At 67.6% G+C, this 43,773-nt stretch carries 31 protein-coding genes and 7 pseudogenes (1 of these 38 running past the window's edge); 22 read left to right on the forward strand and 16 right to left on the reverse strand.

Annotated elements, in window-relative coordinates:
• From ABZT93_RS16610 to ABZT93_RS16660, 11 genes and pseudogenes are all read left to right on the forward strand, one after another.
• A protein-coding gene (locus ABZT93_RS16610; RefSeq protein ID WP_356104740.1) for an LLM class F420-dependent oxidoreductase crosses the window boundary here: on the forward strand, positions 1-662 show its 3' portion. 244 nt of this gene lie to the left of the window's left edge; 662 of the gene's 906 nt are visible here — the last part of the coding sequence; its start codon lies off the left edge, out of view; its stop codon occupies positions 660-662.
• A 56-nt stretch (positions 663-718) separates the two neighbouring features.
• Entirely contained in the window at positions 719-1,147 is a 429-nt protein-coding gene (locus ABZT93_RS16615; protein ID WP_356104742.1) for a GNAT family N-acetyltransferase, read from the forward strand.
• Positions 1,148-1,196: 49 nt separating this feature from the next.
• On the forward strand, positions 1,197-2,522 hold the full coding sequence (locus ABZT93_RS16620) for a hemolysin family protein (RefSeq protein ID WP_356104745.1): 1,326 nt from the start codon (positions 1,197-1,199) through the stop codon (positions 2,520-2,522).
• Positions 2,523-2,559: 37 nt separating this feature from the next.
• Complete coding sequence (locus tag ABZT93_RS16625; RefSeq protein WP_356104747.1) at positions 2,560-3,573, forward strand: hemolysin family protein; 1,014 nt, start codon at positions 2,560-2,562, stop codon at positions 3,571-3,573.
• Positions 3,574-3,629: 56 nt separating this feature from the next.
• Complete coding sequence (locus ABZT93_RS16630; protein ID WP_356104749.1) at positions 3,630-4,403, forward strand: SGNH/GDSL hydrolase family protein; 774 nt, start codon at positions 3,630-3,632, stop codon at positions 4,401-4,403.
• Between the two features lie 7 nt (positions 4,404-4,410).
• Positions 4,411-4,752 carry a DUF4326 domain-containing protein gene (locus tag ABZT93_RS16635; RefSeq protein WP_356104752.1) on the forward strand — a complete coding sequence of 114 codons (342 nt, stop codon included), beginning with the start codon at positions 4,411-4,413 and terminating at the stop codon, positions 4,750-4,752.
• Positions 4,753-5,387: 635 nt separating this feature from the next.
• Positions 5,388-8,618, forward strand: a complete 3,231-nt coding sequence (locus tag ABZT93_RS16640; protein ID WP_356104755.1) for a LamG-like jellyroll fold domain-containing protein — start codon at positions 5,388-5,390, stop codon at positions 8,616-8,618.
• 197 nt (positions 8,619-8,815) lie between these two features.
• Entirely contained in the window at positions 8,816-15,748 is a 6,933-nt protein-coding gene (locus ABZT93_RS16645; protein WP_356104758.1) for a polymorphic toxin-type HINT domain-containing protein, read from the forward strand.
• Between the two features lie 39 nt (positions 15,749-15,787).
• Entirely contained in the window at positions 15,788-16,324 is a 537-nt protein-coding gene (locus tag ABZT93_RS16650; protein ID WP_356104761.1) for an Imm1 family immunity protein, read from the forward strand.
• A gap of 171 nt (positions 16,325-16,495) precedes the next feature.
• A complete protein-coding gene (locus ABZT93_RS16655; RefSeq protein ID WP_356104764.1) occupies positions 16,496-16,660 on the forward strand; it encodes a hypothetical protein in 165 nt (54 codons plus the stop codon).
• 25 nt (positions 16,661-16,685) lie between these two features.
• Positions 16,686-16,921, forward strand: a pseudogene (locus ABZT93_RS16660) (transposase); the annotation flags it as partial.
• 73 nt (positions 16,922-16,994) lie between these two features.
• Here ABZT93_RS16660 and ABZT93_RS16665 read toward each other — a convergent pair.
• On the reverse strand, positions 16,995-17,747 hold the full coding sequence (locus tag ABZT93_RS16665) for an IS6 family transposase (protein ID WP_356104766.1): 753 nt from the start codon (positions 17,745-17,747) through the stop codon (positions 16,995-16,997).
• Between ABZT93_RS16665 and ABZT93_RS16670 the strand changes: the two are divergent.
• Positions 17,742-17,936 (forward strand): annotated as a pseudogene (locus ABZT93_RS16670) (DDE endonuclease); the annotation flags it as partial. The gene ABZT93_RS16665 and the pseudogene ABZT93_RS16670 overlap by 6 nt on opposite strands.
• 32 nt (positions 17,937-17,968) lie before the next feature.
• Here ABZT93_RS16670 and ABZT93_RS16675 read toward each other — a convergent pair.
• Complete coding sequence (locus tag ABZT93_RS16675) at positions 17,969-19,414, reverse strand: aminotransferase class V-fold PLP-dependent enzyme (protein ID WP_356104769.1); 1,446 nt, start codon at positions 19,412-19,414, stop codon at positions 17,969-17,971.
• 423 nt (positions 19,415-19,837) lie between these two features.
• Here ABZT93_RS16675 and ABZT93_RS16680 point away from each other — a divergent pair, with 423 nt between their 5' ends.
• Entirely contained in the window at positions 19,838-20,437 is a 600-nt protein-coding gene (locus ABZT93_RS16680) for a TetR/AcrR family transcriptional regulator (protein WP_329231574.1), read from the forward strand.
• 746 nt (positions 20,438-21,183) lie between these two features.
• On the forward strand, positions 21,184-21,762 hold the full coding sequence (locus ABZT93_RS16685) for a MarR family transcriptional regulator (protein ID WP_356104772.1): 579 nt from the start codon (positions 21,184-21,186) through the stop codon (positions 21,760-21,762).
• A 284-nt stretch (positions 21,763-22,046) separates the two neighbouring features.
• On the opposite strand, the gene ABZT93_RS16690 is transcribed toward ABZT93_RS16685, so the two are convergent.
• From ABZT93_RS16690 to ABZT93_RS16735, 10 genes are all read right to left on the reverse strand, one after another.
• Positions 22,047-22,766, reverse strand: a complete 720-nt coding sequence (locus ABZT93_RS16690) for a gamma-glutamyl-gamma-aminobutyrate hydrolase family protein (protein ID WP_356104774.1) — start codon at positions 22,764-22,766, stop codon at positions 22,047-22,049.
• Complete coding sequence (locus ABZT93_RS16695; protein ID WP_356104777.1) at positions 22,763-24,253, reverse strand: aldehyde dehydrogenase; 1,491 nt, start codon at positions 24,251-24,253, stop codon at positions 22,763-22,765. The genes ABZT93_RS16690 and ABZT93_RS16695 overlap by 4 nt, the downstream gene beginning before the upstream one ends.
• A gap of 518 nt (positions 24,254-24,771) precedes the next feature.
• Positions 24,772-26,229: an APC family permease gene (locus ABZT93_RS16700; RefSeq protein ID WP_356104780.1), complete on the reverse strand. Its 1,458-nt coding sequence runs from the start codon at positions 26,227-26,229 to the stop codon at positions 24,772-24,774.
• 211 nt (positions 26,230-26,440) lie between these two features.
• Positions 26,441-27,076 carry a TetR family transcriptional regulator gene (locus ABZT93_RS16705; RefSeq protein WP_356104783.1) on the reverse strand — a complete coding sequence of 212 codons (636 nt, stop codon included), beginning with the start codon at positions 27,074-27,076 and terminating at the stop codon, positions 26,441-26,443.
• A 129-nt stretch (positions 27,077-27,205) separates the two neighbouring features.
• Complete coding sequence (locus ABZT93_RS16710) at positions 27,206-28,051, reverse strand: fumarylacetoacetate hydrolase family protein (protein WP_356104785.1); 846 nt, start codon at positions 28,049-28,051, stop codon at positions 27,206-27,208.
• A gap of 12 nt (positions 28,052-28,063) precedes the next feature.
• Positions 28,064-28,999: a 3,4-dihydroxyphenylacetate 2,3-dioxygenase gene (locus ABZT93_RS16715; RefSeq protein ID WP_356104787.1), complete on the reverse strand. Its 936-nt coding sequence runs from the start codon at positions 28,997-28,999 to the stop codon at positions 28,064-28,066.
• Positions 28,992-30,455 (reverse strand): aldehyde dehydrogenase, encoded by a 1,464-nt coding sequence (locus tag ABZT93_RS16720; RefSeq protein WP_356104789.1) that lies wholly within the window; start codon positions 30,453-30,455, stop codon positions 28,992-28,994. The genes ABZT93_RS16715 and ABZT93_RS16720 overlap by 8 nt, the downstream gene beginning before the upstream one ends.
• A gap of 34 nt (positions 30,456-30,489) precedes the next feature.
• A complete protein-coding gene (locus ABZT93_RS16725) occupies positions 30,490-31,296 on the reverse strand; it encodes an acetoacetate decarboxylase family protein (protein ID WP_057617486.1) in 807 nt (268 codons plus the stop codon).
• A gap of 12 nt (positions 31,297-31,308) precedes the next feature.
• On the reverse strand, positions 31,309-32,523 hold the full coding sequence (locus tag ABZT93_RS16730) for an FAD-dependent oxidoreductase (protein WP_356104792.1): 1,215 nt from the start codon (positions 32,521-32,523) through the stop codon (positions 31,309-31,311).
• A 5-nt stretch (positions 32,524-32,528) separates the two neighbouring features.
• Positions 32,529-32,717 (reverse strand): ferredoxin, encoded by a 189-nt coding sequence (locus ABZT93_RS16735; RefSeq protein WP_356104794.1) that lies wholly within the window; start codon positions 32,715-32,717, stop codon positions 32,529-32,531.
• A 366-nt stretch (positions 32,718-33,083) separates the two neighbouring features.
• Here ABZT93_RS16735 and ABZT93_RS16740 point away from each other — a divergent pair, with 366 nt between their 5' ends.
• The 4 genes and pseudogenes from ABZT93_RS16740 to ABZT93_RS16755 form a co-directional block, all read left to right on the forward strand.
• Positions 33,084-34,439 carry a glutamine synthetase family protein gene (locus tag ABZT93_RS16740; protein ID WP_356104796.1) on the forward strand — a complete coding sequence of 452 codons (1,356 nt, stop codon included), beginning with the start codon at positions 33,084-33,086 and terminating at the stop codon, positions 34,437-34,439.
• A 20-nt stretch (positions 34,440-34,459) separates the two neighbouring features.
• Positions 34,460-35,758: a cytochrome P450 gene (locus tag ABZT93_RS16745; protein ID WP_356104798.1), complete on the forward strand. Its 1,299-nt coding sequence runs from the start codon at positions 34,460-34,462 to the stop codon at positions 35,756-35,758.
• A gap of 255 nt (positions 35,759-36,013) precedes the next feature.
• A complete protein-coding gene (locus ABZT93_RS16750) occupies positions 36,014-36,301 on the forward strand; it encodes a hypothetical protein (RefSeq protein ID WP_356104800.1) in 288 nt (95 codons plus the stop codon).
• Between the two features lie 53 nt (positions 36,302-36,354).
• Positions 36,355-36,630, forward strand: a pseudogene (locus ABZT93_RS16755) (hypothetical protein); the annotation flags it as partial.
• A gap of 175 nt (positions 36,631-36,805) precedes the next feature.
• Here ABZT93_RS16755 and ABZT93_RS16760 read toward each other — a convergent pair.
• Positions 36,806-36,947 (reverse strand): annotated as a pseudogene (locus tag ABZT93_RS16760) (AbfB domain-containing protein); the annotation flags it as partial.
• A gap of 56 nt (positions 36,948-37,003) precedes the next feature.
• Positions 37,004-38,512, reverse strand: a complete 1,509-nt coding sequence (locus tag ABZT93_RS16765; protein ID WP_356104802.1) for a family 43 glycosylhydrolase — start codon at positions 38,510-38,512, stop codon at positions 37,004-37,006.
• Positions 38,513-38,765: 253 nt separating this feature from the next.
• Between ABZT93_RS16765 and ABZT93_RS16770 the strand changes: the two genes are divergently transcribed.
• On the forward strand, positions 38,766-39,101 hold the full coding sequence (locus tag ABZT93_RS16770) for a hypothetical protein (RefSeq protein WP_356104804.1): 336 nt from the start codon (positions 38,766-38,768) through the stop codon (positions 39,099-39,101).
• Positions 39,102-39,821: 720 nt separating this feature from the next.
• A complete protein-coding gene (locus ABZT93_RS16775; RefSeq protein ID WP_356104806.1) occupies positions 39,822-41,264 on the forward strand; it encodes a non-reducing end alpha-L-arabinofuranosidase family hydrolase in 1,443 nt (480 codons plus the stop codon).
• A gap of 19 nt (positions 41,265-41,283) precedes the next feature.
• On the opposite strand, the pseudogene ABZT93_RS16780 reads toward ABZT93_RS16775, so the two are convergent.
• Together ABZT93_RS16780 and ABZT93_RS16785 are read right to left on the reverse strand one after the other, a co-directional pair.
• Positions 41,284-41,583, reverse strand: a pseudogene (locus ABZT93_RS16780) (transposase); the annotation flags it as partial.
• A 58-nt stretch (positions 41,584-41,641) separates the two neighbouring features.
• A pseudogene (locus tag ABZT93_RS16785) lies at positions 41,642-42,187 on the reverse strand (2,4'-dihydroxyacetophenone dioxygenase family protein); the annotation flags it as partial.
• 506 nt (positions 42,188-42,693) lie between these two features.
• Here ABZT93_RS16785 and ABZT93_RS16790 point away from each other — a divergent pair.
• On the forward strand, positions 42,694-43,314 hold the full coding sequence (locus ABZT93_RS16790; RefSeq protein ID WP_356104808.1) for a Shedu immune nuclease family protein: 621 nt from the start codon (positions 42,694-42,696) through the stop codon (positions 43,312-43,314).
• A gap of 292 nt (positions 43,315-43,606) precedes the next feature.
• Positions 43,607-43,773: pseudogene (locus tag ABZT93_RS16795) on the forward strand (radical SAM protein); the annotation flags it as partial.

The raw sequence follows: 43,773 nt of genomic DNA on the forward strand, positions 1-43,773 counted from the left end.
TCGCCCGTGAGGTGGCCACGGTGGACGCCCTCACCGGCGGCCGCCTCGAACTCGGCCTGGGCACCGGCTATGTGCAGTCCGAGCACGACCTGGCGGGACTGCCGTTCGGCTCGCCGGGCGAGCGGGTGGACCATCTGCGGTACACGGTCGAGGAGTTGGAGCGGCTGCTGTCCTCGGCGGACCATGTGCCACAGCCGGTGCAGCGGCCCCGGGTGCCCCTGCTGATCGGCGGTATAGGCAACCGGATGCTGGAACTGGCCGCCGGGCACGCCGACATCGCGGCCTTCACCGGGGCGACCCTGGTGCCGGGCAACACGACCGGCAAGCTGACCCCGACCACCGCCGAGCAACTCGACGAGCGGGTCGCGCGCTACCGGCGACTGGCAGAGGGGCGCAAGGAACCGGCCGAACTGAACCTGCTCATCCAGATGGTGGTCGTCACCGACGACCGCGAGGCCGTCGCCACGCCGTTCCTGCACCGGGTGCCGGACCTGACCCTGCAGCAGGCGCTGGACCTGCCCATCATGCTGATCGGCACGGTCGAGGAGATCGTCGCGCAGGTGCTGGCGCAGCGCGAGCGGTACGGCTTCACCTATCTGACGGTGCTGGAGGCGTCCATGGAGGCGTTCGCACCGGTGATGGCTCAGCTGCGCGGCTTGTAGCCGTCCGGATGCTGGAACCGCGGGTGTCGGGCCGTCGAGCGTGATGGGATCGTCGTATGACCGACCTGCGGATACGGGCCGCGACGCCCGACGACCTCGACACCGTGCTGGCCTTCTGGAAGCAGGCCGCCGAGGGGACGAGCATCAGCGACGACCGGGACGGCGTGGAGCGACTGGTCACCCGCGACCCCGAGGCGCTGATCCTGGCCGAGCTCGACGGCGAACTCGTCGGCACGGTGATCGCGGGCTTCGACGGCTGGCGGTGCCATCTGTACCGTCTCGCGGTGCACCCGGACCGCCGGCGGCGGGGCGTCGGCTCGGCGCTGCTCACGGCCGCGGAGGAGCGGTTCGTCCGGCTCGGCGGGCGGCGCGGGGACGCGATGGTGCTGGTGCGCAATGAGACGGCACAGCACGCATGGCGCGCGGCGGGGTATGCGCCCGAGGAAACGTGGCGGCGCTGGGTGAAGCCCTTCGCCGCCGGGTAGGACGGGCGATCCTGGGGACCCTGTCCGATCATGGGACGGAGGTGACCCGATGACCGAAGTGCTCCTCCTGCTGGTGGCGATCCTGCTCTCGCTGGCCTGCGGTGGCTTCGTGGCGGCGGAGTTCTCGCTGACCACGGTCGAGCGCGGCTCGTTGGAGCGGGCGGCGGAGCGGGGCGAGCGGGGTGCGTCCGGTGCCCTGAAGGCCGTGCGGAATCTGACGTTCCAGCTGTCCGGGGCGCAGCTCGGGATCACCGTCACCAACCTGGTGGTCGGCATGCTCGCCGAACCGTCGATCGCGGCGCTGATCGCGGGGCCCCTGGAGGCGCTGGGGATCTCGCGGTCCACGTCCCGGTCGCTGGCGCTGGTGCTGGGGACGGCGCTGTCGACGGTGTTCCTGATGGTGGTCGGCGAGCTGGTGCCCAAGAACTGGGCGATCTCCTCGCCGTTGGCCATGGCCAAGCGGGTGGGCACCGCGCAGAGCTGGTTCAGCGCGGCCTTCCGCCCCTTCATCACCCACCTCAACAACACGGCCAACCGGGTGGTGCGCCGCTTCGGCCTGGAACCCGCCGAGGAGCTGGCCTCCGCGCGCGGGCCGCAGGAGCTGGCCGCACTGGCCCGGCACTCCGCCCGGGCGGGCGCGCTGGAGGCGGACACCGCCGAGCTGTTCGTCCGCACGCTCAACCTCGCGGACCTGACCGCGGAGAACGTGATGACCCCGCGGGTGCAGGTGATCGCCCTGGACGTCCAGGCGACCTGCGAGGACGTGGCGAACGCGACGCGCGCGACCGGGCTGTCCCGGTTCCCCGTCTACCGCGGCAGCCTCGACTCGGTGGTCGGCATCGCGCACATCAAGGACGTCCTGGCGGTACCGGCCGACCGCCGGCCCCGCGCCTCGGTCGCCGAGCTGCTGCGCGAGCCGCTGCTGGTGCCCGAGTCGCTCACCGTGGACCGGCTCCTGGACCGCCTCTCCGGCAAGCGCACGATGGCGGTCGTCATCGACGAGTACGGCGGTACGGCGGGCGTGGCCACGCTGGAGGACATCGTCGAGGAGGTCGTCGGCGAGGTACGCGACGAGCACGACCCGCACGAGACGCCCGACCTCGCCCCCGCGGGCACCGACGAGGACGGCAGGGAGCTCTTCCGGGCCGACGGCTCGACCCGCATCGACCAGCTCGCACGCGTGGGCCTGCGGGCGCCCGAGGGCCCGTACGAGACGCTGGCCGGCCTGCTGGCGACGGAACTGGGCCGGATTCCGGCCGTCGGCGACTCGGTGGAGGTGACCGGCTGGCGGCTCGACGTGACGGACGCGCAGGGACGCAGGGCCGCGCGGGTGCTGCTGCACGCGCCTCCGGCCGGAGAGGGGACCGGGTCATGACTAAAGCCGAGCCCCTGCTCCCGGAGAGGACCGTGCGATGACCGTCGTCCAGTTGCTGATCGGTCTGGCGACGCTCGTCGTGAACGCCTTCTTCGTAGGTGGCGAGTTCGCGCTGATCTCGGTGCGGCGCAGTCAGATCGAGCCGTACGCGGACCAGGGCGACCGGCGGGCGAAGAGCGTGCTGTGGGGGCTTGAACACGTCTCCGCGCTGATGGCCGCCGCGCAGCTCGGGATCACGCTGTGCACGCTGGTCCTGGGCGTGGTCGCGGAGCCCGCGATCGCGCATCTGCTGGAGCCGGTGTTCCACGCGGTGGGCGTGCCGGAGAGCGCGGGGCACGCGGTGTCCTTCGTCATCGCGCTGGCCTTGGCGACCTATCTGCACATGCTGTTCGGCGAGATGGTCCCGAAGAACGTCACGCTCGCGGAACCGGTGCGCAGCGCGCTGCTCCTCGGGCCGCCGCTGGTCGCGCTGGCACGCGGGCTGCGCCCGGTGATCTTCGCGGTCAACGCCTTCGCGAACGCCCTGCTGAGGCTGTTGCGCGTGGAGACCAAGGACGAGGTCACGGCGAGCTTCTCGGACGCCGAGCTGGCACGGATCGTGCGGGACTCCGGCGAGGCCGGACTGATCGACGAGCGTGCCCGGGAGCGGCTGCACGACGCGCTGGAGCTGGGCCGACGGCCGGTGAGGGACGTGGTGCTGCCCCTTGAGCGCGTGGTCTACGCGCGCGTGGGCGTCACCCCGGAGCAGCTGGAGGCGCTGTCGAGCGAGTCCGGGTTCTCCCGGTTCCCGGTGGTGGACGAGGGGCGCCGGATCGTCGGCTACCTCCACGTCAAGGACGCGCTGGACGCCTCGCCGCGGGATCTGCCGTTCCCGGTGCGGGACATGCGGCCGATCGCACGGATCCGGGAGAACACACCCCTGGACGACGTGCTGACGGCGATGCGGCGCAGTCGGACGCACCTGGCGGCGGTGGTCGGCGAGGACGGGCGGCTGGCGGGGCTGGTGACGATGGAGGACGTGCTGCGGGAGCTGTTCGGACAGCAGGTGTGACGGTGCTCGAACCCACCGACCGGTAAGTATGTGAGCGGGTTACCATTTCTTCCGCCATGCAGACGAATCCCACTTACTCCAGCCTGGTCGCGGTCGGCGACTCCTTCACCGAGGGCATGTCGGACCTGCTGCCGGACGGCTCCTACCGGGGCTGGGCCGACCTCCTCGCCGGCCGGATGGCCGCCGTGACGCCCGGCTTCCGGTACGCCAACCTCGCGGTGCGCGGCAAGCTGATCCAGCAGATCGTCGACGAGCAGGTCGACGTGGCCGCGGCCATGCAGGCGGACGTGATCACGCTGGTGGGCGGGCTCAACGACACCCTGCGGCCCAAGTGCGACATGGTCCGGGTGCGCGACCTGCTGACGGAGGCCGTGGAGCGGCTGGCCCCGTCCTGCAAGCAGCTCGTCCTGATGCGCAGCCCCGGCCGTCAGGGCCCGGTCCTGGAGCGTTTCCGGCCGCGCATGGAGGAGCTGTTCACGGTCGTCGACGAGCTCGCCGCCCGGCACGGAGCGGTGGTCGTCGACCTGTACGGCGCTCCCTCGCTCTCCGACCCGCGCCTGTGGGACGTGGACCGGCTGCACCTGACGGCCGAGGGCCACCGTCGCGTCGCCGAGGCCGTGTGGCAGACCCTCGGCTACGACCCCGAGGACACGGAGTGGCGTACGCCGGTCCCGGCGACGGTCCCCCCGCGGTGGGTCGCCCGGCGCATCGCCGACGCCCGCTTCGCCCGGCAGCACCTGCTCCCGTGGATCGGACGGCGTCTGACGGGCCGCTCCTCGGGCGACGGCCTGCCCCCGAAGCGACCCGACCTCCTGCCCTACGAGCACTGAGGACGCCGTGCACACGCGCGTGGTCAACCTCAGGGGCCGTATCCACGAGTACGGCCCCCGCCTCGAACACGCGCCCGCCGACCTCGTCTACGTCGGCCGCCGCTGGACCCTGGGCGGCTGGGACCTGCCGAAGCACCCGCTGTACAACCCCTTCGCCTACGACACCCCCGCGCGCCGCCGGGACGGCACGCGGGCCGAGGTGATGGCGAAGTACCGGACGTATCTGCTGGGGCGGCCGGATCTGCTCGCCCTGCTGCCCGGCCTGCGCGGCAAGGCCCTGGCCTGCTGGTGTGCGCCCGAACCGTGCCACGCCGAGGTCCTGGCGGAGCTCGCGGAGGAGCTCTCGTAGGTTCCGACGAACGGGACCCCGACGCCGGCCTGCAGGAATCGGCATCGGGTGGATATCCCGATCATGAGAGCCCTGCCGTTGTGCTTGCCGGAAACCTCATCCATGCAGTGGTGTTAGTCACACACCATGGCGGCCGCATTGATACCGATTTGCCTGTCGATCATCCGAATGGTGAGACCTAGACGAACCCTTGATGCAATCTTTAGATTTCCTCCTTGATCTTGAAGGTTCTTGGTCAATGACGGGGAGAAGCTTTGAATACTGGGGGGAGACGTGGGCTGAGACGGCGCCTCGCGGTTGGCGTCGTCGGACTGACCGCGTCGTCTGCTGTGCTGGGCGGGCTGTTGCAGCCTGCGGTCGCTGACGACGGCCGTAACGCCGAAGGGCGCGAGAGCACCACTTCGGTCCCGGCGGACAATGCGGCGCGAGGCAAAGCGTTTTGGGAAGACGACAGCCTCCCCGCGAAGACCGTGGAACAAGAGGCTTCACAGAAGGCGGTGGCGAGCGGTCGGCGAACTGAGGTCGAAGCGCTTACCACGGAGACCGGACAGGTCTTCGCCAATCCTGACGGCACCTTCACGGTGGAGACTTCTCCGGCGCCCGAACGGGTGCGCAGAGACGGTCGCTGGGTAGCCGTGGACACCACCCTGGTGCGGCAGACGGACGGAACGGTGGAGCCCAAGGCGGCTCAGAACTTGGTGCTTTCGGGTGGGGGTACAGCACCGCTGGCCCAGATCACAGAGAAGCAGCACACCTACCAGGTCTTCTCGCCATGGGCTCTCCCGACGCCCGAGCTGGATGGTTCGCACGCCGTCTACAAGTCTGTCCTGCCGGATGTCGACTTGGTGGTGGAGGTGACAGCGGACGGCTTTTCGCAGAACCTCGTGGTACACACCCCGCAGGCCGCCGCCAACCCTGCCCTGGAGTCCATCAGTTACCCCGTCAAGGTGGACGGCCTGCAGGCTCGTACCAACGCCAACGCGGTTTCCTACGTGGACGCCGGCGGGCATCCGGTCTTCATCAGCAGTGCGCCGCTGATGTGGGATGCCGGCAGCTCGGACGGCACGCACACGATGCTGGCGAGGAGCGAGTCGGAGGTTACCGCTGCGGTTGATCCTGTCGATGCGCTCACGCCCGACAGTCAAGCCCGTACGTCGGTTGCCGATGTCTCGGCTGACAACGAGGAACTGAGGATCGTTCCCGATCGGGAGTTCTTGCAGAACCCCGAGACGACGTACCCCGTCGTGATCGATCCGCCCACCGTCAAGGCGAAGCTGGCCGGCTGGACCACTGTCTGGTCGACCGAGCTGGACACGTCCTTCTGGAACACCAGCCACGCTCTCGGCGTGGGCTACGACGCTTTCGTCGACAACAAGAAGGCCCGCTCGCTCTTCCAGTTCGACACCCGCGCGGTGTCCGGCAAGAAGATCCTGCACGCGCAGTTCTCGGCGTACGAGATCTGGTCCGCGAACTGCACCAAGAAGAACGTGGAGTTGTGGCGCACCAGTCCCATCAACTCCTCGACCAAGTGGGGTGCGCCGTCATGGTCGGCGAAGGTGGACACTGTTTCCGCGGCCAACGGGTTCTCCAGCGACTGCAAGGACGCAACGGTTGAGTTCGACGCCACGTCGGCGGTGGCCTACACCGCCAAGGCGAAGTCGACGACAACCACGCTGGGGCTGCGGGCGGACGAGGGTGATCCGATTGCCTGGAAGCAGTTCATGTCGCCCAAGGATTCAGCGACCACTTCTGAGCGCAAGCCGATCCTGTCGATCACCTATGTGACGCCACCGACGAGCGCTCCGTCGACTGTGAAGATGTCCGATCCGAACGTGGCATGTTCGTCGTCGTCCGGCCCAGCGGTCATCCGCGACACCACTCCGCGGTTGACGGCCACCCCGACCTCCGCGGACGGTTCCAACGCCGTGCTGCGCCCGAACTTCGAACTGTACGCAGGGAGCAGCACCACACCGACCTCGCTGAAGCCCTCCGCCTACACCGCCAGCGGCACAGCAGGAACAGTCCCGACGGCCACCCTGACGTCCGGCACCACGTATCACTTCCGGGCCCGTACCGAGTACAAGTACACCTATGACGGAACCACCGGTTACCTGTACGGCCCTTGGTCGGCGTCCTGCTATTTCAAGGTCGACAACACCGGCCCGCCGAAGCCCGTCATCACCTCCGACGACAACGTCTATCCGGAGTGCGCCGGCACCACCTGCACCACGTCGCCGGAGACCGGCAGCGTCGGCATGACGGGCACATTCACCATCGCCGCAGGCGCCGCTGACGTTCGGCGCTATGTGACCTGGCTCAATGGCGTGAAGATCGAGGACAAGACCTACAGCGCGAACACTGCCACCCACAAGGTGTCGGTGACCCCGGACAAGCGGCTGACCAACACCCTGCGCGTGCAGACCTTCGACGCCGCGGGCAACCCGGGCGAAACCCGCGACTACCTGTTCAACGTGGCCAAGCCCGCGGCGCCGGTGGGCGTGTGGAATTTCGACGAGGGCAACGGCACCGTCGTCGCCAACGCACAGGGCACCGCCCACCCCCTGACACTCACCGACGCCACCTGGACGAACTACGCCCGTCAAGGCAAGGGCCTCAAAACCAACGGCACCAGCAGCTACGCCGCCACCAGTGGATCCGTCCTGGACACCGCAGGAAGCTTCTCCGTCGCTGCGTGGGCCAACCTCGGCACCCGCGACAAGATCAGTACGGTCGCCAACCAGAACGGCTCCAAGGTAGGCGCCTTCCAGCTGTACTACTCCGAGTCCCTCGACCGATGGGTCTTCAACCGGTACGCCGCCGACTCCGACACCACCAGCCCCACCATCGTCCGGGCCACCTCCACCAAGCCCGGCGTGGTCGGCGCCTGGACTCATCTGCTGGGTGTCTACGACCGTCAGCACCAACAGCTCCGCCTGTACGTGAACGGCGAGCTGCAGCAGGAGACGGCCTTCACCACCCCCTGGGCAAGCTCCGGGCCGTTCGAAGTCGGCCGGTTCAAGGGCGCAGGCGGCCCCTCCAGCTACTTCACCGGCCAGATCGACCAGGTCCAGGCGTACAAGCGCGTCGTCTACCCCGACGAGCTGGCAGCCCTGGTCAACCTGGAAGACCCCACGACCGGCAAGACCCAGGCGGAGCTGCTCGCGCACTGGAACATGGACGAGACCTCCGGCACCACCGGTGCTGACGCCTCAGGCCGGAGCAATCAGCTGCTGCTCCAATCCGGTGCGGCCTTCAAAGCCACCGACGACGCCGGACACGGCAATGTCCTCGAACTGAACGAAGACGTCCTTGGCCGGGCCACTTCCGCAGTGGCACTGGACGACAGCGGCAGCTTCACAGTCGCTGGATGGGCCAATCTCGCGCAGTTGAAGCTTGAGGACACCACCGTCGCCCATTCACCCACCGTCTTCTCCCACCCAGGCAACCAGCGCAACGCATTCCGCCTGTGGTACCGGCAGGAAGCCGGAGAGACGGTAGGCGACTGGAACTTCGGCGTCTACGCCACCGACGTCCTCAACGGCCCAGCAGCCACCACTGTTTCCGATGAGGTCAACCCGCCCGGTAACTGGATCCACGTGGTCGGCGTGTACGACTCCGTCACGCAGTCGGCCAAGCTCTACGTCACCGGCGAACGCCAGGGCGACGAGAACGGCGCCTACGTCGCCGACGTCTACCAGCCCACCGGCCCGCTCATGGTCGGCGGCTCCCGACGGCACGACACCGGAGCATGGGGCAACGCCCTTCCGGGACAGCTCGACGACATGCGCGTGTACGCCGGCGTGCTCTCCGAGGAGGAGATCACCCAGCTGTCCATCGTCGACGAACCGCCCATCGACATCGGCTGAACCTGGACCGCTGCGCATCTTCTCAGGCGCAGCCACGATTCCCGCGGTGTGCCGGGCCGTCCGACCCGGCACACCGCCTCGTTTCGAGACCGAAGGAACCCACTGTGACAAGGCGCAGATTCGTGCTGCCCTCATGGTCGTGGCACCGGGCGGGACGACGCCGACTGGCGGCGGTCAGCCTCCCCGTGGTTGCCGCCGTGACGGCCACGCTGCTCGGCGCGGCACCACCCGAAGACGTCAGCCGCAACCATACCCAGCTGCCCAAACCGGAGTACGGCAAGGCCACGGCCTTCCCGGCCAAGGTCAAGAAGATCAATGATCCGACCGTGTCGGCCGCCGCCAGGACACGCAAAGCCGCCACGACTGAGCCGGTCTGGCCCACACCCGGCTCCGCGACCGTGGAGCTTCCTGCCGACGCCGGCAAGGGTGCAAAGGCCGGCGGCCTGCCCGTGACCCTCACCACCCCGGTCAAGCCGAAGGGCAAGGCCAAGGCCAAGGCGAAGGCGGCCAAGCTGCTCAAGGCCCCCGGCCGGGCCAAGGTCACAGTCCTGGACCGCAAACTCGCCAAGAAGCTCGGCGTTGAGGGCTTGGTGCTCTCAGTGCAGCGCGCGGATGGCGACACCAACGCTTCGAGCATGTCCGTCCGTGTTGACTACAGCCGCTTCGCGAACGCCTACGGCGGGGCCTGGGCATCACGACTGCGCGCCATCCAGCTGCCCGCCTGCGCGCTGACCACGCCGCACAAACGGGAATGCCGCACCACCGCGGTGCTGCCGACCAGCAACGACACCCACAACGACACCATCACTGCGCAGGTCACCACCCCGAAGGCCGGCAGTGCCGCCAGAACGACCATGGTGGTGGCCCTGGCCGCGGCCGCGTCCTCCGACCAGGGCAGTTACCAGGCAACCTCGCTGTCCCTGTCGTCCAGCTGGGCGGGCGGCGGCTCCAACGGCGACTTCACCTGGTCCTACCCCATGGACGTAGTTCCCGCGACAGCCGGCAAGGCCCCACAGGTGACGGTGGGCTACTCCGCGCAGAGCGTCGACGGGCGCACCTCGTCGAGCTCCGCCCAGCCATCATGGGTCGGCGAAGGCTTCAACCTCCCCACCTCGTACATCGAGCGCAGCTACGCCTCGTGTGACGACGACGGCCAGGATGGCAAGGCCGACCTCTGTTGGAAGGAAGACAACGCCTCTGTCGTCCTCAATGGAAAGTCCAGCCCGCTGATCAAGGATGCCAACGGCTGGCACCTGAAGAGCGATGACGGCGAAAAGGTCACGCGCGGCACCGGTGCGGTCAACAGCGACGACGGTGACGACAGCGACAAGGGCGAGTACTGGACCATCACCACCACGGACGGCACCCAGTACGTATTCGGCAGAAACCGCCTGCCCGGTTGGTCCGACAACGGCACCGCCGCCGACGACCCCGTCACCAACTCCACCTGGGTCGCGCCGGTCTTCGGTGATGACTCCGGCGAACCTGGCTACTCCAGCGGCACCGACTTCGCAGGCCGGGCCAAGAACCAGGCGTGGCGCTGGAACCTCGACTACGTTGTCGACCCGCACGGCAACGTCACCAGCTATTGGTACACCAAAGAGGGCAACTACTACGCCAAGAACGCCTCCACCGGCAACGGCACCTCTTATCACCGCAGCGGCTACCTGAACCGCATCGACTACGGCCAGCGCTCCGACAGCGTCTTCAGCAAGCCCGCCGCAGCCCGCGTGAAGTTCGGCGTCGCCGAGCGGTGCATCCCCGTCTCCGGCGGAGAAACCTGTGCTTCCCTGACGGAGACGAACAAGGCGGCCTGGCCGGATGTGCCGTTCGATCAGATCTGCGCCGCCAACACCGTCTGCACCGACCGCAACGCGCCTTCGTTCTTCAGCCGCAAGCGGCTCACCGACGTCACCACGCAGGTCTACAAGGGCACCGGCACAGGAACCGACACCGACTACCGCGATGTCAACACCTGGCACCTGACGCACTCGTTCCCCGATCCGGGCGACGGCTCCGCACCGGGGCTGTGGCTGGAGAGCATCCAGCACACCGGAAAGTCCGGCACCACCCCGATCACGCTTCCGGCGGTCACGTTCTCCGGCATTCAGCTGCACAACCGCGTCGACAAGACCGGCGACAGCGTCGTGCCGTACATCAAATGGCGGGTCCGCAGAGTCCAGTCCGAGACCGGCTCGGTGCTGACTGTCAACTACTCCGCCCCCGAGTGCGTGGCAGACACCAACCTTCCCACCGCGCTCGACAAGAACACCAAGCGCTGCTACCCCGTGAAGTGGATCCCTCCCACCAGCCCCACCCCCGGAGAAGACCCACAGCCGCGCACCGACTTCTTCCACAAGTACGTCGTCAAGCAGGTCACCGAATCGGACCCGTTCGGCGGCGCGCCTCTGAAGGAGACCAACTACACCTACAGCGAGGACGTAGGTGGCGCATGGGCCTACGACGACGAATCCCCCATCACGCCGACCAAGTACCGCACGTGGGGCATCTGGCGCGGCTACAACAAGGTCACCACCACCACCGGTGAAGCCGCCGGCACCCGCTCCAAGACCACCGCGTTGTACTACCGCGGCATGGATGGCGACAAGCAGTCCAACGGCACCACCCGCAGCGAGACGATCACCGACTCCAAGGGCGCGACCAAGACCGACTCCGAACAGTACGCCGGCATGCTGCGTGAGGAGATCACGTACAACGGCACCTCGGGCTCAGAAGTCTCAGCCACCGTCACCACCCCCTGGTCCCACAAGACCTCCAGCGACACCCATTCCTACGGCACGGTCGACGGCTATCTGGTGCGCACAGGAACCGAAGTAAAGCGCACACGCCAAAACAGCGGCAGTGAGATCACCTCCAGCAGCACCACCACGTACGACCCAAACAGCGGCCAGCCGCTGACAGTGGAGACCGACGCGGGCGGCCAGCAAGAATGCACCCGCACCTGGTACGCCACCAACACAAACAAATGGCTGCTGGCCTACCCCAAGCGCATCGAGACCGTTTCCACCGGCTGCAGCGCGACACCCAGCCGCAGCAACGATCCGGAGACCACCGACCTCATCTCAGACGTACGCAGCTCCTACGACGGCCAGGCGTACGGAGCGGAGCCGACCAAGGGCGACATCACACGAGCTGAGCGCCTGACCGGCTACGCCACTGACGGAACCGGCCAGTACGCGACGGTCACCACCGCAGCGTTCGACTCCCTGGGACGCCCCACCGACAGTTGGAACACCAAGGGCACCCGAACAAAGCACATCGACTACACCCCGGCTGACAGCGGCCCCCTCGCCCAGACGGTCGAAACCAACGCAGCGGGCCACACCGTCACCACCGACTACGCAACCGACTGGAACCTCAACACCTCCATAACGGACGCCAACAACAACCGCACCGAACTCGCCTACGACGCACTGGGCCGCCTCACCGACGTATGGCTGGCCGATCGCGACCGAGCCGCCGAGCAATCTCCCAGCCGCAAGTTCGAATACAAGGTGCAGGCCACCAGCGCCTCCTGGGTGGCCACCAAGTCCCTCAACAACGACGGCAGCACCTACCAGACCGAGTACGCCATCTACGACGCACTGCTGCGCCCGCGGCAGACTCAAAAGCCCGCCGCCACCGGCACCGGCCGCGTCATCTCCGAGACGAAATACGACACGCGTGGCCTGGCCGTGGAAACAGCCGCGGACTTCATCGACAGCACCGCCCCCAGCGGCGCGCTTGCCAAGCCGACCACGGCTGCACCCGCCGGATCCACCACCACCTTCGACGGGGCGGGCCGCCCGACCATTCAGGTAAACCTGGTCAACGGCAAGGAACACTCCCGCACCACCACCAGCTACGACGGCAACGCCACCACGGTCGAACCGCCCACCGGCGCCCCCGCCGTCCGCGAGCAGGTCGACACCCGCGGCCGCCTGGTCGAAAAGCGCGAGTACGAGAGCAACAGCGCCACCGCCGCCTACTCCAAGTTCACCTACACCTACGACCACGCAGACCGCCTCAAAACCGCCAAGGACGACGACGGCAACATCTGGTCCTACGGCTATGACTTCCTCGGCCGGCAGACCAGCGCCAACGATCCCGATGCCGGCAAGTCCAGCACCGAGTACAACGAACTCGATCAGATCGTCTCGGCCACCGACGCCCGCCAGCGCACCCGCGGTTACACCTACGACACGCTCGGTCGGCAAACCACCCTGGTCGACGGAAAGGTGCCCGTCGTAGACGGGGTCCCGACCCCGGACGACGCCAAGGTCCTCTCCCGGTGGTCCTACGACACCGTCGCCAAAGGCCGACTGACCTCTGCCATCCGCTACGTCGGAGGCAAGAGCGGCGATGTGTATGCCAAGACCAACGCCACGTACGACAAGCTCTACCGGGTGCTGAAAGAGCAGTACACGATCAGCACCAAAGAAGGGGCACTGGCCGGCACCGGCGTCTACGCCATCAGTAACGCCTACAACCTCGACGGCACCCTGCAAAAGCGCACTATCCCGGCCATGGGCGGGCTCGGTACGGAAGTCCTCAGCTACGGCTACACCTCCACCAGGCTGCCGGACACGTTGCAGGGGCTGACCGGCCTCGTGCAGAACACCGACTACCTTCCGGCCGGCGAGTTGATCCGCAGCACGCTGGGGGTGTCCTCAACCGCTGACTGGACCGAGGTCAACTATTCCTACGAAGACGGCACCAAGCGCCTGGCCCGCCAGACCGTCGTCTCCGAAACCCACACCGGCACCGACGCCGACCTCTATTACCGCTATGACCTCGCCGGCAACCCCATCGAGGTCGACGACAGAGCCACCAGTCCTGGTGACAAGCAGTGCTTCGTCTACGACGGTCACCGACGCCTGAAGACTGCCTGGACCGCCACCGGCGACTGCGCTACCGCGCCTACCACCAGCAACGTCGGGGGACGCGCCCCGTACTGGCAGAGTTTCACCTACGACACGGCTGGCAACCGGAAGACCTCCACCAACCATCTCGCCGCCGGAGGCGCCGCCACTACCGACTACAACTACAAGACCACTGATCAGACTCGGCCGCATGGCCTGGCGAACACGGTGACCGAATTCGCCAGCGGATCCAAGACCACCGACAGCTACACCTATTGGGAGAACGGGGCCACCAAGACCCGCACTCTCAACGGCACCACGCAGTCACTCGATTGGGATGTCGAAGGATCCCTGACCAAGGTCACCGAAGCCGGCGGCGCCACCACCGCCTTCCTGAACGACGCGGACGGCAACCGGCTCATCCGGCGTGACTCCACCGGCACCACCCTCTATCTGGGCGAAACAGAACTGCGCCTGGACAAGGCCAGTGGCAAGGTGGAAGCCACCCGCTACTACAACCACGCAGGGCAGATCATCGCCATGCGTACACCAAGCGCACTGACTTGGCTGTGCACGGACCGCAACGGCACTGCAAGCCTCCAGGTGGACGCGTCCACCCAGGCGCTCACTCGCCGTCACACCCAACCCTTCGGAGAGGTGCGCGGTAACACGCCCGCCAGTTGGCGCGGGGACAAGGGCTTCATCGGCGGAACTGAAGACCCCACCGGTCTCACCCATCTGGGGGCCCGAGACTATGATCCCTCAACTGGAAGGTTTGCCAGTGTTGATCCTGTCGCAGACCTGAAAGACCCTCAGCAGATCAACGGCTACGCCTACAGCAACAACAATCCGGTCACCTTCGCTGACCCCAGCGGAAAGTTCTTCGGGTCTCTGATTGCGACGATCATCGCGATCGTCACCGTCGTGGTCGGTGTACTGCACGCTGTCACGAGCTCCGGTTCCAGCACTGGAAGCGGTGGCATGTCCACCATGGGCAGCGCCAGTTACAGCTCCACAAGTTCCGGAAAATCCTGCACCGGCGTTATTGCGGACAAGGCATGGACCCCTTCCTGCTCCGTCGAACCTGAAGACCCACGCGCACAAGGCGACTGGAAAGACGCCGTCGCCGGAATCGGCGGCTTTTTGACGGAAGCAGCAGACGCAGCCGAATACATGACCGAGCCTTGGTGCTGGTTCGGTGCGGATTGCGGCGTGAACGGGCACTACGAGGAGCTGGTTGAATCCAAGGGAATCGACACCGACTCCCAAGCTTACGAGAACACCAAAGACGCCGCCGACGCCGTGTCGGCCGCCGCAGGTATTTTCGGCGGGGTCAAGGCCATGGCAAAGCGAGCTCTGCGAGGCGCTGTAAAGAGCGCCTGCAAATGCTTCCTGGCCGGAACCGCGGTCGCAATGGCCGACGGCTCCAGAAAAAAGATTGAGGACATAGAGCTCGGCGACAAGGTCATCGCCACTGACCCCGAAACCGGGGAAACGACGGCCGAGGAAGTCACCAGTCGCATCGTCACGGACGACGACAAGAAGTTCAACGAACTTTCCATCGCGACCAGCGACGGTACGCAAACCCTCACCGCAACGCACGAGCACCCATTCTGGTCCCCGACGAAGGGGGACTGGGTCCCGGCAGGCCGCCTCAAGCCCGGGATGAAACTGCTGTCAGACGACGGAACCACGGTTACCGTAAAAGCCAACCGCGGGTACGCCAAGCACAGCCGTACTTACAACCTGACGGTCGACAGGCTTCATACCTTCTACGTCCTGGCCGGCGAAACTCCGATCCTTGTCCATAATTCCAACTGCCCGGCATGGGCACGGGACTACATGGAGAAGATTGCCAGCAAATGGGATCGAACAAAGAAGGCTGGAAATAAGACCACCGGACAACTCTTCGACCAGGACGGCAAAGCCCTGGCCGACGAGATGATTTCCGGGGATGCGGCCACCAATAAGGCGATCAACGATTTTCTGATCGATCGGGGAGTCCCCATGCCGGGACGAACAGGTAGAGGCCCACACCCATCGGTCTCGCACGTAGAGACCAAATACGCTTGGAAAATAAGGAATGAGCTCAAGGAGCAACATTCCGTAGTGGTCATCAACAACCCAAACGGCGTCTGTAGCGATATCTACAACTGTCACCAATCCGTGCAGGCCATCCTACCGAAGGATTGGACCATGACGGTGTGGTATCCCAGCGGGAGCGGAATGGCAAGCACTGTATTGCGTGGCGCCGGCCCGCCAGCATGATTGACGGGTTAAGCCTCCTGGCGTAGCATGCCAGTCACGATGATTCTCAACGTTACTTGCAACGACCGCCGATGGTTTGCCGAGACGGACACTGAAGTATCCACCGTAGTTGCCGAAGTCCTCGGTTCTTTGCAGGGATGGAACAAGAGGGGCGAACACTGGCACCCGGGCAGCATCGCATGGTTCTCATGGTCGGACCGCCGGCACATGGGCGATGCGGATATGCCAAACAATTTCCTCGTGGTATCTCTGAACAGGGAAAGTGGCTACGGTGGGCTCATTTGGTTCGTGAATGCGGGTTATCCGGGACCGGAGACGGATGAAGTCCTTGACAACATCTGGGTCTCGGATAACCCAAACCCGCCCGATTTCGATACGGAAGTCGTATCCAATCCGGGCGAACCGTACTGGTTCGATCCACGTAGCACGCTACCCATAAAGGAAATTGAAGCTGCCGTCCATGAGTTCTGCCGTGTACGCACTGGGATTCGGCCCGAGTGTGTGCAGTGGACCTTGGGTGAAGTAAGCGGAAGGCGCGCAGACCGCGAATTTGAGACCGATCTGCCGCCGCACTGACGCCTTCAAGGTGGATAAATTCTTCGGCTGCACATGAGCAGGGGCCGCTCGGTAACGAGTGGCCCCTACCCATTTTCCCGGTCCAACCGAGTCGATCGCGCCGCGCGACCAGTCCAGCCCTGCCCTTGCCGGAAACCTCATCCGACCTGATCACGCAGCATGCTGGCACTCATGAAGGAGGCCGCCGAGTCGGTCGGTTCGATGTATGTCGAGGCGGGCGGTTTCGTCCGGATCGGTGATCGGTTCGGGGAGCGGGTGCAGCGGGCGGGCGTTCGCGATGCCCTGGTGCGGCCGGTGCACGTTGTAGAACTGCTCGAACTCCCGCAGTGCGTGTAGGAGATACCGCCGGCAAGGAAGTCCCCCGAAGATCAGCGAGGTGCTGCCGCTGCACTACCTGCACGGCCTGTCCTCCGGCGACTTCGTGCCCGCACTCGAACAGTTCCTCGGCTCCTCGGCCGGGCTCTCGCCCCGCCACCGTGACGCGGCTGACCGCCCAGTGGCAGGTCGACCGACCACAGGGCGTTCATGGACCGCGATCTGTCCGCCACCGACTACCTGTACGTCTGGGCCGACGGCGTCCATCTGCGCATTCGCCTGGCGCTCTCTGGACTCTATGGACGTTTCAGGGCCCCCACGGACGGCAGGTAAACTCCTAGGCTGATTCTAGCGATCAAGCTAAATGCCCAGGCCGGAGGGCCTTTAGAGGCTGTCTCACGTGGTGTGAAGTCTGTGCGGCCTGCTCCCAGATTGCGAAGCGGACGGTCATTTCGGCCCGGTAGTCATGTGCGGGGATCAGATGGCGGCGGGGTCGGAAGTGGGGCGTGATGCCGCTGAATGCGAACAGAAACCGCTGTGCTCCGCCCACGGAACGGAAGCCTTTCATCGCCCGTTCGCGCTGCCTCGTTGGCTGGTGGCTGTTCTCCGCCCGGTTGTTCAGGTACTTCGACTGCCGGTGCTCGACGGAGGACATGACCTCGCGGTGGGCCGCGCCGAAGGAACGCAACTTGTCGGTGACGATCACCCGCGGGACCGCACCGGTCTTCTTCATCAGCCTGCGGAAGAACCGCCTGGCCGCAGCCTTGTCCCGGCATTTCTGCACCAGGATGTCCAGCACGTTGCCGCCCTGGTCGACGGCCCGCCACAGGTACCGCTGCTCGCCGTTGATCCTGATGAAGACTTCGTCCAGATGCCACTTGTCCCCAGGCCGAGGCTGCCGGCAGCGCAGCGCGTTGGCGTAGGCCTGCCCGAACTTGGCGCACCAGCGGCGTACCGTCTCGTAGGAGACGGTCACTCCGCGCTCGAGCATCAACTCCTTGACCTCCCGGAATGACAGTGGGAAGCGGTGGTACAGCCACACGCAGTGGGAGATGACCTGGACCGGGTACTGGTGTGCCCCCTTGTACGACGGCGACACGGCCCCCACGGTCCTACCGACTTGAACCCGGTGGAAGGGGTTTGGTCCCTGTTACGAAGAGACCCGATGATGGCAAACACCGCATTCACCGACCCTGACCCCCTCACCCGCACCCTCCGCCGAGGCCTCGCCCACATCCAGCGCCCCCCGGGACTCATCGACGGCTGCCTCATCGAAACCGGCCTGACCCTCCACCCCGGCACCCGAAGCTACTCCGCCAAGGTCAGTAGTCATCCACCGCTCTGGCGAGTGGCTTTGCGAAGCGAGTCCCACAGGGTGTCGATGTGGTCGGGCAGCGTCGTCGTCGCGCCGATGGCGACGCGAATCGCGAAGTGACCGTTGACCGATGTGTGCGTGAGGAAGGAATGCCCTTCGGCGTTGACCGCCTCCATTGCTGCCTTGGTGGCGGCGTCGTCGGGGCGCCCTTCCCGGTCGACGAGGTACAGACATACGAGTGCCAGTGATGGCGGGGTGGCCAGGGCGAAGCCCGACTCGCTCTCAATCCGGTCGGCCAGGGAGTTGGCCATGGCGACGTGGCCGCGGATGCTTTCGCGCAGGCCTTCCAGTCCGGCGCCGTGCACCACCGACCAGATCTTCAACGCACGCATACGACGGCCCAACGGGACCTGCCAGTCGCGGTAATCGATGACTTCGCCCGATTCGGTCGCAGCGTTACGCAGGTACTCCGGTGTGATGGACAGCGCTGTGGGCAGCGCTCGGGCATCCCTCACCCACATGAACGAGGCGTCGAAGGCGGTGTAGAACCACTTGTGTGCGTCGGTGCAGAACGAGTCGACAAGGTTCACGCCGTCCAGGAGCCAGCGGAACTCGGGACACAACGCCGCGACTCCTGCCCACGCGGCGTCGACGTGCACCCATGCCTCGTACGCACGCGCTGCCAGCGCGACGTCTCTCACGGGGTCGATGGCACCTGTGCCGGTTGTTCCCACGGTCGGACAGACCATGACCGGCCTCTTTCCGGCGGCCGCGTCCTTGGCCAGCATGTCGGCCAGGGCATCCGCCGACATGGACAGCGTGCCCTGGGTAAAGGGGACGATCCGCAATGCTCGCGCGCCGAGCCCGGCCACACGCACGGCCTTGGCCAGTGACGAGTGGGTCTCGGCAGTGACGTACACCGTCTCGGTGCCGTCCACGCCGTGTTCGCGCCAGTCCGGGTTGCTGCGCTGCAGCGCAGCCAGCAGGGCAGCCAACGATGCCGACGAAGCCGAATCCTGCAGCGAACCGCCCCCGCCTCCGGCGAAAGTGAACTCGCGACCAAGGCCCAGGGCATCCGCCAGGCCGTCGAGCAGGACCTGCTCGATCTCCGTCCCGGCCGGCGACGTCGACCAGAGCATTCCCTGCGCCCCGATCCCGCCCGATGCGATGTCACCGAGGAGCGACAGCAGGGACGCGTTCGCTGGGAAGTAGCCGAAGAAGCCCGGGTGCTGCCAGTGGAGCGACGAGGGGACGACCACGTCGTTGAGCAAGGCGATGAGATCATCGCCAAGCGCCTGGGACGGCTGCTCAGGCAGTTCACGAGGAAGCTGCGCCTTCACGGAGCCCGGTGAGACCTTCGGCCGCACGTGCAGGGAAGGGAGCGAGGTGCGGTATTGGGCGACCCAGTCGACCAACTGGTAGCCCTGGCGGCGGAATTCATCTGGCTCAAGATCAGGCATGCTCTGTCCTAAGAGGTGGTGTTGGTCATGACGAGGGCTGAGCGCCCACCTGAGCGCTGGGGACGATCAGGTGCCCGGGGCGAGCCGGCCGCTACCGGATTCAGAGGGCCTCGATGCCGCGTACCGACTGGTGCCGCACCAGACCCTGAAGTCTACAGTTGTAGATTAATAGCTCCAATGTAATCCCTTATGGGGTCGCTGGGAAGGGGGCGCCATGGGGACCACTCTCACGGCGACCGGGCATGACAGCTCTTCGCCCTCGCTCCGTGCGCCCCTGCCGCGAGCACGTGGCGTAAGAGGTTCACCAGGTCACAGGGTTGGGCCTGCGGGTCACACGACCCCTCGGACTCATCCGCCGTGAGGCCCGCGAGTGCGACCACAGCCCTCAGCATTCAGGCGTCTACCCGTTGGTAAGGTGTCACCATGCCCAAGATCGTGGACCACGACGCGCGGCGTGAAGAGATCATCGAAGCCGTATGGCGCCTTGTCGCGCGGCGAGGATTCGCGGCGCTGAACATGCGGGATCTCGCCGCCGAAGCTGGATTCACCAACGGTGCGCTCGCACGATACTTTCCCACCAAAGCAGCAATTCTGCGGGCCGCGCTGGAGCGCGCCAATGCAGCCACCGAGCAGCGGGCCGCCCGCACCATCGCCGGCGCCGACGGCCTGAACGCGTTCCGCAAGTTCTGCGTCGAGATCATGCCCCTGGACGACGAGCGTCTCAATGAGGCCCGCGTGGTCATCGGCTTCTGGAATTACGCGGTAGCCGATCAGGAACTGATCGGCGTCTACGACCAGGCGATATCGCGCTGGCGCGATCAGATGCTCTCGTATCTGCACACTGCGGCTGAAGCGGGAGAGATCAACCCATCCTGCGATCTCGATGCGTTCTTGGACCTTGCGATGGCCACGCTGATGGGACTCCAGATCAACGCGATCTTCGCGGCCCGCCTGACCACACCCTCCCGCCAGTTGCGGATACTCGACGGACTCATCGCGGGGTTGCAGACCGGCACCTCATGATTTGAGCACGCAGGCGCAGACGTACTCACCTGTGGATCAGTTGCATCTGATCCGCCCCCTTGTGTCACAACCACCGGTGCCCATGGACCCGCGACACCACCATCCACAGCGGAAACCCACGGCAGCCGGGAACGCCTCAGCAACTCGTTCGTGCCGTGGTCCGGGTGGCGTGCACCATCGCCGCCCGGCTTTCGCGCCGTCTTCCGCCCTGCAGACATACGAAGGGGCGAGAATCGACGCGCCGGGCTTTCTCGGCAGCGGCGGCGTAGGCAGGTGCCGTGACACGTCGGCGGCGATGCCCTCGTCCGGGCAGTACACCGCGCCGGCTCGCCGGCTCATCCAGCCGGCGTTCGCGCCAACCAGTCTCCCCGACCCCCGCGGGACATGACCGGACAGGGGAATCGACGGCGCGATCACATCGAACCCGTGGCAGCCGCCTCGCCAGATGTGCAGCTCTGTCTGCACGTCGGCCGCACCCTGGTCGCACGGTTCAGGGCGACCCCCAGCACCCGAAACTGGCGGCGGTTGTCCAGCATCTCCTGGTGACGTCCAGCACCGGGGCTGCTTCCTCAGCACCTACGCGACCTCGCCGCCGGCAAGTCCACCACCCCATACGGAAAGCGAAGCCGCCCACGGGCACATCGGCGGCCGATGGCCGAGCGCTCCCTCACTCGGGCTTCGTACAATTTGGGTCCGAACGGTAATGTCGATCCAGTGCGTCGCAGAGACGTTGAAGGGGTGTGCCCGTGCCCGGCCATCGATCCATCACCGAAGCCGAGAAGCTGGCCGCTGCGAAGCTCGGCGGCATCCCGATCCGCCATGAGCAGATGGCTGTGGTGGCCAATATCCACCGGGCGGCCTCGGCGGTACGGCAGCATCTGGAGAACTCCGTGCTCCGTGGATCCGATCTCACCTGGACGGCGTTCGTCGTGCTCTGGGTGGTCTGGATCTGGGGCGAGTCGGAGACCCGGCACGTGGCTGAGGAAGCGGGGATCTCCAAGGGCACACTCACTGGGGTCGCGCGCACGCTGGAGGCTCGGGGTCTAATGCGACGGAGCGGTCATCCCACCGACGGGAGGCTGGTTCTGCTCAGCCTCACGGACGAGGGTGAGGAACTGATGCGGCGGGTGTTTCCGCAGTTCAACGAGGAGGAGGCATTCGTGGCCGAACAGCTGGACGACGACGAGTGCCGCAGCGTCGCGGACGGACTGCGGCGAGTTGTGCTCCAGGTCGAGGAGCACGGCGAGGAGCGTCGGCGCGCCCTGCTGAACGGTGCCGAGCCCGCCCTGCGTCGCAGTGGTCGCCGTCCGAAGCCGAAGGCGTGAAGGGGAGCCCGCGCAGCGGGGCGGGACTCAGAGGGAGCACGCCTCCGCCGCGATGACGGCCGACGGCGCTCGGAGCCCCCGCGTCACCGGTGACGCGATGGCAGCGATCCCACTCCCCGCCGGTGGACCGCGGCAGCTGATCGCATCGGGCGATGGCGATGTCCTGCGGTCCCAGCCCTCGGGCGGCGGTGATGCGCCGCAGAGTTATGCCGGGAGCGAGGTAGCCGCGGGGGCAGGACTTGTGCGGCGTCCGACGAGGAAGACGACGGTGAGTTCTCGTGCTGTCAATGGCGGTCGCGTGCGGCGCCTACAAGGGCGTCGAACAGTCCCTGCTGGGCGGGGTCTTCATGGGCGGTGTCCTCGGGGTGCCACTGGACCGCGGCGAACCAGCCGAGAACTCCGGGCAGTTCGAGCCCTTCCACCGTGTCGTCGGCGGCCCGGGCGGTGATCGTGAGGCCGGCGCCCGTACGGTCGACCCGCTGGTGGTGGTAGCAGGATGCCTCCACCTTCTCGGCGCCGGTGGCCTGTTCCAGCAGCGAACCGCGCCGGATCGCCATCGGGTGCACGACATGTCGGTGCTCGCGGTCCGGACCGCCCATGTCCTGGTGGAGGGTGCCGCCGAGGGCGGTGTTGACGACCTGGAGGCCGCGGCAGATCGCGAGCAGGGGCAGGCCCAGGTCGATGGACTGGCGGGCGACCTCCAGGTCGAAGGCGTCCTGGAGGTCGTCGACGTCGTACACGCTGTCGTGGGTGTCGGTCGCGCCGTAGCGGTACGGGGCGAGATCGCCGCCGCCGGGGAGGAGGACGCCGTCGAAGCGGGCGAGGCGGGCGGCCACGCCGGCGGCGGTGGGCTCGGCGGGGTGGATGGTGGCCGGTTCGCCGCCGGCCCGCCAGACCGCCTCGACCAGCGCGCGGGCGTTGACCTCGGCGGCGTAGCGCAGGGCGGAGGTGGAGGCGGCGAAGCGGGCGGGGATCGCGATCAGCGGTCGCGCGGGCGTCGTCACAGCTGGATCCAGGTGGTCTTGAGTTCGGTGTACTTCTCGATGGCGTGGGCGGACTTGTCGCGTCCGTTGCCGGACTGCTTCACGCCGCCGAAGGGCACGGTGAGGTCGCCCTCCTCGTAGCAGTTGACCCAGACCGTGCCGGCCTTCAGCGCGCGCGAGACCTGGTGGGCGGTGGACAGGTCGGAGGTCCACAGCCCGGCGGCCAGGCCGTACTCGGTGTCGTTGGCGAGCGCGACGGCCTCGTCGAGGTCGTCGAAGGTGAGCACGGACAGGACGGGGCCGAAGATCTCCTCACGGGCCAGACGCATGCCCGGATCCACGTGGTCGAAGACGGTGGGCTGCAGGTAACTGCCGCCGGTGTCGGCGAGTGTGCGGCTGCCCCCGGCCCGCAGCCGAGCGCCCTCGTTGAGGCCGGTGCCGATGTGCTCCAGTACGCGCTGCAGGTGGCGCTCACCGACCAGCGCCCCCATCTCGGTCGCCGGGTCGAGCGGGTCACCGATCCGTAGTTCCCGGGCCCGCGCCACGATGGTGTCCGTCACGCGCTCGGCAATAGAGGAGTGGACGAGCAGCCGCGAAGGGGCCGTGCACATCTCGCCCTGGTTGAAGAAGATGCCCCAGGCGGCGGTTTCGGCGGCCTTCTCCAGGTCGGGTGCGTCCGGGAGGATGATGTTGGGTGACTTGCCGCCCAGCTCCAGCCAGACGCGCTTGAGGTTGGAGTCGGCCGCGTACCGCAGGAAGTGCCGCCCGACGGCGGTGGATCCGGTGAAGGCCAGCACGTCGACGTCCGGGTGGAGGCCGATCGCCCGTCCGGCGGTGGGCCCGTCGCCGGTGACGACGTTGAGTACGCCCGGCGGCAGCCCGGCCTCGGTCGCCAGCCGACCGAGCAGCAACGCGGACAGCGGCGAGTTCTCCGACGGCTTGAGCACCACGGTGCAGCCGGCCGCGAGCGCCGGAGCGACCTTCCAACTCGCCAGTGTGAGAGGGAAGTTCCAGGGGACGACCGCGCCGACGACACCCGCCGGTTCGCGGGTGACCAGGGCGAGCGCGTCGGGCGCGGTGTGCGGCGACTCGTCGGTGAGCTTGTCCGCCAACTGCCCGTACCACCGAAAGGTGTTGATCGCGGCGCGCAGCTCGATGTCGTACGCGTCCGTGATCGGCTTGCCCATCTCCAGGCTGACCGTCAGCGCCAGCCGGTGACGCTGCTCCTCCAGCAGATCAGCGATCCGCAACAGGACCCGGCCCCGGTCGGCAGGTGCGAGGCGTGGCCACGGCCCCGAGTCGAAGGCCCGGCGGGCGGCAGCCACGGCGGCGTCCACCTCGGCAGTCCCGGCATCGGCCACGTGTGCCAGCACCTGCCCGTCGCGGGGCGAGAGGGCCGGGTAGGACTGCCCGCCGCCGGGTTCGTCCGCGCCGTCGATGTGGTGCGCACCGGACAGGTCCAGTGCCTTGGCCCGGCGCAGCCAGTCGTCGTGGGTGATGTCCAGCATGCGTAGCCTCCAGGTCATGGCATTACGTTTGAATCCAAACGATATGCCACGGGCAGTCCCCGCAGGGAAGGTCGCGGTCTCGACCGGCTTGTCGTTCGGTCGTACGGTCAACGGGTTATGGACATGCACGGGCGAACTCGCGCCCCTGCGCATGGATCACCACCTCGGCGTACCGGTGCTTGGTGTCTGCTTCGGCGGCCGGGGGCCGACCACCGCGCTCGGTGGATCGGTCAATGCGTCATCGCGCCCAGAGATCGGCCGGCGTTCCAGGTGGGGCGCTTTCTGGGGATGCGGATCCGGAGATCACCAGGGCTATGACGCGCGACTGCCTCGGCCTCGGCGGCGCGGAGCGGTGCGTACGGCCGGCACGTCGGCCACGTGGCGTAGCGGCCGGCTGACGGCTTCTTCACGCACCCCGGACTCAGGGCAAGCCCTCCCCCGGCCCGGAGAGGTCGGTGTGGCCGGCCCGGGCCCGAGGTGGAGGACAAGGACCGGGCCGGCCACACCGCGGGCCAGGCTCAGACGTCGGCCGTCGCCCTGCCACGAGTCAGTCGCGCGGCGATGACGCCCAGGACCAGGACCGCCGGGACGGTGAGCTCCAGCCACATCGCCGTGCCCTGCTCCCCGCCGATGAGGGTGGTGAAGTTGGCCAGGATCAGCCAGATGGCACCGGCGATGCCGAGCGCACCCAGGACGGGGGCGATCAGCGTGTTCCAGGCGCGAGTGTCCAGCCGTTCCCGGCGGAAGAACACGACCACCGAGACGGAGGTCAGGAAGTACAGGAGCATGACCGCCAGCACCGCGACCCCACTGAACCAGGAGAACAGGCTCAGCACCGGGTCCTTGCCCAGCAGCGCGAAGGGCATGACCAACGCGAGCGAGATCACGGTCTGCACGCCGCCGGCCGCCCAGGGCGAGTGGCGTCGGTTGATCGCGGTCAGCCCGCGCGGCAGCAGGCCGTCGCGGCCGAGCGAGAACAGGTAGCGGTTGGCGGAGTTGTGGAAGGCGAGGACGCCGGCGAAGAGGGAGGTGACCAGCAGGACGGGCAGCGCGTCGCCTGCCCAGCCGCCGAACTGCGCGGTGATCGGCGCGAAGACCCAGGACGTGGCGTCGCCGCTCTCCAGTGCCTTCCCGGCGGCCGCGGTGGCGTTCGAGGCGCCATGGGCGGAGACCAGCATCCACGAGGTGAAGGCGAAGAAGACGGTGACGACCATGACGGACAGGTACGTGGCCCGGGGGACGGTCCTGCGGGGCTCCCGTGCCTCCTCGCCGTAGATCGCTGTGGCCTCGAAGCCGAACATCGACGCCACAGCGAACATCAGCGCCACGCCCGGTGCCCCCTGCAGGGCCGCATGGGGCGAGAAGCTGTGGGCGAAGCCCAGCCCCTCGGGGCCGCCGCCCTTGAAGAAGGTCACCAGGGCGAAGACGAACAGGATGCTGAACTCGGCCAGGACGAAGACGGCGAGGATCTTGGCGCCCATCTCGATCCCGGCGGCACCGAGGATCTGGACGATCACCATGGTGACCAGGACCCAGACCCACCACGGTGCGCTCAGCCCCGTGTACTGCTCGACCAGGCCGCTGATGATGAAGCCGTACAAGCCGTACATGGCGGCCTGGACCGCACAGTAGGCGAAGAGCGCGACTCCTGCGCTCCCGGAGCCGACGGGGCGGCCGAGCCCCTTGCCGATGTAGGTGTAGAAGGCGCCGGCGTCCACGACATGTCGCCCCATGGCGACGAAGCCGACGGAGAACGGCAGGATGACGGCGCCGACCGCGGCATACGCGGCGGGCGCACCCGCGCCGTTGCCGATGGCGACGGCGATGGGCACGGCACCGGCTATGCCGGTCAGCGGCGCCTGCGCGGAGAGAACGAAGAAGAGGATTCCCAGAACACCGAGGGAGTTGGGTTTGAGCCGGCCTGCAGCGGAGGGGCTCTGCACGGTCTGTGTTGGTTCGACCGTCTGACTGTCCACGCGGATCACCTGCCTGGAAGGGGGAGAGGTTTCGTTTCGAGCCAAACGAGTTGCCTCATAGTGGGCTGGAACTATCCAGATGGCAAGGGTTTGTGTGGTGTTTTTTGGGCCACCGCATCGTCTGTACGAGGCCGTGGCCGAGGTGGCATCCGAGCCGAACGAGGCCCCGGGCGCCAAGCGTCCGGGGCCTCACAACAGGCAGGTCGGCAAGTCAGGCGCCGATGTCGCCCGCACTCTCGCCGTCTGCGTCGGCGTCGAGCAACCGCAGCAGGGAGCGGAGCTCCTCGATGGCCGCGTCAGTGACCTCGGGTCCGCCGCCCAGAACGAGCTGGTGCAGGACGAGACCGTCGAGGGCGGCGAAGACCAGCCGCGTCATCGCCCGGTTCGCACCCTCGGGGAGCATCCGGGACAGCTCGCGCTCGGTGGCATCGAAGTACTCGTCGTACAGCCCACGGATCAGCGGCAGCAGCTCCGGCCTTCGCCGGGATTCGAGCAGCAGCTCGTACTGGAAGACCTGGATGTCCGGATCGGCCGTGACCATCTCGGACACTCCGGCCGAGAAGTCGGACACCTTGCCGGTCCCCGGCTCGACCGCGCTGACGCTCAGGCTGGAGCGTACGGTGTGGGCGAGCGCCTCCTCGATCAGCGCGTCACGGGTGCCGAAGTGGTGGACGACAAGACCGTGGGTGACCCCTGCCTCCTCCGCCACCGCGCGATAGGTGAGCTTGCGCAGACCACCCCGGGCCACCACCCGCACGGCCGCGTTGAGCAGGGCCTCCCGGCCCTCCCCGTAGTTCACCCGCTTGCGCGGCCTGCGGCCCTCAGGGGTCCCGGTGGCTTCGGTCATGGGTGCGACCCTACCGGCCCGTACACGCACGGCGGCCTCTCCCCTGCCCGGCCGCACGGGACGGACAGGTCAAGCACCACGCCGGGCACCGTCGCGGCAGGCCGGGTGCGGTTCCGCCTGCGGTGGGCATCAGCGTTTGGGGGGCCGGATACCGCGGAACTCCCAGTCGCCGCCGAGCGCGGTGGACAGGACCTCTTCCGACTCGGTGGGCTGGGCTCCGACGTCCGTACGGATCGAGGTGGGGCCGGTGACGATGTGGTTGGTGAGCCGCCCCAGGCCCTCGACCTCGACCTCGACGACGTCACCGGGCTGGACAGGGCGGGAGCCCGCCGGGGTACCGGAGAGCAGCACGTCGCCGGGGTGGAGAGTGATGGTGCGCGCGATGTCGGCGACGAGGTAGTGCATGTCCCACTCCATCTCATCCGTCGAACCGTCCTGGACGACCTCGCCGTTGACGTAGGTGCGCAGGTACTTGCCGTGGAAGTCCCAGTCGGTGACCAGGCCCGGGCCGAGCGGACACAGGGTGTCGGAGCCCTTCACCCGCAGCATCGAACCGGCGTCGGTGTCGCGGAAGTCGTGCAGGCCGTAGTCGTTGGCGACGGTGTAGCCCGCGATGTACTCGCCCGCCTCGGCAGGGGAGATGTTGCGCGCGGTCCGGCCGATGACGATCGCCACCTCTCCCTCGTAGTTGAGCCACTTACAGCCCTCGGGGCGGACGATGGCGCCCTTGTGGGAGTTGAGGGCGGAGGTCGGCTTGTGGAAGTACGTCGGCGTCGGTGTCAGCTGGATCTGGAACTCGTCGACCCGGCTGCGGTGGTTGAGGTGAACGGCGACGACCTTGGACGGCACGACCGGCGGCAGGTGCTGGGCGTCCTCGATCTTGACCCGGCGGCCGTCCCCGGCGACGAGTTCGTCACCGTCACGGACGGTCTCGACGGCGGCTCCGTCGAGGAGGACACGGCGGTATTCGGGCATGGCGGGGCCTTTCTAGGAGCGGCTGTGCGGGGTGCGCGGGGAGGCGGACGCGGGCGCGCCGGTGCCGGTCCAGCCCTCGGCCGGCCGGTCGAACCAGAGGTGGACCTGGCCGGTGCCGATGGAGTTCTCGTACTCGCCGTACTGACGTGCCTCGGCGACGCATGCCTGCTCGCCGAGGGCGCCGGCCATCATCAGGTAGTGGTAGAAGCGGGCCTCGGGCTTGTACTTCCAGAACTCGTCCATGGTGTCGAGGACCTTGCCGTGGCGGCCCTCCTTGAACCAGGCGATGCGCTCGTGGTCGGCATCGCGGGCCTCGGACGTGAAGATGTGGCCGGGGTCGCTCGACTCGTGGTCGCGAAGCTCGCGCAGCGGCCAGAAGGTGTGCGACAGCGCTCCGGAGGCGATCAGCAGCACCCGGCGGCCAGGAGTGGCGGCGATACCGTCCGCCAGGGCCCGGCCGAGCCGCAGGTGGTCCTCCATGTCACCGGTCTGGCAGACGCCGATGGTCACCCATCGCTTGTCCGGCAGCCCCTCGCCGAGGAACTTCCACAGGTTGATGGTGGCGTAGTAGATCGGGAGGTACTCGTCGTCGATCGCGGTGACCCAGGTGCCGTGCTTGTCGGCGAACCGGGCGATGTTGTGGGCCAGTTCGGGATCACCCGGGAAGTCGTACGGCATCCGGCACATGCCGCGCGGCAGTTCCTCGGAGGTGAACAGTCCGGCCCTGCGCTGCTGGGCGGTGACGACGAACTCGACGGTGGTGGCCCAGTGCGAGTCCAGGACCACGACGGTGTCGTAGTCGTCACTGTCGAAGACGTCCTCGCGGAGCTGTCGCAAGCCGGTGACGAGGGTGATCTCCTTGCCCTGGTTCAGCTCGAGCCGGTCCCCCTCCGGCAGCACGATGGTGGGGACGTGGGCGAGCAGACCCGCCCCGACGATTTCACCCATGGTCTTGCCATCCGTTCGGCGCGGTGACGGTGTTCTTGACGTCGCAGTAGAAGTCGAAGCTCCATGTGCCGCCCTCCCGGCCGACGCCCGAGTGGCGGGAGCCGCCGAAGGGAGCCTGGAGGTCGCGTACGAAGAAGCAGTTGACCCAGACCGTGCCCGCGACGAGCCGCGCGGTGACCCGCTCGGCGCGCTCGTGGTCGCCGGTGACGAGGGTGGCGGCCAGACCGAAGCGGGTGTCGTTGGCGAAGCGCACGGCCTCTTCCTCGTCGCCGAAGGTCTGGAGCGTCAGGACCGGACCGAAGACCTCCTCCTGCACGATCTCCGAGTCCTGGGCGACGTCGGTGAGGAGGGTCGGCTCGTAGTACAGAGCGTCCTTGCGCTTGCCGCCGATGACCGCGCGAGCCCCGTCGTCGAGCGCGCGACGCACGAAACCGTCGATCTTCTCCAGCTGGCGCGGGTGGATGTTGGGGCCGAGGTCGGTGCCCTCGTCACGCGGGTCACCCTGTCTGAGCCGGCTCGCCTTTTCCACGAACCGGCGGGTGAACTCGTCCGAGACCGTCTCCTCGACAAGGATGCGGGTCGCGGCCAGGCATACCTGTCCAGCGTTGTCGTACTGCTCCACCGCCAGGTCCACAGCGAGGTCGAGGTCCGCGTCGGCGAAGACCAACAGCGGTGACTTTCCGCCGAGTTCGAGGCTGAGAGGGGTGAGGTTGGCGGCGGCCGCCCGGGCGATGTGCTGGGCGGTGGGCACGGAACCGGTGAAGCTGATCCGGCGGACGTCCGGGTGCGAGACAAGAGCGTTGCCGACCTCGGTGCCGTATCCCTGCACGACGTTGAGGACACCGGCCGGCAGCCCTGCCTTGGCCGCGATGTCGGCGAGCAGCGAAGCAGTGAGCGGGGACCACTCGGCAGGCTTGAGGATCACCGTGTTCCCGGCGGCCAGCGCCGGGGCGACCTTCCAGGTGGCCAGCATCAGCGGGGCGTTCCACGGCGTGATCAGCACGCACGGGCCCGCCGGGTCCCAGCTCACGTGGTTGGTGTGGCCGCGAGTGGCGAAGTCCTGATGCTCCAGCTTCAGCAGCCAGTCGGCGAAGAAGCGGAAGTTGTGCGCCACGCGCGGCATCACACCGCGGCGGTGGGAACGCAGGAGGGCGCCGTTGTCGAGCGTCTCGACATTGGCGAGGTCCTCGATGCGCTTCTCGACTCCGTCGGCGATGGCGTGCAGGATGCGGGCACGCTCTGCGCGCGACGTGGCGGCCCAGGCGGGAAAGGCGGCGCGAGCGGCGGCGACGGCCGCCGCGGCCTCCGTCGCCGTGCCCCGGGAGATCTCCCCGAGGGTGCTTCCGTCGATCGGCGACACGTCGGTGAACGTCTCGACGGACGCCACGCGTTCGCCGCCGATCCAGTGCCGGGTGTCGACGGCGACCCCGGCCACCGTGGTGATGTGCTCGGTCATGTCCGGTCTCCAGGTCTTCTGATGTGTAAGGGGGTTACTCGGCCTCGGAGGTGCCGGATTCCAGCAGTCGACCGCCGTCCCAGACGACGCCCACCTGCCGGTAGTACGCGGCGATCGGCTCTCGGATCTCCAGCCGGGCCAGCTCTTCCGTCGGCGCCTCGAACAGCTCCAGTTCCGCATCGCCGACCCACGGCTGTCCGGCCTCGAAGGACGCGGCGCCGGTCTCGATCAACTCGTCGAGCGCGAGGCCCTTGCCGTTCTCGATGGAGGGAAGCCAGCGGTGGTGGGCCATCGGGTGGCCGTTGACGAAGCCGTTGGTCTCGGACGGCTCGCGCAGGGTCACCACCGTCTGTGCCAGGCGTCGGTCGGCTGCGGCGAGGGTGGCGCCGAAGCGGGCTCCAGCCTCGATGCGCGGCGCCGGACCGTATGGGTGCGGGCGCGTCTGGTGGATCGAACCGAGCTTCTTCGGGTAGCCCTGGTGCAGCCCGCGGGCGATCGCGAAGTCCTTGTCGACCCAGATGTACACGCAGCGCGAGTACGTCCGCCCCTGGTACGAGCAGCGAACGACGGCGAAGGCCTCCTTGTACTGGGCGCGCACCGGGTCCAGCAGCTCCTCCTTCGTACCGGAGCAGGACTGCCAGTCGGCCCAGATCAGCGCCACCGCGCCCGGGTCCTCCTCGGCGAGTTCCAGCGGTGCGGGCAGCAACTCCCGTACACGTGCGGGATCAGTGCGGTACTCGATCGTGAGCAGGTCGCCCGAGTAGTGCCACGGGGGTGAGGGGATCAGGGACGACGATCCGGTCGCCGTCTTGGGATGGAAGTAACCACGGACGCTGGCCATGACGTTGGATCCTTACGCGGTGAGGGCGGGCTGCTTGAGCAGCTGGGCGCGGTAGCGGGCGGCGCCGGTGGCGGCGGCAGAGCCGCCGAGGGCGACGACGCCGACGAGCTGCCCGCCGTCGGTGTGGTAGCCGACGATCATGTCGCCGCCCGGATCGCCGGCCAGGACGCGGATGTCGGCGAGGCCGAGTACGGGGGAACCGAAGGACTGCAGCCGGAAGTCGTGCTGGTCGCTCCAGAAGGTGGGCAGCGGCGCGAACGGCGGCAAGCCGGCTTCCGCACCCGTGAGATGAGCCATCAGTGCCTTGGCCGCGTGCTTCGCGGTGTCGCCGGGGATCGACCAGTGCTCGACCCGGCGCGGTACGCCGTCATAGCGGGCATTGGGGAAGCGGGCGACGTCGCCGACCGCGACGACGTACGGCAGTCCGCCGACCCGCAGCTGCCCGTCGGTGAGCACGCCGTCGGTCAGGTCGAGACCGTTGCCATCGAGCCACTCGGTGTTGGCGACGGAGCCGACCGACTCCACGACCACATCGGCCGGGAGCACCGTCCCGTCACTCAGTACGACCCCGGTGACGTGCTCCTCGCCCTCGAACCCCGAGACACCCGCACCGAGAGCGAAGCGCACACCGCGTTCCTCGTGCCGCCCCAGCAGCGCGCCGGCCGGCAGCTCGCCGAGCGGTCCGACCATGGGCAGCGGCAGTGGGTCGACCACGGTGACGTCCGTGACGCCGAGACCGACCGCGGTGGCGGCCACCTCGCAGCCGATGAACCCGGCACCGATGACGACGACCCGGGCGCCCGGCCGGACCAGCTCCGCCCGCAGGGCCTGGGCGTCACGGAAAGTCCGTACGGTGTGACGGCCGACCGCGGGGCCCTCGCAGCGCAGGCGCCGGGGACGCATACCCGTGGCGACGACCAGTCCGTCGAAGGGCAGCTCCTCGCCGCTGTCGAGCACGACGACCCGCTCGGCGAGTCGGGCGCTCGTGACGCTCGTACCGAGCCGCCACTCCACGTCGGCCGCGCTCGCCTTGGGAGTGAAGGCCAGGGACTCGAACGACGCCTTTCCGGCCAGCGCTTCCTTGGAGAGAGGCGGCCGGTTGTACGGCATGTGGGGCTCGTCCCCGATCACGGTGATCGCGCCGGTCCACCCGGCGCCGCGGAGTTGTTCGGCCGCGCGCAGGCCGCCCATGGAGGCCCCGGCGACGATGATGCGCTGCGTCGTCATGCCGCTCAGTCCTCGATCCGGATGGCCTGCAGCGGACAGACGTCCGCGGCCTCCTCGACCTCGTCGCGCAGGGTGTCGTCCGGGTCGCTGACGTAGGCCAGCCGTCCGTCGTCGTCCAGCTGGAAAACGTCGGGGGCCGCGAAGACGCACTGTCCGTGGTCCTTGCACTTGTTCATGTCGACGACGACCTTCATGGCCGGTCCTCCTGGAAGGTGGGTGCGCCGGAGCGGGCGGGAGCGAGGGGCAGGGGCGGGATGGAAGGGCCCGGCCTGTGGGCCGGGCCCCCAGCCACAGGGGTGCGTGAACCCGAACCCCTGACTCGTTTGGCTTCAAACAACATAGGAAGCCGCCACGCTCTGGTCAATACCTATCCGGATGGATAAATTCTTTGGCACACCCCCTTGCGGGAAGGTGGCCACCTCCATACCGTTTGGCTTCAAATGACTGACCGGGGCTTCACGACCGCGGCATCGCCCGGCGCCCCAACCTGTCTTCGCTCCGCCACCCTCCCCCCGGGCCCGACGCCCGAGAGGTGCCCCGAATCCGCCGAGGAGACATCGGTGAGCGCTCACGACACCCCATCCGTCCGCCGGCACCAGGACCGGCTCGCCGCCGAGGGCATCGACGTGGTCCGGGTGACCTACCCCGACCTCCTCGGCACCGACCGCGCCCGCGACGTGCTGCTCGACCACCTGCCGTCGGCCTGCGAGCACGGCCTGGCCTTCTGCCGCGCCGTTTACCACACCACCCCGCGCGGCGACGTCGTCGCGATCGAGGGCGGCATCGATGCCGGCCTGCCCGACATCTCCGTGCGACCGGACCTGAGCACCCTCGCACGCGTGCCCTGGGAGCCCGGCGTTGCGTGGTGTCTCGGTGACACGACCGACCCGGCGACCGGCGGCCCGGCCGCGGAGTCGCCGCGCGATCTGCTGCGCTCGGTGCTGGCCCGATGTACGGACGCGGGTCTGAGCCCGGTCGTCGGCCCGGAGCTGGAGTACTTCCTCCTCGAAGAGGACGCCACCGCGCCGAACGGCTGGCGGCGCAGCCCCACCGTCACCGGGTCCGTCTACACCGCCGGCCTGCGCGCCGACCCCGACAACCACCTGCTGCGTACCCTGCGGCAGCTGCGCGACCTCGGCATCGGCGTCATCACCGGCAACCACGAGTTCGACGGCGGCCAGTACGAGATCAACCTGACCCACTCCGACGCCCTGGACGCCGCCGACCGGGCGTTCCGCTTCAAGGCCGCTGTCAAGGAACTGGCTCGCAAGGAAGGCAAGTTGGCCACCTTCATGGCCAAGCCCTCCAACGATTCGGGCGGCTCCGGCTTCCACCTGCACTTCTCCTGCGTCGACGCCGACGGCCGCAACGTCTTCGACGACCCGGCCGGCGCCTTCGGGCTCGCCGACAACGCCCGGCACGCCATGGCCGGCATCCTCGCGCACGCCCCAGCGCTCGCCGCGCTGCTCAACCCGACCGTCAACTCGTACAAGCGCTTCGGGCCCGGCACCCTCGCGCCCTGGCTGATCAACTGGGGCCTGGACAACCGAAGCGCCATGGTCCGCATCCCGCCCGAGCGCGGCTCCGGCGCCCGCCTGGAGCTACGGCTCGCAGACGCCGGCGCCAACCCGTATCTCGCGATCGCCGCGCTCACCGCCGCCGCCCTGCTCGGCGTCCAGGAGGGCAAGGAGCCGCCCGCGCCGCTGGAGGGCTACGGCTACGACCTGGAGAAGTCCCAGGTCCTGCCGATGAACCTGACCGCCGCGCTCGACGCCCTGGAAGCCGACGAAGCGCTCATCGAACTGCTGGGCAAGGACTTCACCGCGTCCTTCCTCGCCTACAAGCGCGACGAGGCCGAACGCTTCCAACGACACGTCACCGACTGGGAGTTCGCCGAGTACTCCTACCACCTCTGAGCACCCCGCAGGAGCACACCATGACGAGCACCCTGAACACCACCGACACCCACCACGCCCCCGACGACCCGATGCCGCTGGACGAGGTCGACCTCGCCGACAACGACAAGTTCCTCGACGGCGTCACCCCCTGGCGCATGTTCCACACCCTGCGCCACCAGGACCCGGTCCACTGGCAACCGGAGCCCGAGCCCAACCACGGCTTCTGGGCCGTCACCCGGCACGAGGACATCGCCCGCGTGGGACGCGACCCGCAGACCTTCACCTCCACCAAGTTCGCCAACCTCGAAGAACTCGACGACGACCAGATCAAGAAGCGCGCCTCCATCCTGGAACTGGACGGCGTACGCCACCGCGCGATGCGCAGCCTGCTGCAGCGTCAGTTCGGCCAGGGCGTCATCAACGAGTACGCCGACTTCCTGCGCGGCCTGACCGCCAGGACGCTGGACACGGCCCTCGCCAAGGGCACGTTCGACTTCGTCGCCGACGTCGCCGCCGACTTCCCCATCAACGTCCTCGCCCGGCTCCTCGACGTCCCCCCGGAGGACAACCAGCAGCTCATCGACTGGGGCAACCGGATTATGGGCAACACGGACCCCGACTACGCCGATGTCCTCCTCCACAGCGAGGAGAGCGAGCAGTACAAGGATCTGCCCTTCCGCAGCCCGGCCTCGCTGGAGGTCTTCGAGTACGGACGGGAGCTGGCCCGGCAGCGGCGGGGCGGCACCGGCACCGACCTGATCTCCAGACTCGTCAACGAGACCCCGCGCGACGGCGTCCCGCTCTCCGCGCAGGACTTCGACAACTACTTCCTGCTGCTGGTCGTGGCCGGCAACGAGACCACCCGGCACACCATCTCGCACTCCATGCTGGCCCTCATCCAGCACCCCGAACAGCTGGCCAGGCTCCAGGAAGACCCCTCTCTCATCCCGGTCGCCGTCGAGGAGTTCCTGCGCTGGGCCACGCCCGTCTACCACTTCCGCCGTACCGCGACACGAGACGTCGAACTCGGCGGCAAGCGGGTGAAGGAGGGTGACAAGGTCGTCATGTGGTACGCCTCCGGCAACCGCGACGAAGAGGTCTTCGGCAACCCGTACGACTTCGACGTCACCCGCCAGGACAACGACCACCTCACCTTCGGCAAGGGCGGCCCCCACCTGTGCCTGGGCAACCTGCTCGCCCGCACCGAGATCCGCATCATGTTCGAGGAACTGATCCCGCGCCTCGCCGGCATCCGCCTCGCCGGCGACGTCCCCCGGGTCCGCTCCAACTTCGTCAACGGCATCAAGAAACTGCCGGTCGAGGTCACCCTCGCCTGACCGCCTCTACACAAGCTGTGGCCACCCGGACCGCTGGGTGCCCACAGCTCTGTGTGTGTGGGGCGGCAACACTCTGATCGCGGCCGTTCGCCAAGGGCATGGTCGCACCAAATGGTCTTGCCGTTCGGGGCTCTGCCGGTCTTCCATCTCCCGGTGAGCTGGGCGACCAAGCCCGGCTCCAGCACCCGCCTCACAGCTCGGCAACAGGCCCCGTTATGCGCCGGCCTGGCGACAGGGCGGCCAGACGGGTTCGACATGCTGGCGACTCACGCGGCGGTGTCGCGGGCCTCCCTCGCGACTCACGACGAGTTCATCCGGCGGGCCCAGTCCCGCACCGACGTGGAAGCCCTCGATCTCACCGCCGAGCGGCTGCGCCACCTCGGGGACGCCTTCACTGCGGCGGCCGACCGGGCCCGCGCCACGATGGACCGCTACGCGCACCGCGACGATGCCGACGACGCGCATCCGGTGCGCGAGGAGGACCAGCGGGCGCACCCCCCGCAGGAGCCCGGACCGCACCGCGGCCGGGAGGCCGGCCACTGAGTGGACCCGATGCCGCGCACCCGATGCCGTGGTGCGCATCGTGGTGCGCAGGGATGAAGTCGGTGCGCACCAGGTGGGTGCGCACCACCGCACCGGGCTGTCCGGCCCGTCGCCGGGGCCCGGGAGGCGGTCGGTCTGCTTCGGCTGCACGGCGTCAGCACCGGGTTCGTCACCGAACAGCCCGGTGTGGCACGCGGAGTGCGGGACTGATCCTGTGGACGGTGGGACGGGTGTGCACGGCCCCGTCGGACTGCGTCGTCGTCAGTGACCTCGGAGCGCACGTCGAGGCCGCCCGCAGGGCGGGCGGCCTCGGCACCCTCGTCCCCTCCGACCGGACCCGGCCGGAGGAGACGGCACGGGCGGACCATGTGGCCCCGGACGTCCTGACCGCCGTAGGCGCGGTACTGAACGGCCCTCCCCCGGGCCGCGTCCTGGCCGACGAGCGCCCCATAGAGGACGCCTTCGACACCGGTCCGCGGCCCCGGCGAGAGCCGCCCGACCTGGCTACTGGGCGTAGAACGTGGCGTCCGCCTTGTCGGTGGCCGTGCTCGGCGTCTGCACGTACAGGACGTAGTTGACATGGCGGACGTAGCGGCCGGGAGGAGCCGTACGACTCGTAGGAGACGCCGGCCGAGTCGGACAGACCCCCCGCTTGTAGAACGGATGAAGCGGTCCGCAAAGATCACGGGGTGCGCAGGGAGGTCAGGTCGTGGGGACGAGGCGCCACTGCTGGCAGTCGTTGTTCAGCCAGGTCCACAGCCGTACGTCGGTCCCGTCGGCGGTGCCGCAGTTGGCCACGTCGGCGACCTTGCCGCTGTTCTCGTTCACGATCCGCACGTAGTCGCCGGTATCCGTGTAGACCAGACGCCACTTCTGGCAGTTGTTGTTCAGCCAGGACCACTGCGCGATATCCGTGCCGTCGGTCGTGGTGCAGTTCGCGGTGTCCGCGACCTTGCCGGTCGCGACGTTGACCAGCCGGCTGGTGTCGTCGCCGAGGTCCTCGACGCGCCACTTCTGGTTGGCACCGCCGTGGCAGCTCCACTGGAAGATGTTGGCGCCGTCCAAGGTGCTGCCGCCCTCGACGTCCAGGCACTTGCCGCTGTTGCGGTTCACCAGGGTGTACGCGGTCGGGGTCGTCGCCGTCTCGCCCGACGGGCCGGGCAGCGTGGTGCCGAGCGCGACCGGGGTGCCGAAGTTCGGCGTGCCGTCCGCGTTCCAGGTGAACTTCTGCGCCCGCGTCGTACGTTCATTGCCGCAGCCGCTGCTCGCGGAGTTGTTGGCGTGGTAGACGATCCAGTTCTCGGTGCCGTCCGGCGAGGAGAAGAAGCCGTTGTGGCCGGGGCCGTAGACACTCGCCGCGTCGTTGCGCTGGAAGACCGGCGTGGACTTCTTCGTCCAGGAAGCGGGGTTCAGCGGGTCGGTACCAGTCAGTTCCAGCTGGCCCAGCTTGTAGTCCGGGGTATTGCAGTAGCTGGCGGAGAAGGTGAGGAAGGTGCGGCCGTTGTGGTAGAGCGGCTCGGGTCCCTCGTTGACCGCGGCCCCCGAGGTCTCCCAGCTCGCGGTGGGGCTGGAGATGACGGTGAAGGTGCTGCTGGCCAGCGTGTACGGGTTGCTCATCGGCGCGATGACCAGGCTCTGCGGACTGCCGTTGATGTAGCCGCTGCCGATCAGGTACAGCTTGTTGTTGTTCTGCAGGACGGTGGCGTCGATGAGCCAGCCGCCGGAGCTGAGGTTGGAGCCGCTGAGCTGGTTCTTGTAGGTGTACGGGCCCATGGGGTCGGTGCCCGCGCTCTCCAGGACGTGGGTGCGCTGGGAGTCGCAGCAGGCCACACCGCTCTGCGCCGCGGAGTAGTACAGGTACCAGTGGCCGTCGAAGAAGTGGATCTCGGGTGCCCAGATGTTGGTGTTGCGGGTGGGGGTGGTGTCGCTCCAGATCTGGACGCTGGCGGCGGTGGAGAGTCCGGCCAGGGTCGGCGACTTCCGCATGGTCAGCACCCCGGTGAAGGACGTGGTGACCAGGTAGTAGTTGCCGTTGTAGTACTCGAGCCAGGGGTCGGCGCCCTTCTGCGACTTGATCGGGTTGGTGTACGGGCGGCCCTCGGCGGCGGTGGCCGGGGTCGTCGCCGACACCATGGCGATCAGTACGGCGAGCACGCACAGGATCAGGGATCTGTGGCGTCTGGTGGGGGGCTGCTCTGACATCTGTGGCATGCGGGACCGTCCCTGTCCGTAATTTCGAACGTGGTTCGTGAATTCGGTCAGAAGATAAGCGGGGGCCATGGCTCCGTCAACGCTTTCGTCACGCGCGCTTTACCTGCGCGAATCCGGAGCCGCCCACCGGCCGGCTCTCACGGCAGCCTGACAAAACGGTCCGGCGCGTTCTTCAAGCCCCAGTTTCAAGGCGGGAGTTGAAGGGGTGCGTGCAAGAGGCGCTCATCGACGCCGAGGACATCGCGGAACCGGCGTGGCCGCCCTCGCGGAGGACGGCCACGCCGGACGGTGCTACGAACTCAGCGGCCCCAGGCTGATGACCTTCGGCGACGCGGTGTTGGAGATCGCCCGGGCCGCCGGCCGCGACATCCGCTACGTGCCGCTGACCCCGGAGGCGTACGCCGACGAGCAGCGCGCCCAGGGCATGCCCGAGGAGTGGGTGCGGTTGTCGGTCGGCCTGTACGAGCATGTCCGCTCCGGCGGTCTCGCCTCCCTCGGTGACGGCGTGCGGCGCTCGCCGGGCCGGGCTCCCCGGGACTTCGCCGACTACGCGCGGGCCGCCGCCCGGCAGGGCGCCTGGACCGGCTGACGGCCAGCGCGATCGGCGGGGCACCGACCTGTCCACTCACCGACAACGAGAAGACGATGACCATCGACCGGGTCACCGGGATCGCGGTCCGTCTCCTCAAGTCGTGGCCGCAGGACGCCACTACGGCCTGCAAGTACACACCTGCGTCCCGTTCGACCCCGAGTCCAAATGGGGGCAGGGAGGCCACCGTCCGTATCGCGAAGACGAACCTGCTCCCGACCTCCGCGAACCCGCGGGAGAAGCACGGTAGCTTCGCCGAACTCCGCGGGGCCTGCGCGATCTTCTGGCGGCAGGTCAACACCCGCGTCCACCGCGAGACAGGCAGGACACCGGCCTCCGCGCCAGACGGTCGAACGCACCCGCCTGCACCCGCTGCCCCTCACACCCTCAACTTGGACCGGGCGGCAACCTTTTCGGGAGCGGCGGCAACCAGCACAGCAACGGTGCCTGTCCAAGCCCGCGCCCGGACCGCTACCTGACCCTCAGCCAAAGACCCCTACAAGCACGGGACTTGAGGCCCCTGGTTTCAGTCTGTGAATGTTCCGGCTTGTGAATTTTGCGAGAGGTGTTGACGCTGATCACCGGAACTTTACTATCTAGTTGCTCGACACTTCGACCCATGTTCGCTATGTCGAACACTTCAGGGCCGCACCACACCGCCTCCGGACAGCCCCTGACGGGCCGAACCGCAGTCGCTTGCTCAAGGATGACGAGGGCTTTATGCGTAGACGTAGTTTCAGCCTCAGACGCCCGTCGGCGGTGCTCGTCGCCGCGGTCGCGGCCCTGGCTGCGTTGGCGGCGCTGCTCGTCGCCGGCCCGGCCCAGGCGGCCACCACCAGTGAGGTGCGCGGTGTGGATTCCGGCCGGTGTCTCGATGTGGCGGGCGTCAGCCAGACCGACGGCGCGAACGTGCAGATCTGGGACTGTCACGGTGGAATCAACCAGCAGTGGACGTTGACGGACAGCAGCCAGCTGACCGTGTACGGCAACAAGTGCCTGGATGCCCGGGACGGCGCCACCACGGCCGGGACCCCGGTGCAGATCTGGACGTGCAACGGCAGCGACAACCAGCAGTGGCGGGTGAACCCCGACGGCACGATCGTCGGTGTGCGGTCCGGGCTGTGCCTGGAAGTCTCGGGCTGGGGCAAGGCCAACGGCACGGAGGTGCGGCTCTGGTCGTGCCACGGCGGCACCAACCAGAAGTGGACCGGCCTGTCAGGAGCGAACAACGTGTGTGCTCTTCCCTCGACGTACCGCTGGACATCGACCGGCCCGCTGGCGGAGCCGAAGGCGGGCTGGGCCTCGCTCAAGGACTTCACCAGCGTCGTCTCCAACGGCAAGCACATCGTCTATGCCACGACGCACAACACCCTCGCCGGTGACGACGGGCGCTGGGGACTGACGACCTTCAGCCCCTTCACGAACTGGTCCGACATGGCCACCGCCACCCAGAACACGATCCCCTTCGACGGCATCGCGCCGACGCTGTTCTACTTCGCCCCGAAGAACCTCTGGGTGCTCGCCTACAACGGGGCTTGGCCATACAGCTTCGGCTACCGCACATCGAGCGACCCCACCAACCCCAACGGCTGGTCCGCGCAGCAGGAGCTGTTCACGGGCACCCTCCCGAAGGGCGCCCCCCTCGACGTGACCCTCATCGGCGACGACGCGAACATGTACATGTTCTTCGCCGACGATGAGGGCGGCATCTACCGCGCCAGCATGCCCATCGGCAACTTCCCAGGCACCTTCGGTTCGTTCACGAAGATCATGAGCGACACGCCGCTCAACCTGTTCGAGGCGCCGGAGGTCTACAAGGTCCAGGGCCAGAACCAGTACCTCATGATCGTCGAGGCCCAGAATTACACAGGGTACGGTCGCTACTTCCGCGCGTTCACGGCCACCAGCCTCGACGGCACCTGGACACCGCAGGCCGGGGCCGACACCGTGACCAACCCCTTCGCCGGCAGTGCCAACAGCGGCGCGACGGCCTGGACCAGGGACATCAGCCACGGCGATCTGGTTCGCACCAACCCCGACCAGACCAAGACCATCGACCCTTGCAATCTGCAGTTCCTCTACCAGGGGCGCGACCCCAGCACCGACGGCGGGGACTACGGCCTCCTGCCGTACCGGCCGGGCGTGCTGACACTGCAGCGCTAGGGCCTGTGTGATGTTGTGATCAATCGGTTGGCTTCAGGAGGTCGTTGATCCAGATCATCGAGGCGCGGAGGTGGAGGCCGGCGAGGTAGCTCTCGGGCGTCTTGTCGTATCGAGTCGCGATGCCCCGCCAGGCCTTCAGCTTGTTGATCAGGCGCTCGACGGTGTTCCGTTCCTTGTAGAGATCAGCGTCATGGCGTGTGGGTCGGCCAGCCCGGCTGCCTTTCTTCTTCCGGTTGGCGGCCTGGTCCTTCTTCTCCGGGATGACTGCCTTGATGTTGCGTTTCCGCAGGTAAGAGCGGTTGGCGCGGGATGAGTAGGCCGGTGGTGTCGCCGTCCTCGTCCAGCCAGATCAACGGACCCTTGACGATGAAGAACGCCTTCATCGGCTCGTCGCTCTCATAGGCGACCAGCGTGTGTCCCTCGCCTGGGGCCTCATAGACGAAGTCACCGGCCCGCGCCGTCCAGGAGTGCTCCAGGTACCCCCACTTGCCGGAGATCGTGTACGCGAACACCTCGTGCGGGTGGTAGTGCCGGTTGACGAGTCCGGCCTGCTTGGCGCAGAGGATGTCGGCCCAGGAGTTGTCCTTGACGTTGACCCACAGCGGGCGCGATCCCACGGAGTCGCTGAGCGGTGCGTAGTACCGGTCGTCGTCAGTGGCCACCTGGGACAGGTAGACCTCCGGCTGCGCGTCGGGCTTCATCGAGTCGGCGATCGGCTTGAGACCCTTCCAGAATTCCGACCTGGCTTCCTCGGGCATGTTGCGGCTCCCTTTCGTCGAGGTGGCCGACAGTGAACCCCAGAGCCGCGTCCAGGTCTTTCCCGTGAGAGACACGACGGATTGCCTGTTTGGGACATAGCCGGGCCACGCGTGTAGGCCCACTGCTCCTATTGAGTTATCTCGGCGACACAGGCCCCAGCGCATCACGGTGATTCCATGGACGAGACGCTTTCGGAATTGGTGCGGCGAGGTCAGCGGTGCAACGTGGTGCCCCAACTCCGGGCTGTCACCGACCGCGCGTCCATGCCGCACTTGCCGAATTCTCCTACAAGGGAGTCGGAGCACAAGGTCACGGTGAAGACCAGGAAGTCGGCGATGAGGGCGGCGCACTGTGGGGGGTGGAGGGGATAGATCCCCCAGGGCGGGGGGAGCCGTCCGCGAGCCACACTGTCGCCACTGGTAAACAGATGCGGGTCCCCGTCGTTAGGCGGAAGCGCCGCAGCAGCGACGAGTACGCGGCTTCGAAACGCCGGCCCGCCTCTTCCTCGCCCCATCGTTTCCTTGCCGCTGAGAAGTCAAAGGCGAGCAGTGCCCTGCCACCGGGGATCTTCATGGTCTGGATGCCGCGCTTGTGAGCCAGCGCCCTCACGGAAGAGGACACCCGACTGATCAGCAACCGCAAAGCCCAACTCCAAAGGTTCGACCGGTTGTTGAACGATCCGGAGTTCTTCCGGCAGGAGCGCGCTCAGGTGGCCGGCCCGGAAGCGGTCTGGCAGGGCTTCTTCGAAAAGAATTCCTGGATCTTCGGATACGGTCTCACCTTCGTTGCCTGTGGTCCCTACGACGACGGCAAGCTGGAGCGCATCACGACTGGCGCGAACATCTTCGCGGGGGCGGGAAAGCGCAGTGACGCCGTTATGCGTTCCAGGGGCTTCATCAGCAGCCTGCTGTTCTGCGAGATCAAGACCCACCTGACATCCCTGCTGGCCAGCGCACCGTACCGGGCGCCGTACGTCTATCGGGTCTCCAAGGAAGTCGTCGGCGCCGTGGCGCAGGTACAGAAGAGCGCCTACAAGGCCCAACAACCGGTCAGCGGTCAACTGCACAGGCAGTTCCGGGACGACGGTGCCCCGACCGGCATCGAGGTCTCCACCGTCCGCCCGCGACAGGTGCGCGTAATCGGAAGCCTCAACGAGTTCACCGACGGTGGCGCGGCGAACCTCGAGAAGATGACTTCCTTCGAGCAGTACAGGCGATCCATCCAGGACGTCGAAGTCATCACGTTCGACGAGCTCTACGAACGGGCCTGCTTCATCGTGCAGGACAGATGAAGCATGACCGAACCGAGCGGGCAACTCCCGAGCTGAGAGCAGTCAGTCCGAACATCCCGGCTGGCTGTTCCCCCTCGCCAGCCGTCAGCGAGCGTCTCGGGCGACCCGTCGACCGACCGTTGACCTCGATCACGCGGGGACCGCTCGCCGTCAGCCGCAGCTCGACTGAAGCACCCCCAGCTCAGGCCAAGAGCCCGGACCGCGGCGGCCACGACCCCTTCTACAGGCCGCTCGACCTACTCGGCATCGCCTGACCTGCATGATCACCCGCAGACAGGACTTTGAAACGACGCTGCCTCACGCCTCCCGCCTCCCGCCTCCCGCCTCGGACACGAGAAGATACCGAGGGAGAAGCAGTACCTGTGTGTACTGCTTCGCCCGCAAGACCCACAGCTATCTCGACCTGGACACCGGTCTCGGCTTCGACTCGCAGATCGTGGTCAAGGTGAACGCCCCCGA

The organism is Streptomyces sp. NPDC005303 (assembly GCF_040607335.1).
GTDB lineage: Bacteria > Actinomycetota > Actinomycetes > Streptomycetales > Streptomycetaceae > Streptomyces.

Bases quoted from the DNA above. Each gene is read 5' to 3' on its own strand.
- ABZT93_RS16620 (WP_356104745.1), top strand. From the start codon at position 1,197: ATGACCGAAGTGCTCCTCCTGCTGGTGGCGATCCTGCTCTCGCTGGCC.
- ABZT93_RS16695 (WP_356104777.1), bottom strand. From the start codon at position 24,253: ATGCTGGACATCACCCACGACGACTGGCTGCGCCGGGCCAAGGCACTG.
- ABZT93_RS16650 (WP_356104761.1), top strand. From the start codon at position 15,788: ATGATTCTCAACGTTACTTGCAACGACCGCCGATGGTTTGCCGAGACG.
- ABZT93_RS16615 (WP_356104742.1), top strand. From the start codon at position 719: ATGACCGACCTGCGGATACGGGCCGCGACGCCCGACGACCTCGACACC.
- ABZT93_RS16625 (WP_356104747.1), top strand. From the start codon at position 2,560: ATGACCGTCGTCCAGTTGCTGATCGGTCTGGCGACGCTCGTCGTGAAC.
- ABZT93_RS16735 (WP_356104794.1), bottom strand. From the start codon at position 32,717: ATGAAGGTCGTCGTCGACATGAACAAGTGCAAGGACCACGGACAGTGC.
- ABZT93_RS16745 (WP_356104798.1), top strand. From the start codon at position 34,460: ATGACGAGCACCCTGAACACCACCGACACCCACCACGCCCCCGACGAC.
- ABZT93_RS16765 (WP_356104802.1), bottom strand. From the start codon at position 38,512: ATGCCACAGATGTCAGAGCAGCCCCCCACCAGACGCCACAGATCCCTG.
- ABZT93_RS16675 (WP_356104769.1), bottom strand. From the start codon at position 19,414: ATGCCTGATCTTGAGCCAGATGAATTCCGCCGCCAGGGCTACCAGTTG.
- ABZT93_RS16730 (WP_356104792.1), bottom strand. From the start codon at position 32,523: ATGACGACGCAGCGCATCATCGTCGCCGGGGCCTCCATGGGCGGCCTG.
- ABZT93_RS16720 (WP_356104789.1), bottom strand. From the start codon at position 30,455: ATGACCGAGCACATCACCACGGTGGCCGGGGTCGCCGTCGACACCCGG.
- ABZT93_RS16710 (WP_356104785.1), bottom strand. From the start codon at position 28,051: ATGCCCGAATACCGCCGTGTCCTCCTCGACGGAGCCGCCGTCGAGACC.
- ABZT93_RS16775 (WP_356104806.1), top strand. From the start codon at position 39,822: ATGCGTAGACGTAGTTTCAGCCTCAGACGCCCGTCGGCGGTGCTCGTC.
- ABZT93_RS16680 (WP_329231574.1), top strand. From the start codon at position 19,838: ATGCCCAAGATCGTGGACCACGACGCGCGGCGTGAAGAGATCATCGAA.
- ABZT93_RS16715 (WP_356104787.1), bottom strand. From the start codon at position 28,999: ATGGGTGAAATCGTCGGGGCGGGTCTGCTCGCCCACGTCCCCACCATC.
- ABZT93_RS16725 (WP_057617486.1), bottom strand. From the start codon at position 31,296: ATGGCCAGCGTCCGTGGTTACTTCCATCCCAAGACGGCGACCGGATCG.
- ABZT93_RS16630 (WP_356104749.1), top strand. From the start codon at position 3,630: ATGCAGACGAATCCCACTTACTCCAGCCTGGTCGCGGTCGGCGACTCC.
- ABZT93_RS16705 (WP_356104783.1), bottom strand. From the start codon at position 27,076: ATGACCGAAGCCACCGGGACCCCTGAGGGCCGCAGGCCGCGCAAGCGG.
- ABZT93_RS16750 (WP_356104800.1), top strand. From the start codon at position 36,014: ATGCTGGCGACTCACGCGGCGGTGTCGCGGGCCTCCCTCGCGACTCAC.
- ABZT93_RS16655 (WP_356104764.1), top strand. From the start codon at position 16,496: ATGAAGGAGGCCGCCGAGTCGGTCGGTTCGATGTATGTCGAGGCGGGC.